48 protein-coding genes and 1 tRNA gene (1 of these 49 cut by a window edge) are annotated in these 57,340 nt (G+C 65.8%); 26 read left to right on the forward strand and 23 right to left on the reverse strand.

What is annotated here, in order from left to right:
• Both P8X75_02875 and P8X75_02880 read left to right on the forward strand, forming a co-directional pair.
• On the forward strand, positions 1–509 hold a 509-nt coding region (locus tag P8X75_02875; GenBank protein MEJ1994143.1), incomplete at its 5' end, for an NADH:flavin oxidoreductase.
• 38 nt (positions 510–547) lie between these two features.
• Positions 548–1,333, forward strand: a complete 786-nt coding sequence (locus P8X75_02880) for a methyltransferase domain-containing protein (GenBank protein ID MEJ1994144.1) — start codon at positions 548–550, stop codon at positions 1,331–1,333.
• A 4-nt stretch (positions 1,334–1,337) separates the two neighbouring features.
• On the opposite strand, the gene P8X75_02885 is transcribed toward P8X75_02880, so the two are convergent.
• Complete coding sequence (locus P8X75_02885; GenBank protein MEJ1994145.1) at positions 1,338–2,504, reverse strand: aromatic ring-hydroxylating dioxygenase subunit alpha; 1,167 nt, start codon at positions 2,502–2,504, stop codon at positions 1,338–1,340.
• A 631-nt stretch (positions 2,505–3,135) separates the two neighbouring features.
• Between P8X75_02885 and P8X75_02890 the strand changes: the two genes are divergently transcribed.
• Positions 3,136–3,720: a helix-turn-helix domain-containing protein gene (locus P8X75_02890; protein MEJ1994146.1), complete on the forward strand. Its 585-nt coding sequence runs from the start codon at positions 3,136–3,138 to the stop codon at positions 3,718–3,720.
• Between the two features lie 152 nt (positions 3,721–3,872).
• The gene (locus P8X75_02895) at positions 3,873–4,694 is read left to right on the forward strand and encodes a class I SAM-dependent methyltransferase (GenBank protein ID MEJ1994147.1); all 822 of its coding nucleotides are present in this window, start codon (positions 3,873–3,875) and stop codon (positions 4,692–4,694) included.
• Between the two features lie 8 nt (positions 4,695–4,702).
• Here the strand turns inward: P8X75_02895 and P8X75_02900 are convergent, their stop codons facing one another.
• The gene (locus tag P8X75_02900; protein MEJ1994148.1) at positions 4,703–6,346 is read right to left on the reverse strand and encodes a tetratricopeptide repeat protein; all 1,644 of its coding nucleotides are present in this window, start codon (positions 6,344–6,346) and stop codon (positions 4,703–4,705) included.
• Positions 6,347–6,597: 251 nt separating this feature from the next.
• Here P8X75_02900 and P8X75_02905 point away from each other — a divergent pair, with 251 nt between their 5' ends.
• Both P8X75_02905 and P8X75_02910 read left to right on the forward strand, forming a co-directional pair.
• Positions 6,598–7,428, forward strand: a complete 831-nt coding sequence (locus tag P8X75_02905) for a hypothetical protein (protein MEJ1994149.1) — start codon at positions 6,598–6,600, stop codon at positions 7,426–7,428.
• Between the two features lie 212 nt (positions 7,429–7,640).
• Positions 7,641–8,579 (forward strand): hypothetical protein, encoded by a 939-nt coding sequence (locus tag P8X75_02910; protein ID MEJ1994150.1) that lies wholly within the window; start codon positions 7,641–7,643, stop codon positions 8,577–8,579.
• Between the two features lie 26 nt (positions 8,580–8,605).
• Here the strand turns inward: P8X75_02910 and P8X75_02915 are convergent.
• Positions 8,606–8,679, reverse strand: a tRNA-Gln gene (locus P8X75_02915).
• A 280-nt stretch (positions 8,680–8,959) separates the two neighbouring features.
• Between P8X75_02915 and P8X75_02920 the strand changes: the two genes are divergently transcribed.
• Together P8X75_02920 and P8X75_02925 are read left to right on the forward strand one after the other, a co-directional pair.
• The gene (locus P8X75_02920; GenBank protein MEJ1994151.1) at positions 8,960–10,024 is read left to right on the forward strand and encodes a Ppx/GppA phosphatase family protein; all 1,065 of its coding nucleotides are present in this window, start codon (positions 8,960–8,962) and stop codon (positions 10,022–10,024) included.
• Positions 10,021–10,740 (forward strand): RlmE family RNA methyltransferase, encoded by a 720-nt coding sequence (locus P8X75_02925; protein MEJ1994152.1) that lies wholly within the window; start codon positions 10,021–10,023, stop codon positions 10,738–10,740. Before P8X75_02920 ends, P8X75_02925 begins: the two co-directional genes overlap by 4 nt.
• A gap of 10 nt (positions 10,741–10,750) precedes the next feature.
• On the opposite strand, the gene P8X75_02930 is transcribed toward P8X75_02925, so the two are convergent.
• Complete coding sequence (locus tag P8X75_02930; protein MEJ1994153.1) at positions 10,751–11,200, reverse strand: host attachment protein; 450 nt, start codon at positions 11,198–11,200, stop codon at positions 10,751–10,753.
• A 172-nt stretch (positions 11,201–11,372) separates the two neighbouring features.
• On the opposite strand from P8X75_02930, the gene guaB reads away from it, so the two are divergent.
• The 3 genes from guaB to guaA are packed head-to-tail and all read left to right on the forward strand — an operon-like array spanning position 11,373 to position 15,743.
• The gene (guaB, locus tag P8X75_02935) at positions 11,373–12,836 is read left to right on the forward strand and encodes an IMP dehydrogenase (GenBank protein ID MEJ1994154.1); all 1,464 of its coding nucleotides are present in this window, start codon (positions 11,373–11,375) and stop codon (positions 12,834–12,836) included.
• A gap of 5 nt (positions 12,837–12,841) precedes the next feature.
• Entirely contained in the window at positions 12,842–14,188 is a 1,347-nt protein-coding gene (locus tag P8X75_02940) for an RsmB/NOP family class I SAM-dependent RNA methyltransferase (protein ID MEJ1994155.1), read from the forward strand.
• A 7-nt stretch (positions 14,189–14,195) separates the two neighbouring features.
• Entirely contained in the window at positions 14,196–15,743 is a 1,548-nt protein-coding gene (gene guaA / locus P8X75_02945; GenBank protein MEJ1994156.1) for a glutamine-hydrolyzing GMP synthase, read from the forward strand.
• Between the two features lie 19 nt (positions 15,744–15,762).
• Here guaA and P8X75_02950 read toward each other — a convergent pair whose 3' ends face one another.
• A complete protein-coding gene (locus P8X75_02950) occupies positions 15,763–16,113 on the reverse strand; it encodes a DUF2794 domain-containing protein (protein ID MEJ1994157.1) in 351 nt (116 codons plus the stop codon).
• Between the two features lie 234 nt (positions 16,114–16,347).
• Between P8X75_02950 and P8X75_02955 the strand changes: the two genes are divergently transcribed.
• The 3 genes from P8X75_02955 to der are packed head-to-tail and all read left to right on the forward strand — an operon-like array spanning position 16,348 to position 19,900.
• The gene (locus tag P8X75_02955) at positions 16,348–16,992 is read left to right on the forward strand and encodes a tetratricopeptide repeat protein (GenBank protein MEJ1994158.1); all 645 of its coding nucleotides are present in this window, start codon (positions 16,348–16,350) and stop codon (positions 16,990–16,992) included.
• Positions 16,993–17,005: 13 nt separating this feature from the next.
• On the forward strand, positions 17,006–18,349 hold the full coding sequence (locus P8X75_02960; GenBank protein ID MEJ1994159.1) for a PQQ-binding-like beta-propeller repeat protein: 1,344 nt from the start codon (positions 17,006–17,008) through the stop codon (positions 18,347–18,349).
• A gap of 39 nt (positions 18,350–18,388) precedes the next feature.
• The gene (gene der / locus P8X75_02965; GenBank protein MEJ1994160.1) at positions 18,389–19,900 is read left to right on the forward strand and encodes a ribosome biogenesis GTPase Der; all 1,512 of its coding nucleotides are present in this window, start codon (positions 18,389–18,391) and stop codon (positions 19,898–19,900) included.
• A gap of 9 nt (positions 19,901–19,909) precedes the next feature.
• On the opposite strand, the gene P8X75_02970 is transcribed toward der, so the two are convergent.
• From P8X75_02970 to P8X75_03045, 16 genes are all read right to left on the reverse strand, one after another.
• On the reverse strand, positions 19,910–20,647 hold the full coding sequence (locus tag P8X75_02970; protein ID MEJ1994161.1) for an SDR family NAD(P)-dependent oxidoreductase: 738 nt from the start codon (positions 20,645–20,647) through the stop codon (positions 19,910–19,912).
• Positions 20,644–21,165: a DUF2937 family protein gene (locus P8X75_02975; GenBank protein MEJ1994162.1), complete on the reverse strand. Its 522-nt coding sequence runs from the start codon at positions 21,163–21,165 to the stop codon at positions 20,644–20,646. Before P8X75_02975 ends, P8X75_02970 begins: the two co-directional genes overlap by 4 nt.
• A gap of 13 nt (positions 21,166–21,178) precedes the next feature.
• The gene (gene purF / locus P8X75_02980; protein ID MEJ1994163.1) at positions 21,179–22,645 is read right to left on the reverse strand and encodes an amidophosphoribosyltransferase; all 1,467 of its coding nucleotides are present in this window, start codon (positions 22,643–22,645) and stop codon (positions 21,179–21,181) included.
• Between the two features lie 36 nt (positions 22,646–22,681).
• The gene (locus P8X75_02985) at positions 22,682–23,413 is read right to left on the reverse strand and encodes a CvpA family protein (GenBank protein MEJ1994164.1); all 732 of its coding nucleotides are present in this window, start codon (positions 23,411–23,413) and stop codon (positions 22,682–22,684) included.
• A 105-nt stretch (positions 23,414–23,518) separates the two neighbouring features.
• Positions 23,519–24,922, reverse strand: coding sequence for a DNA repair protein RadA (radA, locus tag P8X75_02990; GenBank protein ID MEJ1994165.1), 1,404 nt, complete (start codon positions 24,920–24,922; stop codon positions 23,519–23,521).
• Positions 24,923–24,950: 28 nt separating this feature from the next.
• The gene (locus tag P8X75_02995) at positions 24,951–25,730 is read right to left on the reverse strand and encodes an ATP-binding cassette domain-containing protein (protein MEJ1994166.1); all 780 of its coding nucleotides are present in this window, start codon (positions 25,728–25,730) and stop codon (positions 24,951–24,953) included.
• Positions 25,727–26,500 carry an ABC transporter permease gene (locus P8X75_03000; protein ID MEJ1994167.1) on the reverse strand — a complete coding sequence of 258 codons (774 nt, stop codon included), beginning with the start codon at positions 26,498–26,500 and terminating at the stop codon, positions 25,727–25,729. Before P8X75_03000 ends, P8X75_02995 begins: the two co-directional genes overlap by 4 nt.
• 50 nt (positions 26,501–26,550) lie before the next feature.
• Complete coding sequence (gene alr, locus P8X75_03005) at positions 26,551–27,699, reverse strand: alanine racemase (GenBank protein ID MEJ1994168.1); 1,149 nt, start codon at positions 27,697–27,699, stop codon at positions 26,551–26,553.
• A gap of 8 nt (positions 27,700–27,707) precedes the next feature.
• Entirely contained in the window at positions 27,708–29,231 is a 1,524-nt protein-coding gene (locus P8X75_03010; protein ID MEJ1994169.1) for a replicative DNA helicase, read from the reverse strand.
• Between the two features lie 121 nt (positions 29,232–29,352).
• Complete coding sequence (locus P8X75_03015; GenBank protein ID MEJ1994170.1) at positions 29,353–30,591, reverse strand: cyclopropane-fatty-acyl-phospholipid synthase; 1,239 nt, start codon at positions 30,589–30,591, stop codon at positions 29,353–29,355.
• 235 nt (positions 30,592–30,826) lie between these two features.
• A complete protein-coding gene (locus P8X75_03020) occupies positions 30,827–31,681 on the reverse strand; it encodes an ABC transporter permease (GenBank protein MEJ1994171.1) in 855 nt (284 codons plus the stop codon).
• Between the two features lie 6 nt (positions 31,682–31,687).
• Positions 31,688–32,953 (reverse strand): ABC transporter permease, encoded by a 1,266-nt coding sequence (locus P8X75_03025; protein MEJ1994172.1) that lies wholly within the window; start codon positions 32,951–32,953, stop codon positions 31,688–31,690.
• Positions 32,954–33,055: 102 nt separating this feature from the next.
• On the reverse strand, positions 33,056–34,156 hold the full coding sequence (locus P8X75_03030) for an extracellular solute-binding protein (protein MEJ1994173.1): 1,101 nt from the start codon (positions 34,154–34,156) through the stop codon (positions 33,056–33,058).
• Positions 34,157–34,243: 87 nt separating this feature from the next.
• Positions 34,244–35,353 (reverse strand): ABC transporter ATP-binding protein, encoded by a 1,110-nt coding sequence (locus P8X75_03035; GenBank protein ID MEJ1994174.1) that lies wholly within the window; start codon positions 35,351–35,353, stop codon positions 34,244–34,246.
• A gap of 308 nt (positions 35,354–35,661) precedes the next feature.
• Positions 35,662–36,873: a 5-aminolevulinate synthase gene (gene hemA, locus P8X75_03040; protein MEJ1994175.1), complete on the reverse strand. Its 1,212-nt coding sequence runs from the start codon at positions 36,871–36,873 to the stop codon at positions 35,662–35,664.
• Positions 36,874–37,095: 222 nt separating this feature from the next.
• Positions 37,096–38,481 carry an aspartate aminotransferase family protein gene (locus P8X75_03045; GenBank protein ID MEJ1994176.1) on the reverse strand — a complete coding sequence of 462 codons (1,386 nt, stop codon included), beginning with the start codon at positions 38,479–38,481 and terminating at the stop codon, positions 37,096–37,098.
• Between the two features lie 279 nt (positions 38,482–38,760).
• On the opposite strand from P8X75_03045, the gene P8X75_03050 reads away from it, so the two are divergent.
• Together P8X75_03050 and P8X75_03055 are read left to right on the forward strand one after the other, a co-directional pair.
• Positions 38,761–40,347 carry an ABC transporter substrate-binding protein gene (locus tag P8X75_03050; protein ID MEJ1994177.1) on the forward strand — a complete coding sequence of 529 codons (1,587 nt, stop codon included), beginning with the start codon at positions 38,761–38,763 and terminating at the stop codon, positions 40,345–40,347.
• A 112-nt stretch (positions 40,348–40,459) separates the two neighbouring features.
• Positions 40,460–41,296: a universal stress protein gene (locus P8X75_03055; GenBank protein ID MEJ1994178.1), complete on the forward strand. Its 837-nt coding sequence runs from the start codon at positions 40,460–40,462 to the stop codon at positions 41,294–41,296.
• 153 nt (positions 41,297–41,449) lie between these two features.
• Here P8X75_03055 and P8X75_03060 read toward each other — a convergent pair whose 3' ends face one another.
• Together P8X75_03060 and P8X75_03065 are read right to left on the reverse strand one after the other, a co-directional pair.
• A complete protein-coding gene (locus P8X75_03060; protein ID MEJ1994179.1) occupies positions 41,450–42,382 on the reverse strand; it encodes an ABC transporter permease in 933 nt (310 codons plus the stop codon).
• A 13-nt stretch (positions 42,383–42,395) separates the two neighbouring features.
• Positions 42,396–43,346, reverse strand: coding sequence for an ABC transporter permease (locus P8X75_03065; GenBank protein MEJ1994180.1), 951 nt, complete (start codon positions 43,344–43,346; stop codon positions 42,396–42,398).
• A gap of 254 nt (positions 43,347–43,600) precedes the next feature.
• Here P8X75_03065 and P8X75_03070 point away from each other — a divergent pair, with 254 nt between their 5' ends.
• From P8X75_03070 to P8X75_03115, 10 genes are all read left to right on the forward strand, one after another.
• Positions 43,601–44,515, forward strand: coding sequence for an AEC family transporter (locus P8X75_03070; GenBank protein MEJ1994181.1), 915 nt, complete (start codon positions 43,601–43,603; stop codon positions 44,513–44,515).
• A gap of 44 nt (positions 44,516–44,559) precedes the next feature.
• A complete protein-coding gene (locus tag P8X75_03075) occupies positions 44,560–45,777 on the forward strand; it encodes a CaiB/BaiF CoA-transferase family protein (protein MEJ1994182.1) in 1,218 nt (405 codons plus the stop codon).
• 58 nt (positions 45,778–45,835) lie between these two features.
• Positions 45,836–46,825, forward strand: a complete 990-nt coding sequence (locus P8X75_03080; protein ID MEJ1994183.1) for an aspartate carbamoyltransferase catalytic subunit — start codon at positions 45,836–45,838, stop codon at positions 46,823–46,825.
• Entirely contained in the window at positions 46,822–48,138 is a 1,317-nt protein-coding gene (gene pyrC / locus P8X75_03085) for a dihydroorotase (GenBank protein ID MEJ1994184.1), read from the forward strand. The genes P8X75_03080 and pyrC overlap by 4 nt, the downstream gene beginning before the upstream one ends.
• A gap of 43 nt (positions 48,139–48,181) precedes the next feature.
• Positions 48,182–48,802 carry a glycerol-3-phosphate 1-O-acyltransferase PlsY gene (gene plsY / locus P8X75_03090; GenBank protein MEJ1994185.1) on the forward strand — a complete coding sequence of 207 codons (621 nt, stop codon included), beginning with the start codon at positions 48,182–48,184 and terminating at the stop codon, positions 48,800–48,802.
• A gap of 91 nt (positions 48,803–48,893) precedes the next feature.
• Complete coding sequence (dprA, locus tag P8X75_03095; protein ID MEJ1994186.1) at positions 48,894–50,015, forward strand: DNA-processing protein DprA; 1,122 nt, start codon at positions 48,894–48,896, stop codon at positions 50,013–50,015.
• 109 nt (positions 50,016–50,124) lie between these two features.
• Entirely contained in the window at positions 50,125–52,704 is a 2,580-nt protein-coding gene (gene topA / locus P8X75_03100; GenBank protein MEJ1994187.1) for a type I DNA topoisomerase, read from the forward strand.
• Between the two features lie 38 nt (positions 52,705–52,742).
• The gene (rnr, locus tag P8X75_03105) at positions 52,743–55,124 is read left to right on the forward strand and encodes a ribonuclease R (protein ID MEJ1994188.1); all 2,382 of its coding nucleotides are present in this window, start codon (positions 52,743–52,745) and stop codon (positions 55,122–55,124) included.
• A 141-nt stretch (positions 55,125–55,265) separates the two neighbouring features.
• Positions 55,266–56,885 (forward strand): S41 family peptidase, encoded by a 1,620-nt coding sequence (locus tag P8X75_03110; GenBank protein ID MEJ1994189.1) that lies wholly within the window; start codon positions 55,266–55,268, stop codon positions 56,883–56,885.
• A 13-nt stretch (positions 56,886–56,898) separates the two neighbouring features.
• Positions 56,899–57,340 carry the 5' portion of an NUDIX hydrolase gene (locus tag P8X75_03115; protein ID MEJ1994190.1) on the forward strand. The gene runs 116 nt beyond the window's last position, so 442 of the gene's 558 nt are visible here — the first part of the coding sequence; the start codon lies at positions 56,899–56,901; its stop codon lies off the right edge, out of view.

Below are 57,340 nucleotides of genomic sequence, written 5' to 3' on the forward strand. Positions count from 1 at the left end.
GTGTCGAGCTGCTGCCGGCGGGCCCTGTCGTGATCTTCGATGACGATCGCTACTACATGGCGGCGGTCCTGGCCGAGCTTTGCCGCGCGGCGGGCCATGAGGTGGCTCTCGTCACCACCGGCGGGATCGCGGCGTCCTGGGGCTACTACACCGACGAAGCCTGGCGCAGCAATAAGCGCTTGATCGATCTGGGCGTGGAGATCGTCACGAGCCACGCGGTCGGCGGTTTCGATGGCGAGGAAGCCGAGGCCGTCTGCATCTTCTCCGGCAAGACGCGGGCGCTGAGGGCCAAGTCCCTGGTGACCGTGACGGCCCGCGACGCCCGCGATAAACTCTATTACGAACTGCTCGAGGCGGGCGGGGAGGAACTCCGAAGGGTGAAGCGGATCGGCGACTGCTTGCAGCCGGCCCTCATCGCGCACGCGGTCCATGCAGGCCACCGCTTCGCACGCGAGCTGGACCTTTCGCCGGAGGCGGCAGCGGCGCGGCGCGAGATCGTCGAGGTCTAGGCCACGGCGCCCGGAACAAGAGAAGGATTTTCAAGACGATGAGCGTTGAACACGAGGACGAATACTCCGACTCCCTGATCGACTTTCTGGAAGTGGTCTGGGGGGAGGGTTACCTGTCGCCAGGCGGCGCGGAGGAGGTTTCGCGCATCCTTGAAGGCCTGGACATCTCCGGCAAGGAGCTGCTCGACATCGGTTGCGGGTCCGGCGGGATCGCCATCGAGCTCGTCGAGACCTACGGGGCCGGCCACGTGACGGGGATCGACGTCGAAGGTCCGGTCCTGAAGCGCGCGGAGGAGAGGGCCTTGGCCCGGGGTCTCACGGACCGCCTGACCTTCAAGAAGGTCGAGCCCGGCCCCTTGCCCTTTCCCGATGAGAGCTTCGATGTGGTCTTCTCCAAGGACTCCATGATCCACATCCCGGACAAGGAGGCGCTCTTCGCCGACGTCTTCCGCATCCTGCGGCCCGGCGGCTGGTTCGTCGCCAGCGACTGGCTGATCAGCCACGACGGCGAGCCTTCGCCCGAGATGAAGTACTACGTGAAGATGGAGGAGCTTTCCTTCGGCATGGCGTCTCCGGCGCGCTACGAGAAGGCGCTGGCGGCGGCGGGTTTCACCGAAGTCGCCCTCAAGAACCGCAATCCCTGGTACCGCGAGGTCGCCAGGCGCGAGCGCGAGGCCATCGCCGGAGAGCTCTACGATGCCGCCTGCAAGGCTGCCGGAAAAGCGGTGGTGGACAAGAACATCGGCACCTGGGACGCCATGCTCGTGGTGCTGGAGAGCGGCGAGCACTGCCCCCATCACTTGAGGGCGCGCAAGCCCGCCTGAGGCCTCAGCCTTCCTGCTCTGCCAGCATCCCGGCGTTGATCCGGGCGAGCTCGCCGGGCAGGGGCTCCTGCGCCAGCGTGGCGGCGGGAACCTGTTCGCGCACCATGTCGTGGAACTGGCGCACGCCGGTCTCGTAGCTGGAGAGCGGGCCCAGTTCGTAGCCGTGGGTCTCCAGGCCCTGCTGCACGCGGTGGCAGAGCTCGAAGTCCTCCTGCGCCACCTTGCCGTTGATGCGGCCATTGAGATAGCGCAGCAGGCGCATCTCCCGGCGCTTGTCGGGGTGCCCGTAGATCATGGTGCGGATCTTCGCCCGCTTGGGGCCCATGGGCAGGATCTGGAAGAAGTCCAGGCAATCGGGATAAACGTCGATCCCGAGGTTCGGCAGCATGGCGTAGAAGGTCCAGCGCCGGGCCATCTCCTCGGGCCGGTCGTCCAGCGTCTTCAGCGCCAGCGCGCGGTAGGCCCGCTCGCTCCAGCTCCAGTTGTTGCCTTCCTTCAGCTTCAGGCGGGAGACGCTGCCCGAGACGCCCTGTTCATTGCCAAAGCCGCCCAGGTCGTTCTCCAGCATGCGGTGGTAGCCGGGGTGACCGATGGGGATGTGATAGTTCTCCAGGTTGTTGTCGATCGCGACCTTCCAGTTCACGTCCCAGACGTCTTCCCAGCTTTCGTCCAGGCGCTCCATCCCAGCGATGTCGTAGGCGTCGAGCTGATCGCCGATATCGCCCCAGAGCTCGGCGACGCTGGGGCCTTCGCCCGCGACGCGTACGAAGATGAAGCCGTGGAAGACCTCCAGCTCGACAGGCATCAGGCCGTGCTTGTCTTTCTCAAGACCCGGGAAGGTGCCCTCGGCGGGAACCGCCGCCAGCTCGCCGGTCAGCTTGTAGGTCCAGCCGTGGTAGGGGCAGACGAGCCGGCGCGGGCATTCGCCCTTGCCCTCCAGCAGGCGGGAGGCGCGGTGGCGGCAGACATTCTTGAAGGCGCGCAGCTCGCCCTCGTCGTCACGAAGGATCAGGATCGAATCGCGCATCAAGTCGAAAGTGAAATAGGAGCGGGGCCCGGGCAGGTCGCTGACGTGGCAGGCGATCTGCCACGTCTTCAGAATGATTTCCTGGTACTCGAGATCGAGAAGCTCCGCACTGCGGTAGGTCCAGGCGGGCAGTCCGGCGCGCATGGGAGAGTCCCCTGGTTTCAAATTGCTCTCGGATTTGACGGAAGAGATCGCAGGAGAATTTCGCATTTCGGCACCAGACCATTGTTGTATATATATAATTCTTATTATTATTGAACAAACGTATAGTGAAAATCAACGCGTGAGTCAAGCTGGTTCGCCTCTGAGGTGCAAAGAAAGAGCAGCCAAGCATGACCTGGCGGCGTTAGTTGGGAGGTTGAACAGGAGTAGAGTTAGCCGATCTCTACGACCTGGCTTTGTTCGCCCAGGGCATCATCACCTGGAGAGGTTCTTTAGGGAGAGGTCCAAGCAGAAGCCGATGCCGCTGATGATCAGAATCTCGACGAAAATCTCATCGGTGGAAAAGAATCTCTGAGCTTTCAGTATACGGCATGATAATTGCCGAAGAGAGCTTGGACGCCGGGACTATAAAAAAGTGACGAACGATTGGTCGCCAATCCGCTCTGCGAATCTGCGGTTGCATACAGCAAAGATGATGAAATAGCGAAGGCCATTGCAATCATATTCTGGCCCCTCTAAAGATACCATTTACATCTTTCATCGATCGACAGCTTGCCGATGATTTCATCTGGTGAATTTCAAGATTTTACGCCTCAGACTGCGGGCGGTCTGCATGAGCACGCCTGAAGCTATCAGCCGTGCGCTTGCGCAAAACCTAGTCGCGATCCGCAAGGAACGCGCCTACACGCTCGATCAACTCGCTACTCTGGCGAAGGTTAGCAAGGGGATGCTTGTTCAGGTCGAGCAGGGCCGGACCAACCCTTCGATTAATACTCTCTGTCGAATCGCCAACGCACTGAACGTCAGCGTTCCGCGTCTGATCGAGGTTAAAGACGAACCCGAAGTGATGATTGTCTCAATTTCCGAGAGCGCCCACCTCTCGAAATCTGAGAGGGGCAGCCGTGCTACCGCGTTAATGGGATACGAGGGCGGCTCGGTCGTCGAGCTTTGGGACTCGGTGATTGCGCCGAACGACCAGTTTGAGGGCGGGCCGCGCATCACGGGTGCAGTCGAGATTCTCATCGTCTTGCAGGGCGAACTTACGCTCGAACTCGAGGGGCGCAGCTTCTCTATTCCGGCCAACTCTGCGGTTCGTTTCCCCGGAGATTACAAGCACGTCTGCGCCAACAGAGGCGAGGCCGAGTTGCACTTCACCAGGATAACGATTGAGCCAAACAAGCACGCCTTGAAAGCCTGAAGCGCCCGCGCCTCTGCACATTGGAACCTGCTCTATGACGAAATTGGCGCCATCCTCAATGTTAGCAATTACCCGTTTCCAAAAATTTCACGTTCTTCCGCAACTCCTTCCCTTATTGGTGAGGCCTAGATGAAGAGGTCCAGAAACCTGCCATGACCGAAAAGGTTGCCCGGCATTACGCCGGCGGAGTGGACATCGTGGCCGCGATCGAACAGGGCCTTGAGGCTCTTGGCCGATCCACTGGGAGCGTGACCACCCTCGACCTTGCCGCCGTCGACGAGTTCCATATCCGCGGCCGCAAGGCGACCCTGGAGCTTGGGGAGCGCATGAGGCTCGACGCAAGCTCCCATGTGCTGGATATCGGCAGCGGTCTTGGCGGCCCGGCCCGAACCCTCGCCGAGCGATACGGCTGCCGCGTCACGGGGATCGACCTGACTGAGGCCTTCTGCCGGACGGCAGAGGTTCTTTCGGGCTGGGTTGGTCTTGGCGAGCGGGTTTCCTTCCGGCAGGGCGACGCCACCGCCATGGCCTTTGAAGACGGCAGCTTCGACGCGGCCATGACGATCCACGTCGCCATGAACATCGCGGCCAAGGACGCCCTCTATGCGCAAGCAAGGCGCGTCTTGAAGCCGGGCGGCCTCTTCGCGGTCTACGATGTCCTTCAGGGCGAGGGAGGGGAGGTGATCTTCCCGGTCCCCTGGGCGCGGGAACCCTCGATCAGCCACCTCGCCACGCCCGAGGAGATGGAGGCCCTGCTAACCGCTGCCGGCTTCTCGATCCTGGAACGCGAGGACTCGACAGAGGAAAGCCTGGCTTGGTTTCAGAAGAGGCTGGAGGCTCTCCGGAAATCCGGCAAGCCCCCGCTCTCCCTGCAGCTCTTCTTGGGCGATGATCTTCCGGAGATGACCGTCAATCAGGTCAAGAACCTCCAGGAGCGGCGGATCCGCACGGTCACCTACATCTGCCGGGCCTGACGCCCCCTCTACTCGGCCGCCGCCTGGCTGCGGCAATAGCAGGAGGCCTTGATCGGCACCGCGGCGCGCGCCATCGCCTTGTCCAGTTGCAGCTTGATATGGGCCGCCTCAACAGCCTCTCCACGCCGCGTCAGGCATTCATGGAGGCCATGCAAGCTCCAGACGTTGCCCGGATGCTGGCAGGCCCGGCTGAGCGTGGCGTCCAGCCCGAGATCGGCGCGGTAGACCTCCTCGGCCTCTTCCGTGCGCCCTTGGTCGAGCAGAAGGGCGCCCAAGGCGTGGCGCGTCGGCTGCATCCAGCCCCAGGGCTCGTCGTAGGGCAGCGTGTCGTCCAGCTCCACTGACTTGCGCAGATGCTCGAAGGCCTTCTCGTGATCGCCCTTGTGGTAGGCCAGTTCGCCCAGCAGCATCTGCTCGGCCACCATCAGGATGTCGCGGCAGGTGTTGTTGAACAGCATCCGCGTCTCGGGGACGCGCTCGCGCGCTTCCCAAAAGCGGTCGCGTTCGGCCTCGGCCTCGGCGATCTGCTTGGTGTTCGCGTAGGCCACGGCCCGGGAATAGCGCATCATCGCGGTGGTGACGCTGAACAGTTCGGCGTCCTCGGGGAGTTCCTGGGCGAGGATATCCCGCCAGAGTCCAAAGCGGATCAGCACGTGCTGCTTCATGGGGATGAAGCCCTCGAACCAGTCCGCCATGGGCCGGAGCGTATCGGCGGGCAGGGTGTCGATCAGTTCCTGCGCCGCCTCCAGGGCGGGTTCGGGCTGGGCCATGAACATCGCGCCGTAGATCTTGAAGTGATAGTTGTGGCAGCGGTAGACGGAATAGAAGTTCTCCGCGCCCTCGCGCTCCAGGAACTTTCGGTCCGCCAGGATCGCCGTGTGATTGCGCAGCACCACGTTCATGTAGTCGCCGCAGAGCACGTCGATGTGGGTGGGCATGTGAAGCAGGTGTCCGGCGTCGGGCACCAGGGTGCTGAGCCGGTCTCCCTGACGCAGGGCGCGCTCTGGGTGCGGCGACATCTCCATCAGGTGGATGTACATGTGAAGAAGGCCGGGGTGGTCCCAGGCGCCGTCGAGCGCGTCGAAGGCCCGCTCGAGAACCGCGATCGCCTCCAGCGTGTCCGCGCCCTCCGCCGGCTGTCCGCTCGGCAGGTCCCAGAGCTGCCAGGGCGTGCGGTTCATGATCGCCTCTGCGAAGAGCGCCGCGACGTCGAGATCGTCCCGGTACTCGGCATGGACCTTGCGCATGGCCGCCGCGTAGGCGTCGTTCCAGGGGCTGAACTCCTCGATGTCCGGGGAGTCCGGATAGCGGTGGGGCATGGCCTCGATCAGCGCGCGCTCGACCGGTGTTACCTTATCCTTCAGCGCCAGGGCCTTCTTACTGGCCGAGGCTGCGAGAGCCAGCGCTTCTGGCTTCTCCTCCTCCTCGAAGGCCTCCCAGGGCTTGTTGTAGTTGGGGCCGATGCAGTAGGCGACTCCCCAATGCGCCATGGCGCAGTCCGCATCCGCCTCAAGGGCCCTTTCGAAGCAGGCGATCGCTTCTTCGTGGTTGTAGGCGTAGGTCCAGACCAGTCCGCGGTCGAACCAGAGTTGCGCTTCCTCGGAAGAGCAAGTGACCTTCCTCGAATAGCTTCCGAGATCGTAGTAGCCCATGAAACTCTCCCCGATAGAACGCTCCCCTTCGGCCCCAGTCTCGGTTTGGGTTCCTAGATTACTGGAAGATTCACTCATTGCTAAATCAAAAGCCGATGTTGGTTTCCTTGCTGAAACCACCTGGGCCGGGTCGGATATGATTTGACCAGAATCAAAGTTGAATGGGGAAAAGCTTGATACTCTGCTGCTTCTCCACCCCAGAATTCGCCAGGGGTGTAGCAGGATGTCGGCTTGAGGGATTGAGAATCCGAATGAATGCAGATGCTCTGACGAAGGAAGAGGTGGACCCGCGAATCTCTTTCCATGAGGACAGCCAGATCATGGAAGTGAGTTTCCGCGGCTTGCTGCTGTCGAGCCCGGCGGACGTCGGCGCCTTCTACGACAGGATAGAGGAGCGGATCGCCGAGACGGGGGAGGAGTTCTGGTTCTTCCTCGTGAACTACTCGGACGCCCGCATCGAAAGCGGCGCCTGGCTCGCCTTTGCGCGGCGGGGCAAGGAATTGAACCTCGCTCACTCCATGGGCACGGTCCGGTTCGACGCCTCGGAGGCCACGCGCCTTCAGATAGAACGCGATGCCGACACCGAGGCCTTCGACCCGAGCCTTTTCGCGGACCGCGACGAGGCCATCGCCCACCTCCGTTCGCTTCCTTCCAAGCGCCGCCAGCGGCATCTGCGCAGATCCCACTTCACGGCCGATCACCTGCACCACCGGATCAGCTTCCTGACCGGGGAGGAGATCATGGAGGTCGATTTCTCGGCGATGACCTTCGAGAACTCGGCGGATGTGGACGTGGTTTACGATTTCATCGAGCAGCAGATCGAAGAGACCGGGCGGCGCTGGTACTTCCTGGTCAACTACGAGGGCACCAGCATCGAGGCCGCCGCCTGGGTTCAGTACGCGCGGCGGGGCAAGGCGCTCAACGAGGCCTGGTCGCTCGGCTCCGTGCGTTACGCGCCCGGTTCCGAAACCGAGGCGGACATCCGTCTGCGCGCGGAAAGTCAGGACTTCCGCCCAAACATCCGGAACACCCGCGAAGAAGCGCTGGAGCGGATCCAGGAGATGAAGGCCGAAGCCTCCTGAACTCCTGACCCGCTCTTCCAGTTTCCGGTACCGCTTTTCGTTCCATTTTTCTTTTGCCGGTTACATCAACCTGAAACGATAGGTTGGTTACAAAAAACCTGGGGTCTGCGACTCTCGCCAGGCTGGCCTGTCGACTTGCGTTCCTGGCCACGCAAGCCCTCTTTGCAGCCTGATGGATGAGGATGTTCCCACTCCACGAAGATACGATCCTGATGCTGGCTTTGCTTGCGGCCGGCGCCGCCATGGCGGTCTTCATCTCTTGGTATGGACGGGTGATTTCCTGGGCCTGTGCGGCCCTTTTCCTGATCGCTCTGGCTTGGCCGTGGCTCATCGCGTTGGCCCTGGGGCTCGACGCCTATACGACCATGTTGGCGAGCCACTTCAGCGGTCTCAGTCTGCTGGCGGTCACGCTTGGCGCGTTCTGGGGGCTGGCGGCTCGGCGCGTGACCGCGGGCGCGCTGTCGCTGCTGGTCGCCGGCCTTCCCGCGCTCGCCGGGGCGGGCTACGTCCTTGAGCGTCAGCGCGTGCCCGACGCGCCCTGCGCTGAGAGGGCTCTCTTCGATGTTGGCGATCTGAGCCTTGAGATACCCAGAGGCATGAGCGCCCTGTCGGCGGAGGCGAAGGGCGGCCCCGAGCAAGCCTGGGAAGGAAGCTATGGCCCCTGGTCCGGTGCAAAGCCGGAGATCCGGCGGCTCTGCCTTGCTTCGGACGGAGGGCGCAGACCGGTAGAGCTGTTCCATCTCTGGGTCTCGTTCAACTGGTTCAAGAAGGCCCATCGAGAGGCCTGCGAGAGGAATGAGGTTCCCGACGACTTTGCTCCTTACTGCGCGGCGGTCGCCCGCACCGAGCTGACGGTGGTTCAGCTCTACGCCAGGCCTGACGGAATGCCGATCCCGACCCGCAGCCACTTCAACTACGACCAGGTCGTCAGCCGGCTGTCCGCTGGGGAAACCTCGGGGGCCCTGTGCAAGGATTCGACCCTTGGCCCGCAAACCCGCTACTGCACGATCTGGCTGCCGCTCACGCCCGACGTGCTGGCGGTCTCCACGGCCAAGCTGGGGCCGGTTTCGGATGGGGAAACCCCAGTCGCCGATGCGCAGTTGGCGCTGCGAACGCTGCTCGAGCGCCTGAGCCCGCAAGAGGGTCAGTGAGGTCTTGGGATCATCGAGAGGATAGCTGGCTGGGGGACCTGGATTCGAACCAGGGCTGCTCGGGTCAGAGCCGAGAGTTCTACCGCTAAACTATCCCCCAGCAAGGGAGCCGTCTTCGGGCCCTATCCCTCAAGCAAGCGGGGCGGGTCCGGCGGTCGAGCGCGTGATATAGTCCAGGGTCGGGGGACTTTTCAAGCCCCTCCGGGCGTCTTTTTCGCGCCAGGCCCTCGCGGCATTGCATCTTGGGTTCCGCCGTCACTTGCGGTAATCATGTGTCATTGAGTGGTAACAGAGCGTTCGATCCGCGCGCCTTGAGGAGGTCTCGACCTCACCTCAAAGGGCTGGGCGCGGTCGGCGCTCCAAGAGGAGACACTAGAGCAGTGTCCGGATCATCGGCGACCGGGCCGGCGCGGCGGGAGCGCCGGCGTCGGCGTGCCCCGCTTCGTGGCCAGACCTTCGCGGCCATCGACCTGGGGACCAACAACTGCCGTCTTTTGATCGCCCGCCCGGCACGCCGCGGCTTTCGGGTGATCGACTCCTTTTCGCGCATCGTGCGGCTGGGCGAGGGCGTCTCGCGGTCCGGCGAGCTGTCCGAGGCGGCGATCCTGCGCACCATGGAGGCCTTGAAGATCTGCGCCGAGAAGATGGCGCGGCGCGGTGTGACCCACGCGCGCTGCGTGGCGACCGACGCCTGCCGGCGTGCGGCCAATCACAGCCATTTCGTCGAGCGCGTGCGCCGTGACATCGGGCTTCAGCTCGAGGTGATCGGGACCGACGAGGAAGCGCGGCTCGCCCTTCACGGCTGCCTGCCCCTGTTCAGCCCGGAACAGCGCCATGCGCTTCTCTTCGATATCGGCGGCGGCAGCACGGAGGTTTCCTGGGTCGCCTTGCCCGAGAAGCGGAACCGACAGGGCGGCGGCCGCCCCGAGATCGTCGATTGGCATTCGCTGCCCTACGGCGTGGTCAATCTGGCCGAGCGCTACTGCGACGGCCCGGTTTCCTTTGAGGACTATGAGCGCATGGCCGCGGAAATCGCCCAGAACCTCGTGGACTTCGAACAGCGCAACGGTATCAGCGGACGCGTAGAGGCGGGCGAGGTGCAGATGCTCGGCACCTCCGGCACGGTCACGACCCTGGCCGGGGTGCATCAGGAACTGCCCCGCTATCAGCGTCAGCTCGTGGACGGCTACCGCATCGACTTCGACAGCCTGGAGCGCGCGATCCTGAAGGTGGCGGAGATGTCGCTTGAGGAGCGGGCGGCCCATCCCTGCATCGGCCCGGAGCGGGCCGACCTCATGCTGGCGGGCTGCGCGATCCTGCAGGGCATCTGCCGCAGCTGGCCGGTCGGGCGCCTGCGCGTCGCCGACCGAGGGCTGCGCGAGGGCATTCTCCTTGGGCTCATGTCCCAGGCGCGCGCCGAGAGACACCGGGCGGCGGTTCAATGAGCAAGGGCCCGAAGAAACGCGGCGGGAAGGGGCCCGCGACCCGGCCCAGCGGCCGTCAGGCGACGGTCCGCGTCAAGACCGCCAAGGGCCGCAAGAAGTCCTCGACCCGCTGGCTCCAGCGCCAGCTCAACGATCCTTATGTGGCCGAGGCGCAGCGCCTGGGCTACCGCTCGCGCGCGGCCTTCAAGCTGGCCCAGCTCGACGAGAAGTACCATCTGTTGAAGTCCGGCATGAAGGTGGTCGACCTGGGTGCGGCCCCCGGCGGCTGGGTCCAGGTGGCCCAGCAGAAGATCGGCGGACAGGGCAAGGTGGTCGGAATCGATCTTCTGGAGATCGACCCGATTCCCGGCGCGGAGATGATCCTCGGCGATTTCCTGGCCCCGGAAGCGCCGGAAAAACTGAAGAGCCTGTTGGGCGGCCCCGCCAATGCTGTGCTGTCCGACATGGCCGCTTCCTCGACCGGTCACGCGCCCACCGACCATCTGAGGATCATGGCGCTGGCCGAAGCAGCCCTCGATTTCGCCGAGGAGGTGCTGGCGCCCGGCGGCTTCTACCTCGCCAAGGTGCTCCAGGGCGGCAGCGAGCGCGAACTGCTGGAGCGGCTGCGCCTGGCCTTCGAAAAGGTGCGTCACGTCAAGCCGCCCGCCAGCCGTTCGGATTCGGCGGAACTCTATGTGCTGGCGACCGGTTTCCGGGGTGCTCCGGACAAAGAGTGATCGAAGCCCGTCAGACCGCGAGAACTTTGCCGATCTGCTCTTCCAGTTGATCGGGCGTCTGGTGGGTCAGGTCCTTGCTGATTTCCGCGGAGACCAGTTTTGCCACTTGCGGGTCCAACTCGGCGCGCAGATCGCCCAGGGTCTTGGGCGGCGCGGCCAGGACCAGGCGGTCATAGGCGTTGGCCTGATGCGCGGACTTCAGCCAATCGGCCAACTCCTTGGCGAAGGCCTCCTTGGCCTGTTCGTGCCAGTCGGCGCGCGGCGCCATGGCGTGCCGGCCTTCGCCCGCCGAGTCGAAGCTGCGCCCCGGCTTGTCGCTGCCGAGTTCCCGGGTCTTGGGCAAAGGGTTCTCGTGTTCACCGTCGGTCACTTCGGTGAGGCCCTTTCCGACGCCGTTGTTGGCGAAAATCCGGGCTCTGCCGGCGTCCGCGACCAGGATCCAGGTTCGCGTGGGTTTCATGCGCTTAAACTCCCTTCCGTTGCGAATTTCGAGAAATCTTAGCCTTAGGGCTTGCGTTGCGCCCTGATTAGGATCAAAAGAACGCGCCAACCCGTCATGTGACTTTCGCCGGACCGCTCTACATTGGAGTCGGTAGACGGCAGGCTTAATCTGACCTTGGAGTTGGCGCCTCATGGAAATCCGCGAAGCTCTCACATTCGACGACGTGCTGCTGCAGCCCGCCGAGTCCTCGGTGCTGCCCGCAGGCGTCGACACCTCGACCCGTTTGACGCGCTCTATCCAGTTGGGGATCCCGCTGATTTCCTCGGCCATGGACACGGTCACGGAAAGCCGCCTGGCGATCGCCATGGCGCAGGCTGGCGGGCTCGGCGTGATCCACAAGAACCTGTCCGGGCAGGAGCAGGCCGACGAGGTCCGTAAGGTCAAGAAGTTCGAAAGCGGCATGGTTGTGAACCCGGTCACCATCCATCCCGACGAGCCGCTCGCCAACGCGCTGGCGCTGATGGACCTGCACAGGATTTCCGGCATCCCGGTGGTCGAGCGCAACAGCAAGAAACTGGTCGGCATCCTGACCAACCGCGACGTGCGCTTCGCCGAGAACCACAAGCAGCCGGTTCAGGAACTGATGACCCATGAGCACCTGATCACGGTGCGCGAGGGTGTCGACCGCCTGGAAGCCCAGCGTCTGCTCCACCAGCACCGCATCGAAAAGCTGCTGGTCGTGGACGAGGACTATCGCTGCATCGGTCTGGTGACGGTGAAGGACATCGAGAAGGCCCAGATGCACCCCAACGCCTGCAAGGACGAGAAGGGGCGCTTGCGGGTCGCCGCGGCGACCGGCGTCGGCAAGGACGGCATGGCCCGCGCCGAGGCCCTGCTGGACGCCGATGTGGACCTGATCGTGGTGGACACCGCCCACGGCCATTCCCGCGGCGTGCTGGAGGCCATCGGCAACATCAAGCGCCTCTCCAACGCAGCGCAGGTGATCGCGGGCAACATCGCGACCGCCGAGGCCGCCAAGGCCCTGATCGACGCCGGCGCGGACGCCGTGAAGGTCGGCATCGGGCCGGGCTCCATCTGCACCACCCGCATCGTGGCCGGTGTCGGCGTGCCCCAGCTCACCGCCATCATGGAAGTGGTGGCGGAGGCGAAGAAACAGGATGTGCCCGTGATCGCCGACGGCGGCATCAAGTTCTCGGGCGATCTGGCCAAGGCCATCGCCGCGGGCGCCGACTGCGCCATGATCGGCTCCCTGCTCGCCGGTACGGACGAGAGCCCGGGCGAGGTCTTCCTCTACCAGGGCCGCTCCTACAAGGCCTACCGGGGCATGGGCTCGGTGGGCGCGATGGCGCGCGGTTCGGCCGACCGCTACTTCCAGCAGGAAGTGACCGACGCCCTGAAGCTGGTGCCCGAAGGCGTCGAGGGTCAGGTTCCCTACAAGGGCTCGGCCAACAGCATCATCCACCAGTTGGTGGGCGGCCTTCGCGCGGCCATGGGCTATACGGGCAACGCCAGCATCGCCGAGATGCGCGGCGGCTGCCGCTTCGTGAAGATCACCGGCGCGGGCCTGCGCGAAAGCCACGTTCATGACGTCTCCATCACCCGCGAGTCGCCCAACTACAGGACCGAAAGCTGAGCTGAATGACCCCTGCCGCGCGCCTTCAGGGCGCCATCGAGTTGACCGAGGCGCTGCTGCCCCTGGAACGCCCGGCCGATCAGGTCGTCGCTCACTTCCTGCGGCAGCGCCGCTATATCGGCGGCGGCGACCGGCGGCGCATCCTGGAGCTTGCCTATGGCGTGCTGCGCAGCCGCGCCAAGCTGCTCTGGTGGCTGGAGCGGGAGGGATGCCTCCCCGAAGACCAGGCGCTGCGCGCCCGCGCCCTGGTGATCGCCTATCTGGCGCTGGCCGAGGGCTGGAACGCCGATCAGATCGCGGGCAGCTTCGATGGGCAGCGCCACAACCCTGAAAAACTCGAGGCCGCCGAGCGGCAGCTCGCAAAGAACCTGGCGGGCCAGTCGCTGGAGCGCGAGGAACAGCCGCCGCACGTGCTCTTCGAGGTGCCGGAATCGCTCTGGGAGTCCTTCGAGGCGGTCTTCGAGGAGGCCATCGGCGAGGAGTTGCAGGCGCTGCTTCTCGAAGCACCGCTGGACCTGCGCGTGAACCGCGCCAAGGCCAGCCGCGAGCAGGCCGCCAAGGCGCTGGCGAGCGAGGGTATCGCGACCGGGCCGACGGCGCTTTCGCCCTTCGGTCTGCGCGTCGCCGACGGGCGCGCGCCGGTCTCCGCCACCAAGGCCTTCAAGGAGGGGCTGGTGGAGGTGCAGGACGAGGGCTCCCAGCTGATCGCGCTGATGGTCGGCGCGAAGCCCGGCATGCGGGTCGCCGACTTCTGCGCGGGCGCGGGCGGCAAGACCCTGGCCCTGGCCGCGCAGATGGAGAACAAGGGCCAACTGCTGGCCTTCGACGTGCTGAAAGGCCGCCTGGACCGCGCCCAGACGCGCATCCGCCGCGCCGGTTTCCACAACATCGAACGCAAGCTTCTGAAGGACCACCGCGACCCCTGGCTGAAGCGGCGCAAGGGGAAGTTCGAGCGCGTGCTGGTGGACGCCCCCTGTTCGGGCGTCGGCGCCTGGCGGCGCAACCCGGACGCGCGCTGGCGCACCGGCCCTGAAGAGATAGAGCGTCTCAGCCTTTTGCAGGGCGAGATCCTTGAGAGCGCCCAGCGTTTGGTCGAGCCCGGCGGGCGCTTGATCTACGCCACCTGCTCGCTTCTGCCCGAGGAGAACGAGGCGCAAGTCAGCGCCTTCCTGGCCGCCCATCCCGACTTCCACCTCGTAAAGCCGCTGGACGTCTGGCTGGAAGCAGTGGGGGAGCCCTCGGCCTTTCCGGGCGGGGAGGAGGACCTGACCCTCACGCTCACCCCCGCCCGCCACGGCACCGACGGATTCTTCATGGCCGTCATGGAACGCAGCAAGACGAAAGAGGAATAAGCCTGTCATGACCGACCGCATCCTGATCCTCGATTTCGGCTCCCAGGTGACCCAGTTGATCGCGCGCCGCGTGCGCGAGGCGGGAGTCTACTGCGAAATCTTTCCCTTCAACTGCGGCGATGAGCGGGTGCGCGCTTTCGATCCGGCGGCGGTGATCCTCTCGGGCTCTCCTCATTCGGTGACGCTGGAGGACGGCCCCAGGGCGCCGGAGATGGTCTTCGATCTCGGCGTTCCCATCCTCGGCATCTGCTATGGCGAACAGACCATCTGCCAGCAGTTGGGCGGACAGGTCGAGGGGTCGGACCATCAGGAGTTCGGCCGCGCCTTCCTCGACATCGCCGACGACTGCGCGCTCTTCGAGGGGGTCTGGGCCAAGGGGGAGCGTCACCAGGTCTGGATGAGCCACGGCGACCGCGTGGTGCGCCTGCCCGAGGGCTTCCGCGTGGTCGGCACCTCGGAGGGCGCGCCCTTCGCCGCCATCGCCAACGACGCCAAGCGCATCTACGCCGTGCAGTTCCATCCCGAGGTGGTCCACACCCCGGACGGCGCGAAGCTGCTGGCGAACTTCGTCCACAAGGTCACGGGCCTGTCCGGCGACTGGACCATGGCCGCCTTCAAGGAGCAGGCCATCGCCCAGATCCGCGAGCAGGTCGGCGACGGCAAGGTGATCTGCGGGCTCTCGGGCGGCGTCGACTCCTCCGTCGCCGCGGTGCTGATCCACGAGGCCATCGGCGAGCAGCTCACCTGCATCTTCGTCGATCACGGGCTGCTGCGCCTGGGCGAACGCGAGCAGGTCGAGACCATCTTCCGCGACAACTACAACATCCCGCTGGTCGTGAACGACGCGTCCGACCTCTTCCTCGGCAAGCTCGCGGGCGTCGACGACCCGGAGAAGAAGCGCAAGATCATCGGCGCCACCTTCATCGACGTGTTCGAGGCGGAGTCGGAGAAGATCGGCGGGGCCGACTTCCTGGCCCAGGGCACGCTCTATCCCGATGTGATCGAGTCCGTCTCCTTCACCGGCGGCCCTTCGGTCACCATCAAGTCGCACCACAACGTGGGCGGCCTGCCCGAGCGCATGCGCATGAAGCTGGTCGAACCCTTGCGCGAACTCTTCAAGGACGAGGTGCGCGACCTGGGCCGCGAACTGGGCCTGCCGGAAACCATGGTGGGCCGCCACCCCTTCCCGGGGCCGGGTCTGGCCATCCGCATTCCCGGCGCGGTCGACAAGGAGGCCTGCGACATCCTGCGCAAGGCCGACGCCATCTATCTGGACGAGATCCGCAAGGAAGGGCTCTACGACGCCATCTGGCAGGCCTTCGCCGTGCTGCTGCCGGTGCGCACCGTGGGGGTGATGGGCGACGCCCGCTCCTACGACCGGGTCTGCGGCCTGCGCGCGGTCACTTCGACCGACGGCATGACGGCCGACTCCTACCCCTTCGACCACGCCTTCCTGAGCCGCGTGGCGACCCGCATCATCAACGAGGTCCGCGGCGTCAACCGCGTCGTCTACGACGTGACCTCGAAGCCGCCGGGTACGATCGAATGGGAGTAGGGGGACGGGCCGCAAGGCCCTAGTTCACCACCTCAAGCTTCTTCTCGAAGACTCTCAGCGCTTCCTCAAGGGTGGAGGCGCGGCAGAGGGGTTTTGCGCCCATGGCGACGGTGAACTCCTGCTTCTTGCCGCCTTGGCTCACCTGCTTGGTGATGGTGAAGCGGGGGCTTTCCATGGTGTGGCGGAAGATCGAGAAGACGGCGTGGCCCTGGCGGTGATCCAGGGCGTAGTCGCGCCACTCCCCCGTGGCGACGCGGGTGGAATAGAGGGATAGAAGCCGGTTGAGCTCGGGGCGGCTGAAGAAGGTGGTGCGTGCCGCTTTGGGCGGAGCGGCGCCCGGTGCCAGGGACAGGTGGTAGACGGTCGCCATAAGTCGCGCTCACCTCCTCGGTCGCTTCAACGGCCTTTCAATGTTTAGTTTTCATGAAAAAGGGCGTGAGGTCCAGGCGCGATTCGCGTTAGAAACCGCTGGCGAAAGACACGCCTATCCCTTTGCCCGCCGGGGTCTGAATGGCTATAGTCCCCGCGGCGCTCGAAGGGGAGCGGCCAAAGGGGCGGCCAGCAGAACCGCTAAGCGCCTGCGCTTTTAGGAGACCGGAAGACCGTGAGCGATATCTTTCAGGAAGTCGATGAGGCCGTACGGCACGAAGAGTATCTAAAACTCTGGAAGAAGTACCGCTATGCGATCATCGGGGTGGTGCTGGCCATCGTGGCCGCCGTCGCGGGCTACGAAGGCTGGAAGTACTATTCCGCCGAACAGCGCAAAGCCAACTCGGAGCGCTACGCCACCGCCATAGAGGCGCTGAACGGCGCGGACGAGGCCGCGGCGGAATCCGCGCTGGGCGAGGTGGTCGAGGCCGCGCCCTCGGGCTACGGCGTGCTGGCGAGCTTCAGGCTGGCCGAGCAGAAGGACGAGGCCGGGGACACCGCCGGCGCGGTCGCCGACTTGGAGGCGCTCGCGGGCCGTTCCGGCGTTCCGCAGCCGCTGCGCGACATCGCCAGCTTCCAAGCGATCCTCTATCAGGCCGATGAAGGCGATCCGGCCGCGCTGGAAGGCGCGCTGGCGCCGCTGGCCCGCGAGGGTAGCGCCCTGCGTCCCTCGGCTTTGGAGCTGACCGCCTTCCTCGCCCTGAAGCAGGGAGAGACGGCGCGCGCCCGGGAGACCTTCCAACAGCTCGCCGAGGATCCGGCGACGCCCTCGGGCATCCGCCGCCGCGCCACCCAGATGCTGGCCCAGATCGGTGAGTGAGGAGACCCACGCCATGTCGCTGGCCAGGAAGACCGGATACCTCACCGTTCCTTTGACCCTCGGCCTTGCGCTGCTGCTTTCGGGGTGCGGCAACACCTACTTCGGTGATGACGAGGAGGGGCCGCCGCTTCCCGGTGAACGCATTGCAATCTACGAGCTGGAAGGCGGCCTTGAAGCCAACGCCACCGCGCAGCAGATCGAAATCCAGATCCCCCAGGCCCTCGACAACGCCGACTGGCCCCAGGCCGGGGGCAGCACCACCAATGCGCCTGAGCACCTGGCGCTGGGCGGCAACCTCTCGCGCGCCTGGAGCGCCGATGTCGGCTCCGGCTCGGAAGACGAGGCGCGGATCATCACCCAGCCCGTGGTGGCCGACGGCAAGGTCTTCACCTTCGACGCCTTCTCAACCGTCTCCGCCTTCTCCGCCTCCAACGGCAGCCGCCTCTGGCAGCGCGACCTTGAGCCGGAGGACGAAGACGACGGCTTCTTCGGCGGCGGCCTCGCCTATAGCGGCGGGCGTATCTACGTGACCACCGGCTTCGCGCACGTGATCGCGCTGGACGCTGGCAGCGGGGAGGAGGTTTGGCGCCGCTCCCTGCCGACGCCCATTCGCGCCGCGCCAACCGTCTCCAGCGGCCGCATTTTCGTCGTCACCATGAACAGCCAGACCTTCGCGCTCTCGACCGAGGACGGCTCGCAGATCTGGAGCCACCGGGGCATCCAGGAGTCGGCGGCCCTGGTCGGCGCGGCCAGTCCGGCGACCGACGGCCAACTGGTGATCGCACCCTACGCCTCGGGCGAGGTCTACGCGCTGCGCGCCGACAACGGGCGGGTGCTCTGGAGCGATTCCCTCTCGGCCATCCGCCGCACCGATCCCATCGCCGATCTGGCCGGGATTCGCGGACAGCCGGTCATGGCGCGCGGGCTCACAATCGTGATGAGCAACGCCGACCGTTCGGTCGCCATCGCCACGCTTCAGGGGCAGCGCGCCTGGGACATCGAGGCGGGCGGCGTCAACACGCCCTGGCTGTCCGGCAACGCGGTCTTCCTGATCACCAACGACCAGTCCGTGGTCGCGGTTCTGGCGAGTGACGGGCGCGTGCGCTGGGTCACCCAGCTCGAGCGCTACGAGGACCCGGAGGACCGGGAGGGCCCGATCACCTGGTACGGGCCGCTGGTCGCGGGCGGCCGGGTCTTGGCGGTGAGCAGCCACGGCGTCATCGCCCAGTTGTCTCCGCAGACGGGCGAGGTCCTTGGCAGTGTCGAGTTCTCCGGCGACGCGGCGGTTCCGCCCCTCGTCGCGGGGGGCACCCTCTATATCGTGACCGAGGACGGCACGCTGCTCGCCTATCGTTGATCCCGCTCGAGCGCGGGGCCGCTTGAAAGTACGCGAACCATGACCGTCACCATCGCCATCGTCGGACGCCCAAACGTGGGCAAGTCGACTCTGTTCAACCGCCTGATCGGGCGGCGTCTGGCGCTGGTCGACGACCAGCCGGGCGTAACGCGCGACCGGCGCGAAGGCGAGGGGCAGCTCTACGATCTCGCCTTCCGGGTCCTCGATACCGCCGGTCTGGAGGATGTGACCGACGCCAGCCTGGAGGCGCGCATGCGCCGACAGACCGAAGTGGCGCTCGCCGAATCCGACCTGGCGCTCTTCCTGATCGACGCGCGGGCCGGGGTGACGCCCCTGGACGCGCACTTCGCCGAGTTGCTCCGCCGCAGCCCCGCTAAAGTCCTGCTGGTCGCCAACAAGTGCGAGGGGCGCGAGGCCGAAGCCGGTCTGGGGGAAGCCTGGAGCCTCGGGTTGGGAGAGCCGATCGGTCTCTCCGCCGAGCACGCGCTAGGGATCGCCGATCTTCACGATGCGATCACGGCGGCTCTGCCCGAGGAAAAGCTGGAGGCCGCGCGCAAGGCCGCCGAGGAGGGACGCCGCAAGAGCCGCGCCGAACGGCGGGCCGAGAGCGAAGCCGCGGCGGAAGCCGGGGCGGAGGCGAAGGCAGCCGCCGAGGAGGGGGAGGAGGAAGAGGGCTTCGATCCGATCCCGGAAGGCCAGCCCGACCTGCTGCCGGACCAGCCGCTCTACGGGCCGTTGCAACTGGCCATCGTCGGCCGCCCCAACGTCGGCAAGTCGACGCTGATCAACAACCTGCTCGGAGAAGATCGCTTGCTGACCGGGCCGGAGGCCGGCATCACGCGCGACTCCATCTCGGTCGATTGGCAGTACAAGGACCAGCCCTTCCGCTTGGTCGATACCGCAGGCCTGCGCCGCCGGGCCAAGGTGACCGACCGGGTCGAGCGCCTCTCCGCCGCCGACACCAAGCGCTCCATCGACTTCGCCCAGGTGGTGGTGCTGTTGCTGGACGCGCAGGAAGGGTTCGAGAAACAGGACCTTTGGATCGCCGGGCAGGTGATCGAGGAGGGCCGGGGCCTTGTGATCGGTCTCAACAAATGGGACGCGGTGGAGGATCGGGACGAGACGCTGCGCGCCGTGCGCGACAGGCTCATTCGCTCCCTTCCTCAGATCAAAGGCGTTCCCGTCGTTCCTATTTCAGGACTGGCAGGAAAAGGCTTAGAGAAGCTTCTTAATGTAGTGCTTGAGGTTTATGACCTCTGGCAAAGCCGCATCTCGACCTCGAAGCTGAACGAGTGGCTCTCCGAGATGACCGAGGCGCATCCGCCGCCCATGGCCCAGGGCCGCCGGATCAAGATCCGCTTCATGACCCAGGTGAAGACCCGTCCGCCGACCTTCGCCCTCTGGGTGTCGCGGCCCAAGGACCTGCCTGAGAGTTATCTGCGGTATCTGGAGAACGGGCTGCGCCAGGCATTTGACCTTCCCGGCATCCCCTTACGCTTTTATATGCGCAAGGGCGAGAACCCCTATGCCGGCCGGCGCAAGAAGCGCTAGCGGCGGGGCCTAGAGGTCGATCACCTCGCCGTTGCGGGTTTCCCCGGGCAGGGCGAGTTCAACGAAAGTCTCCGCGATCTCTTCGGGCGTCTTCACGCCTTCGGGATCCTCGGTCGGGTAGGCGGCGGCGCGCATCGAGGTGCGGGTCGCGCCGGGGTTGACCAGGTTGACCTTGATGTTGGTTTTCGCCAGTTCGCCCGACCAGTCGCGCACCAGGGACTCAAGCCCGGCCTTGCTGACGGCGTAGGCACCCCAGTAGGGCCTGACACCCCTGGCGGCACCCGATGTCAGGAAGATGGCCCGCCCGGCCTCAGAGCGCTTCAGGAGCGGCTCCAGGCTGCGGATGAGGCGGTAGTTGGCCGTCAGGTTCACGTCGATCACCTGCTGCCAGACTTTCGGCTCGATGTGGCTGGTGGGGGAGAGGGCGCCGAGAAGCCCCGCGTTGCCGACCAGAACGTCGAGCTTTCCAAAGCGCTCGTAGAGCGATGCGCCGAGCCGGTCGATGGCGTCGAAGTCGCGCAGGTCGAGCGGCACCAGAACCGCTGGCGGGGCGCCTTCGGACCGCACGGCGTCGTCCATTTCCTCCAGCGCGCCGACGGTGCGGGCCAGCAGGATCAGCTGCGCGCCCTCCTGGGCGTAGGCCTTGGCGATGGCCGCCCCGATCCCGCGCGAAGCGCCGGTGATCAGGGCGAGGCGTCCGGCCAGGCGTCCGCCCTGGCTCGTCTGGGGCTCTTGCGTCTCGCTCATTGTCTTTCCTCTTTGATCCGGGACCGCGCCCGGAAGGCCAGTCCGCGCCGCGCCGCCGCGACGAGGCCGAGCCCTAATAGCAAACCGAGGGCGGCATAGGCAAAGCCTTCCGGCGTCACCGGCAGGGCGGGTTGATAGCGGCTGAGCGTCGCCTCCGCGATGGCGGCGTCGCCCCAGGCGGCAAAGCTGAAGGGCCGCTCCCACACGGCCGCCCCGGCCAGGGCGTCATAGGCGGCCTGGAGCTGCGCGCGATCTTCCAGCAGGCTGGCGGCCAGATCCCCGGCCTTGGAGACCGTCTCGTCGGGAGACGCTTTGAGACGCGAGACATAGGCCTCCGCGCTCAGCCCCAGCTCGGCCGCCAGGGCGTCGAGCCGCCCGGCTTGCAGGCGCGCCTGATCCAGGCGGCCTCCCAGACTTTGCAGATACTGGGCGTAGAAGCTGGGGAACTGGCTCGATGCGGCGGCGCCCGCTCCGCCGCCCAGCAGCTGCGGCAAGCGGAAGACGAGGGCGCGGAGCATGACGGGGCCGCCCTTAGGCGCCCTGCTCCTCCAGCAGCGAATACTGCTCTTCGGGTTTCTCGCCGCGCACCGTGCGGTCGGTCAGGCGGGTCGGGTAATCGCCCGTGAAGCAGGCGTCGCAATACTGCGGGCTGTTGTTGTCGCGGCCCTTCTCGCCCATGGCGCGGTAGAGCCCGTCCATGGAGATGAAGGAAAGGCTGTCGACGCCGATCAGCTTGGCCATGCCTGCCAGATCGTAACGCGAGGCCAGCAGTTCTTCGCGCTCCGGCGTATCAACCCCGTAGAAACAGGAATAGCTGGTCGGCGGCGCGGCGATGCGCATGTGCACCTCCTTCGCGCCCGCTGAGCGCACCATCTCCACGATCTTGGTGGAGGTGGTGCCGCGTACGATGGAATCGTCGACCAGAATGACCCGGCGGCCTTCCAGATACGCCCGGTTGGCGTTGTGCTTAAGCTTCACGCCCAGGTGGCGGATCTGGTCGGTCGGCTCGATGAAGGTGCGGCCCACGTAGTGGTTGCGGATGATGCCGAACTGGAAGGCGATGCCGGACTCCTCGGCGTAGCCCAAGGCGGCGGGCACGCCGGAATCGGGCACCGGCACAACCACGTCGGCGGCCACGCCGCTCTCGCGCGACAGTTCCGCGCCGATGCGCTTGCGCGCCTCGTAGACGGAAGTTCCCTCCATCACGGAATCGGGCCGGGCGAAATAGATGTACTCGAAGATGCAGAAGCGCCGCTCGTGCCGCGCGAAGGGCCGGAGCGAGCGCAGGCCCTCCGGCGAGATCACCACCATCTCTCCGGCTTCCAGATCGCGCACGAAGTCGGCGCCGATGATGTCCAGCGCGCAGGTCTCGGAGGCGAGGATATAGGCGTCTCCCAGCTTACCGAGGACCAGCGGGCGCACGCCCAGCGGGTCGCGCACCCCCACGACCGCGTCGCCGAAGATCGCGACCAGGGAATAGGCGCCCTCGACCTGATGAAGGGCTGAGATCAAGCGGTCGGTGACGGAGTTGCCGTGGCTGGTCGCCATCAGGTGCACGATGGTCTCGGTGTCGGAGGTCGACTGGAAGAGTGAGCCGCGCTGCACCAGCGTCTTGCGCAGCGTCATGGCGTTGGTGAGGTTGCCGTTGTGCGCAATGGCGCAGCCGCCCGAGGCGAAATCGGCGAAGAGCGGCTGCACGTTGCGCAGCGCCGTCTCGCCGGTGGTGGAATAGCGCGTGTGACCGATCGCCGAATGGCCCTGCATGCGCTCCATGATGGTCGGTTTGCCGAAGATGTCGCCGACGTGGCCCATGTCCTTGTGGCTGTGGAACTGCTTGCCGTCATAGCAGACGATGCCAGCCGCCTCCTGACCCCGGTGCTGGAGCGCGTGAAGCCCCAGCGCCGTGAGGCTGGCCGCGTCCGGGTGTCCGAAGACCCCAAAGACGCCGCATTCCTCATGCAGCTTGTCGTCGCGCTCAAAAGGGTTGGTCGTGATCATGGCGAATGGCCTCGCGCCTTCGTTTGTGCGTAAAAGCTACTGCTGCTGACCTTCGATCAGCTGGTCGAGCCCCTGACGTTCGCTATCGGAGTATCCGCCATCGGATCCTCCTGCCGCTTCACCCCCTGAGTTTCCGCCTTCCGCGCCCTCGGTCGAATCGCTGCTTCGCGGCGCGATGATCTCTTCCATCTGGCGGTCCACTTCTTCCTGCACCCGCTCGCGCACCGCATCTCCCGTGGCGTCGCGGGCGTCATTGACGCTGCGCACGCTGTCTTCGCGGATGTCTTCGGGCACCAGGGCTTCCAGGATTTCCGCACCGGTCTCCACGATGGGCCGGGACTTTGCCTCCTGAAGCCACTCCGGACGGTCCTCGCTCGGCAGCACCCAGGAGAGCAGAAGCCAGCTCAAGCAGACCAGAAAAGCGCCACGGACGAGACCGAAAACAAAGCCGAGACTGCGGTCCAGCGCGCCCAGGGCCGATTCCTTCACTCTCTTGGTAATTGAATGCGAGAGCAGAGAAATCAAGATCAGGACCGCGATGAAAACCACCACGCCGGCCACGATCTGCGCCACCAATTCGCTGGAGATCACCTCCATCACATAGGGCGTCAGCAGCGGATAGCCGTAGAGCGTTGCGAAACCGGCCCCGATCCAGGCGGAGACCGACAGCACCTCGTGCACCAGGCCGCGGAAAAAGGCCAGCAGGCCCGAGATCAGCAGCACGGCGACCACGACGATGTCGACGATGTTTATCGGCAGAGATTCCATTCGGCGTCGCCCGCTATCCCTCGTCGTCCCAAAGGGCTGCTTCGCTGGGGGCTTTGTATGCGCTTGTCATCATCTTGTCACGCCCCGATTTCCCCGGATCACGGCTCAGGCCTCTTCCAGGCGGCGGCGCGGCGAGCGCCCGGCGATCATGGCCACCAGGTCCCGCAGATGGCCGATTTCCTTGCGTTCCAGCTTGCTTTCGCCCTTGGCCTTTCGGCTCCGCGCCCGGGGCAGGATGGCGCCAGAGAATCCGAGCTTCTCGGCCTCTTTCAGGCGCGCTTCCGTTTGGCCGACGGCGCGCACCTCACCGGAAAGCCCGATTTCGCCGAAGACCACGCAGTCCTCGGCCACCGGATTGTCGCTGGCCGCGGAGATAAGCGCGGCCGCGACGGCCAGATCGCAGGCGGGCTCGCTGATCTTCATGCCGCCGGCCACGTTCAAGTAGACCTCCTTGCCGCCCAGCATGAGGCCGCAGCGCGCCTCCAGCACGGCCAGCACCATGGAGAGGCGGGCGGAGTCCCAGCCCACCACGGCGCGGCGCGGCGTCGCCATGGGGGAGGCGGAGACCAGGGCCTGCACCTCCACCAGCACCGGGCGCGTGCCCTCCATCCCGGCGAAGACGGCGGCGCCAGAAATCTGATCCTGGCGGTCGGCGAGGAACAGGGCGGAGGGGTTCGAGACCTCCTCCAGCCCCCGGTCGGTCATCTCGAAGACGCCGATCTCGTCGGTCGCTCCGAAGCGGTTCTTGGTGGCGCGCAGGATGCGGAACTGATGGCCGCGCTCGCCCTCGAAGGTCAGCACGGCATCGACCATGTGCTCCAGCACCTTGGGCCCGGCGATCACGCCCTCCTTGGTCACGTGTCCGACCAGGATGAGGGAGAAGCCGCGCTCCTTGGCCAGCTTGATCAGCGCCTGTGCCGAGGCGCGCACCTGGGCGACGGTGCCCGGCGCGGAATCGAGATTGTCGACGTACATGGTCTGGATCGAATCGATCACCACCACGCCAGCCGCCGCGCCTTCCAGGGAGGCTGCGATGTCGCGGACCGAGGTGGCGGTCGCCAGCCCAACGGGTGATTTCTCAAGCCCCAGACGGCGCGCGCGCAGGCGCACCTGATCGATCGCCTCCTCGCCGGAGATGTAGAGGCAGGGAACCTTGTCCGGCCCGGCGGCCATGGAGGCCACGGCCTGCAACAGCAGGGTCGACTTGCCGATGCCGGGATCGCCGCCGACGAGGACGGCCGAGCCGGGCACCAGGCCACCGCCCGCGACCCGGTCGAACTCGGCGATGGCCGAGCGGCGGCGGGGCAGGGGCGCGCTCTCCCCTTCCAGACTCTGGAACTCCAAGGCGCGGCCACGGGACGAGGGGCTCTTCTTCAGCCCGCCCGGCGCGACCGTCAGCTCTTCTTCGACCAGGGTGTTCCACTCGCCGCAGGCCTCGCAGCGTCCCGCCCACTTGGGGTGGCTGCTGCCGCAGCTTTGACAGACATAGTGGGACTTGGAGCGGCTCATGAGCGGTCTTTGACCTTTCTTGCCCCTGTCAGGGCGCGCGCACCTGCATCTTGATCGGGCCTTCCGCGCGACCGTTGATGAACTGGTCGACGTAGTCGTTGCCCGACCTGTCGATCTCCGCCACCGGACCGTCCCAGATGATCTGCCCTTCATAGAGCATGGCGATGCGGTGGCCGATCTTGCGCGCGCTCGCCATGTCGTGGGTGATCGAGAGGGCGGAGGCGCCCAACTGTCCGACCGTCTCCGCGATCAGGTCGTTGATCACGTCGGACATGATGGGGTCCAGCCCCGTGGTGGGTTCGTCGAAAAAGATGATGTCCGGATCGGTCGCTATGGCGCGGGCGAGGCCGACGCGCTTCTTCATGCCGCCGGAAAGCTCTGCCGGCTGAAGCGCGCCCACATCGGGGCCGAGCCCGACCTGCGCCAGCTTCTCGATGGCGATTTCCTTCGCTTCGACGCGCTTCATGCCTTCGCCCTGCATCAGACCGAAGGCGACGTTCTCCCAGACGGAGAGGGAGTCGAAGAGCGCCGCGTTCTGGAACAGCATGCCGATCTTGCGGTTGATCTCGTCGCGCTCGCTGGCGCTGGCGCCCACGACCTCGTCGCCCTCCACCTTGATGGAGCCGCGGTCGGCGTCAAGCAGACCCAGGATGCACTTCAGCAGCACCGACTTGCCCGTACCCGAGCCGCCGATGATGACCACGGACTCGCCCTTGGAGAGCTCCAGGTCGATGCCGCGCAGCACCTGCTTGGACCCAAAGGCCTTGTGCAGGTCGCGCACCTCGATCATGTCAGCCGCGGCGTTCATCGGGAAAAGAAGAGCTCCGTAATGACGTAGTTGAAGGAGAGGATCAAGATCGAGGCCGAGACCACGGCGTTGGTGGTGGCCGTGCCCACGCCCTGCGCGCCGCCGCGCGAGTGGTAGCCGTGATAGCAGCCCATGAGGCTGACCAGGAAGCCGAAGACGGCGGCCTTGACCAGACCGGAGACCACGTCCGCGACCTCCAGGAAGTCCACGGTGTTCTTCAGGTAGTTCCCGGCGTTGAAGTCAAGCTTGTAGACCGACACCAGATAGCCGCCGAAGACGCCGATGATGTCGGCGACCAGCACCAGCAGCGGCAGCATCAGCACGCCTGCTATGATGCGCGGGGCGATCAGGTACTTGAAGGGGTTGGTGGCGAGCGTGCTGAGCGCGTCGATCTGCTCGGTCACGCGCATGGTGCCGATCTCCGCGGCCAGCGCCGCGCCGACGCGCCCGGCGACCATCAGCCCGGCCAGCACCGGTCCCAGCTCGCGGGTGATGGAGACCACCACCACGTTGGGAATGGCGCTCTCGGCGGAGAAGCGCGCAAAGCCGGTGTAGCTCTGCAACGCCAGCACCATGCCGGTGAAGATGGCCGTCAGGCCCACCACCGGCAGGGAATAATAGCCGATATCCAGCATCTGGCGGACGATCAGGCGCGGATAGAAGGGTGGGCGAACGCAGTGACTGACCGCCTGCACCGCGAAGATCAGCAGGCGCCCAATGGCGGTCATCAGTTTTAGAGTCAGTTGCCCGATGGGTTGCAGGATCGGCATGCGGCTCTTCGACTTCGCCCCTCAGTCTCTAGGCGTCTGCGCCCGACGGGTTATCCGCCGCGGTAGAGACGCTGGTAGCGACGGCCCAGGTCCGTCAGGATCTCGTAGCCGATGGTCCCCGCGGTCTCCGCTATTTCATCCAGCGTGACCTCGGCGCCGATCAGCTCCACCCATTCGCCGGCGCGGGCCGCCTCTTCGGGCGCCTGCGTCACGTCGAAGGCCGACAGGTCCATGGAAACGCGTCCGGTCATGGGCGCGATCGCTCCGCCACAGACCGCCCGGCCCTTCCCGGACAGGCTGCGCAGATACCCGTCGGCGTAGCCGACTCCCACCGTGGCGATGCGCCTCGGCCCCTCAGCTCGGTAGGACGCACCATAGCCAACGGCATCACCAGCGTCAATTGAACGAACCTGTAGGATTTTTCCTTCTAATGTAACCACTTGGCGCATGGGGTTCGGCTTGCTGGGGGTCGGGTTGACGCCGTAGAGCGCAACGCCCGGCCGGCCCAGATCGAAGAGCGCGTGCGGCCCCAGAAAAAGCCCGCAGGAATTGGCGAAGCTGGCGGGGCAGGGTGGCAGTTGCGCCAGCGCCGCCTTGAAGCGTTCGTGCTGGAACGCGTTCATGGGGTCTTCCGGATCATCGGCGCAGGCTAGGTGGGTCATGATGTAGCGGAGGTCGATCGGCCCCAGCAAGTCGCTGCGCTGGATCAGCCGTTCCAGCTCGTCCGGGCCAAGACCCAGGCGGTTGATGCCGCTGTCGATGTGCAGGACGGCCGGAAGCCGCTCCTCACGCTCGGCGGCGAGCTTGCTCCAGCGTTCCACCTGCTCCAGGGAGTTGAGCACCGGATGAACGCCGGTCTCCAGGTAGGCTGGCGCGTTGCCGGGCAGGAAGCCGCCCAGAACGAAGATCTGCTGGCGTTCCGGCAGGGACAGCGCATCCAGGATCGCGCGCAGGCGCAAGCCCTCTTCCGGCAGCGCCACGAAGAAGACGCGCGCCCCGGCCCGCGCCAGAGCGGGGGCGGCCTTGTGCAGGCCCAGGCCGTAGGCGTCGGCCTTGACCACCGCCGCGCAGTCGCCGCCGCCCATGCGGCCTTTCAGGATGCGCCAGTTCTCGGCGAGCGCGTCGAGGTCGATGGTCAGCCGGCCCGATACCAACGCCGGGTCGCCGGGCAGCGCCGTGATCGGGGGCGTGGTCGGCATGGCGTCCCTTAGTACCGTTCGGGCAGGTGGTCGGGGCCCACGTAGTCGCTGAACTTCGTGGTTGCGCCGTCGAAGTGGAACATGCGCTTGCCGGTGGGGCCGTGACGCTGCTTGGCGACGATCACCTCGGCCAGGCCATAGGCCTCCTCGCAGCGCTGTTGCCAGGCGCTGTAGCGCTCATCGAACTTGGTCTGGTCCTCGTCCGGCCTGCGGGTGGGCTCGGCCTTTTCCAGGTAGTACTGGTCACGGTAGATGAACATCACCACGTCGGCGTCCTGCTCGATCGAACCGGACTCACGCAGATCGGCCAGTTGGGGATGCTTGTCCTCCCGCTGCTCCACCGCGCGCGAGAGCTGGGAGAGCGCCAGGACCGGCACGTTCAATTCCTTGGCGATGGCCTTCAGCCCGCGCGAGATGTCGGAGATCTCCTGCACCCGGTTCTCGCTGCGCGCGGAACCGGAGGGGCGCATGAGCTGAAGGTAATCGACGATGATGAGGCCCAGATCGTGGCGGCGCTTCAGGCGGCGCGCGCGGGTCCGGAGCTGGCTGACGGAGATGGCCGGTGTGTCGTCGATGTAGATCGGCAGGCGGTCGAGGTCGGACTGCACCTGAACCAGCCTGTTGAAGTCCTCCTCGTTCAGCTCGCCACGCCGGATCTTCTCAGAGGATATCTCGCTCTGCTCGGCCAGGATACGGGTCGCCAGCTGCTCGGAGGACATCTCCAGGGAGAAGATGCCGACCACGGCGCCGTCCACGGCCTTGCGCTCGCCCGAGGCCGTCTCCTCGTACTTCAAGCGGCGCGCGGCGTTGAAGCCGATGTTGGTGGCCAGCGCCGTCTTGCCCATGGCGGGACGGGCGGCCAGGATCAAAAGGTCCGACTTGTGCAGCCCGCCCAGCAACTCGTCCAGATCGCGCAAGCCGGTCGGCACGCCGGAGAGCTGTCCTTCGCGCTTGTAGGCGGACTCGGCTTGCAGGATCGCCTCGGCCAAGGCCTTGTTGAAGGGCGTCAGCTCGGCTTCCGCGGAGCCCGTCTCGGCCAGGCCGAAGAGCTGTTCCTCGGCGGTTTCGATCTGGACGCTTGCGGGGCGGTCGAGGTCATAGGTGAAGGCCTCGTTGACCACCCGCTCGCCGAGCCCGATCAACTCGCGGCGCAGATGAAGGTCGTGGATCGTCTTGGCGTATTCCCCGGCGTTGATGATCGAGACCACCGAGCCGGCCAGCTTCGCCAGGTACTGCGCCCCGCCCACCTCGGTCAGTTCCTCGCGCTGGTCGAAGTAGTTCTTCAGCGTGACCGGGGTCGCCAACTGGTTGCGGTCGATCAGGGTCTTGCAGGCCTCGAAGATACGCTGGTGCGCGGGATCGGCGAAGTGATCGGGCTCCAGATAGTCCGAGATGCGCTCCATCACGTCGTTGTTCGAGAGCAGCGCGCCCAGAAGCGCCTGTTCTGCCTCGAAGTTGACGGGGAGTTCGCGGACCGGGGCGTCCTGCTCTTCGTCGCGAAGGGGACGGATGTTGCTGTTGCCTGTTTCCATGACCGGAGACTACACCGCCGAAATCTATCCACAGGGAGTTAAATGCGAGGGAATCGGTAACGCTTTACAGATTCTTCCGCTTGTTTTCCGATCATAAGTCTGCGCCTGGAGTCGACCCTATCTACTCGGCCGCGCTCTGCTTTTCCCAGGGCAGGGGGTGGGCCTGCTCCCACTCGGTGATGAAGTCGCGCGTCAGCGGCAGGGCGTCCTGCTTCTTGGCCAGAAGGATCTGGAAGACCACGAGTCCCTCGTGGCGGAACCCCATCTCCGAGCCGACCAGATAGAACTCCCACATGCGGCAGAAACGCTCGTCGTAGAGGTCCCGGACCTTGTCCCGGTTGCGCTGGAAGGCCTCGTGCCAGTGGCGCAGCGTCTCGGCGTAGTGGAGGCGCAGCAGCTCGATGTCCATCATGTAAAAGCCGGAGTCCTCGATGACCGGGGTCAGCTCGGACAGGGTCGGCAGGTCGCCGCCGGGGAAGATGTACTTGCGGATGAAGGGATTGACCGGTCCCGGCTCGTTGTAGCGCCCGATGGTGTGCAGCAGGAACACGCCGTCCTCGTCCAAAAGGTCGTAGGTTTTCCGGAAGAACTCCTCGTAGTTCCGCTTGCCCACATGCTCGAACATGCCGACCGAAACGATGCGGTCGAAGGTGTCGTTCACCTCGCGATAGTCGCGCAGCTCGAAGCGGACCTTGTCCTCCAGCCCTTCCTGCTTCACCCGCTCGGAGGAGAGGCCGTGCTGTTCGGTGGAGAGCGTGACGCCGGTCAGATCGCAGCCGGTCTCACGCGCCAGCGACAGACCCAGACCGCCCCAGCCGGAGCCGATGTCCAGGACCTTCAGGCCCGGCTGCTTGATGTAGAGCTTGGCGGCGATGTGGCGCTTTTTCTGCGCCTGGGCGCGCTCCAAATCGTCGCCGGGGTCCATGAAGTAGGCGCAGGAGTACTGGCGGTCGCTGTCCAGAAAGAGGTCGTAGAGCTCGCGCGAGAGATCGTAGTGATGCGCGACGTTCTCGCGCGCCTTGCCGATGGGATTGTACTGCTGAAGGTTCCGGCCCTGGCGCAGCATCTTGTTCGCGGCCTTGGTGACCGGATGGCCCTCCAGGTTCGCGTAGTTCTTCATGGCCAGTTCCATGAAGTCGCGCAGGTCTCCGTCCTCCACGCTCCAATCGCCGTCCATGTAGCTTTCGGCGATGGCGAGCACGGGGTTGGCGAGCAGCTTGTGGGTGCTGGGCGACCGTTTCACCGCAAGGGTGCACTTGGGCTTGCTGCCGTCGCCCATCAGGGTCGCCGTGCCGTCCGGCTCCACCATTTTCAGCGCGCCGACGCGCACCGTCGCTTCGATCAGTTTACGAAACAGCATGGCCACACCTCGACCGCATTGCTGTCGGCGCACCCGGATTGGGGCCGGAAGCGCCCGTTTTTACTCCAACTGACGAAATGCTAGCGAACATGACCGGCTTATTTCAACCAGACTTGCAAGCGGGCCTGCGACAGGCGGCTCGAAGGACCGGTTCAAAATCGGCCAGGCCCAAAAGAAAAACCGGGGCGCCAAGGCCCCGGTTTTCCATGTCGTTCGGTCTTTTTCGGAGGCCGGCTTAGCCGGGCGACATGCCGCGCAGCCTCTCCGAACGGCGGCGCAGCAGTTCCAGGACCGTCAGCAGGATGATGGAGATGGTGATCAGCACCGAGGCGACCGCCAGGATCGTTGGAGAGATCTGCTCACGCAGGCCGGTGAACATCTGCCAGGGCAGCGTCTTCTCGCCGGCCGAGCCGACGAAGAGCACCACCACCACCTCGTCGAAGGAGGTGATGAAGGCGAAGAGCGCGCCTGAGATGACGCCGGGAATGATCAGCGGCATCTGGACCTTGAAGAAGGTCGTGACCGGGTTCGCGCCAAGGCTGGCGGAAGCGCGCACCAGGCTCTGGTCGAAGCCGACCAGGGTGGCCGTCACGGTGATGATGACGAAGGGCGTGCCGAGCGCCGCGTGCGACAGCACCACGCCCCAGTAGGTGCCTTGCAGGCCGATGCGCGAATAGAAGAAGTACATGCCAGCCGCGGAGATGATCAGCGGCACGATCATTGGCGAGATCAGGATCGCCATGATGGCGCCCCGGAAGGGGACGTGCCGCTGCGACAGCCCGATGGCGGCGAGCGTTCCCAGGCTGGTCGAGAGCAGGGTCGCGACCGGCGCGATACGCACGGAGTTGTAGAGCGCCTGCTGCCAATCGCTGTTGGTGAAGAAGTCTTCGTAGTGCTTCAGCGAATAGCCGTCCGGATCCAGGCGCAGCATTTCCGGCGTGAAGGTGAAGAAGTCGCTCGCATTAAAGCTCAGCGGCAAGATCACCATGATCGGCATGATCAGGAAGAAGAAGATCAGAGCGCAGATGACCCGGAAACCGTAGTACCAGGTGATCTGGAGCGGCGAGGCGTAGGGAGGGAGTCCTGACATGTCTCGTTACCCCAGTTTCACGTTATCGATGCCCACGATCTTGTCGTAGACGTAGTAGAAAATCAGGATCACCGACAACAGGATGACGCCCAAGGCCGCCGCCAAGCCCCAGTGGAGGGACGAGGAGATGTGATAGGCGATCCGGTTCGAGATGAAGATGCCTGAGGTGCCGCCGACCAATTCCGGCGTGATGTAGTAGCCGATGGCCAGAATGAAGACGAGCACCGCGCCGGCGCCGATGCCGGGCAGGGAGTTCGGGAAGTAGATCTTCCAGAAAGCCGTCCAGTCGGTCGCGCCAAGGGACTTGGCGGCGCGCACGTAGGAGGGCGAGATTGTCTTCATCACCGAATAGAGCGGCAGGATCATGAAGGGCAGCAGAATGTGCGTCATCGCGATGATCGTGCCGGTCTGATTGTACATCAGCTCCAACCTGTCTTGGTCGCCGACGATGCCGAGGGAAACCAGCGTGTCGTTCAGGACGCCCTGTTGTTGCAGCAGCACGATCCAGGAGGAGGTGCGCACCAGCAGCGAGGTCCAGAAGGGCAGCAGCACGAGAATCATCAAGAGGTTCGATGTCCTGAGCGGCAGATTGGCCAGCAGAAAGGCGATGGGATAGCCCAGGACCGCGCAGGCCAGCGTGATCAGGGTTGATAGCAGCATGGTCCGCCAGAGCAGGTAGAGGTAGATCCGCTCGTCCTCATCCTTCATCTGAACGCCCTCGGCGGTCAGCTCCGCATCAACGGCGTTCAGGAAATAACCCGCCGTGACCGTGCCCGAGTAGCGTTTGATGGTGGCCCAGACCTCTACGTCGCCCCAGTCCTTGTCGATATCCAGGAACTGTTCGCGGTAGTTGCCTTCGTCCATGCGGTCCGCGCGGCGTCCGGTCTTGCGGAACAGGCTGGAGATCCCGGGCGTCTCATAGTTGAGGCGCGAACCGACGCGCGTATGGATCTTCTTTTCTTCGGCGATCACCAGATCGGCATGCATCGCCGCGAACACTTCTTCGGGCGGCATCTCGCCTGAGGTGGCGTCCCAATCCTCCAGCGCCGCCACGGTGCGCGGCAGGGTATCGGGCACGATGGAGTTCTCCACCGAGCGGTAAAGCATATCGGCGATGGGCATCACGAAGGTGATGACGATGAAGGCCAGAAGCGGGGCGATCAGGAATACGGCGCGGAGCTTCTGGCGGCGCAGGGCGCGTTGCAGGCTGACCTTCAGTGGCGTGCCGTCCGCCGCCAGCATGGGGCCGTCTTGGGCCGTTGTCTCGCTCATGTCCGCCTCGCCTGCAGGGTTGTTCTAAAAAGGAACGTCTTAAAAGGGATCAAGGGCCGGGGACGGCGTGAAACGGCCGCCCCCGGCTGATCTTCTTAGGCCTTACTGGGTCAACCAGACCTGGAACTTGGCGTCCAGATCGTCACGGTTGTCGGCCCACCACTCGTAGTTATAGAGCAGCGTGTTCTTCGCGTTGTTCGGATCGGTCGGCATGTGCGGAGCCATCTCGATACCGAGTTCGGCGTGCTTGCCAACCAGCGGCGCGGAAGACTTGCGAGCCGGGCCGTAGGAGATGTACTTGGCCTGATCCGCAAGACGCTGCGTGTCGGTGGCGAAGTAGATGTAGTCGAGAGCGCGCTTCTTACGCTCCTCGCTGAGACCGGCCGGGATGATCCAGCCGTCCAGGTCGAAGACCTGCCAGTCCCACAGCATCTTCACCGGCTGGTTCTGCTCCTCGATCACGGAGAAGAGACGGCCGTTGTAGGTGGAGCCGATCACGGCCTCACCGTCGGCGAGGCGCTGCGGCGTCTCGGCGCCGGCGGACCACCAGATCACGCTGTCCTTGATGGTGTCGAGCTTGGCGAGAGCGCGATCAACGCCTTCCTCGGTGGAGAGCACGTCATAGACGTCCTCAGCCGCCACGCCGTCACAGAGCAGGGCCCATTCGACGTTGTTGATCGGGCGCTTCTCCAGGCTGCGGGTGCCGGGGAAGTTCTCCAGATCGAAGACGTCACAGATGTCGTCCGGCTCATTGCCGTTCCACTCGGCGACGTCGGTGCGGTAGCCGAAGGTGGTGGAGTAGACGATCTGCGGAATGAAGCAGTCGGAGACCAGCAGGTCGCCGAAGTCCTCGGAAGCGGGGGTGCCGTCCGGGGCCGGGGCCAGCATGGTGTCCGGATCGATCTCCATGGCCAAACCCTCGTCGCAGAGGCGGATGGCGTCGGCGGCGACCACGTCAACGACGTCCCAAGTCACGTTCCCGGCCTCGGCCATGGCGCGCAGCTTGGCGACGGCCTCCGCGGAGGACTCGTCGTTGATGATGTTCACCTCAGGATTCTTTTCCATGTAAGGCTCATGGTAGGCGTTCTGCTGAGACGCCGAGTAGGCGCCTCCCCACGACACGATGGTCATGTCCTCGGCCTTGGCGGCGGAGGCGACGACCAGCGCGGCGGCGGACGCAGCAGCTAGGTATGTGAACTTCATTGCTTACTCCCTGTTCTTTCAGTGCCCGAAGAAAATCTATGGGGCCGGATCCGTCTCGGGCGTGGCGGATCCCAGCAAAGGGTTAGATCAAGCAGCTTCCCAGACATCCAGGGCGCGGCAATCTTCCGTCACCCATCCGATGGGGGTTTCCTCTCCAACCTTCAAAGCCGCATGCCGGTGGCTGTTGGGGACCTTGACGATGAAGTCGTCATGCCCCGCAACTTCCATCCGGGAGCGGATGTGATCGCCGAGGTAAATCAGCTCGACGACCTTTCCTGTCAGTTTGTTGTCCGCGCCCTCGTCGCCGAGCAGCACGCGCTCCGGCCGGATCGACAGGGTGGTGCGTTCTCCGACGCCACCGCAGTTGACCGCCAGGGCTTTGACCTGGGTGCCCGAGTCGAGCGTGACCGAAGCGGTCTCCCCGCTGATGTCGGACACCTTGCCGTAGAGCTTGTTGTTCTCACCGATGAACTGCGCCACGAAGGCGTTCGAGGGCTTTTCATAGAGCACCTCGGGCGCCGCGAGCTGCTGCACCACACCGTCGTTGAAGACGGCGATGCGGTTGGACATGGTGAGCGCCTCGGACTGATCGTGGGTCACGTAGACCACGGAAACGCCGAGCCGTTCGTGGATGTGTTTGATCTCGAACTGCATTTCTTCGCGCAGGTTCTTGTCGAGAGCGCCGAGCGGTTCGTCCATCAGCACCAGATCGGGCTCGAACACCAGGGCGCGGGCGACGGCGACACGCTGCTGCTGGCCGCCTGAGAGCTGCGCGGGACGGCGACCGGCCATCTGCGGAAGCTGCACCATGTCGAGGGCGCGCTTGACCTTCTGCTCGACGGTCGCCTTGTCCAGATTGCGGACCTTGAGCGGGAAGGCGAGGTTCTCAGCCACGGTCATGTGGGGGAAGAGCGCGTAGTTCTGGAACACCATCCCGATGCCGCGCTTGTGCGGCGGCACGTTGTTGATCGGCTTGCCATTGAGGAATATCTCGCCGTGCGTCGCCGGTTCGAAGCCCGCGAGCATCATCAGGCAGGTCGTCTTGCCTGAACCCGAGGGTCCCAACATTGTCAGGAACTCGCCGCGCTCGATGTCGACGTTGAAGTCCTTCACGACCAGCGTCTCGCCGTCATAGCTCTTCTGGACACGGTCGAACTTGACGATGATGTCGCTGTCGGTCCCGCTGCTAGACTCCATGAACCTGCCCATCCTTTCTGTTCCCTGGCCCGCCGGCGCCGACCGCTGCGTACGGCCAACGACCATGAGGCCGTTGTTCGAGGCGTTCTTCGAGCAACAAGTGGAAAGCAAGGCGAAGGCGCAGTTCTTGCGCTGCACCAAAAGGCCGCGTTCGCCGTCCCATCTTTTCGGGGACATTATGCGCCGCGGTCGAGAAGCCCTGGTCCCTGTTCTCTGACCCTCATTTATTAGGGCGAAGCATAGGGGGGCTGTCACACGATGGTCAAGCTTCCGAAAAATCTTTTATTTTCAGGGCGTTGGAAAAAACGTCACGCAGCGCGTTTCAGTCCGACCTTCGCCCAGGCTTCCGTTAAGGCCTCTATGAAGCGCTGCATTGCGGCATCGTCATGCAGGGGCGAGGGGGTCAAACGCAGCCTTTCGGTGCCACGCGGCACCGTGGGGTAGTTGATCGGCTGGACATAGATTCCATGGTCTTCCAGCAGGATGTCGGTCAGGAGCTTGCAGCGCTGCGCGTCGCCGACCAGAACCGGCACGATGTGACTTTGTGACGGCATCACCGGGAAACCGTTGGAGGCCAGCAGGTCCTTCATGCGCTGCGCACGCTCCTGATGCTTGCGGCGAAGCTCGGGGCTGGCCTTTAGAATCTGGACCGACCGTCGGGCGCCCGCGGCGATCGCGGGCGGCAGGGCCGTCGTGAAGATGAAGCCCGAGCCATAGGAGCGCACGAAATCGCAGAGCGCGGCGCTGGCGGCGATGTAACCGCCGATGCAGCCGACCGCCTTGCCGAGGGTCCCCTGGATGAGATCGACCTGATCGGCGACGCCCATCTCCTCCGCCACGCCGCTGCCGCGCTCTCCGTAGAGGCCCACGGCATGGACTTCATCGAGATAGGTGAGCGCGCCATAGCGTTTGGCGAGTTCGCAGAAGGCCCCGATGGGCGACTTGTCCCCGTCCATGGAATAGACCGACTCGAAGGCGATGATCTTGGAGGCCTCGGGCGGGGCGGCCATCAACTGGCGCTCCAGATCCGCGGCGTCGTTGTGCTTGAAGACGCGCTTTTCCGCCCGGCTGTGGCGGATGCCCTCGATCATCGAGGCGTGGTTCATGGAATCGGAAAAGACGATGCAGTTGGGCAGGCGCGCGGCCAGCGTGGTGAGCGCGGTCCAGTTGGCGACATAGCCGGAGGTGAAGATCAGCGCCGCTTCCTTGCCGTGCCAGTCGGCCAGTTCGCGCTCCAGCAGGACGTGCTCATGGGTGGTGCCGGAGATGTTGCGCGTGCCGCCGGCCCCGGCGCCGCAGTCCGCGATCACCCTCTGCATCGCGGCGAGCACTTCCGGGTGCTGGCCCATGCCGAGATAGTCGTTGGAGCACCAGACCGTGACCGGCTGCTGGCGGTCGCCGACAAAGCGGTTCGCGTTGGGGAAATCACCTGCCCGGCGCTCCAGTTCCGCGAAGCTCCGGTAGCGCCCTTCCGCCTTCAGCGCGTCCAACTGCTGCTTGAAATAACTGTCGTAATCCATTCCACCCATTCGAGCGTGTCGTTTGAGTCACCGGCGGCGAGGGACTTTGCCCAAGCAGCGGTGTCACGCTCCGCTTTCCCGTTTTTTCGAGTTCCCGTTTTTCAATTTATAGCGCGTCTTCGTCCCCCATTGGTAGGGGGCAAAGCCCACCGGCGCAAAGGCCGGTGGGGCGTTATGCCGCAAGCGCCGTACCGTGCTTGTCCGGCCTCAAGCCTCCCCAAGTCAGGCCGCCATCCCTTCCTGACGCATCCAGGCCAAGGTGTCGTCCAGGGCCGCGCCGAAACGCTCAAGCAGCAGGTCGACCTCGGCTTCGGTGATGATCAGAGGCGGACAGACGGCGATCGCATCGACCATGTTACGCAGGATCAGGCCATGGTCGCGCACCAGCTTGTCGAAGGCGGCGCCCACCTTGCCCGGCGGGTCGAAGGGGGCCTTCGTAGCCTTGTCGGCAACGAGCTCCACCGCGGCCACGAGGCCTACGCCGCGTACCTCGCCCACCAGCGGGTGGTCTTCGAAGCGGCGCAGTCCTTCCTGCAGGCGCGGGGCGACCTTGGCGACGTGGGACAGGATGTCGCGCTCCTCATAGATCTTCAGGGTCTCCAGCGCGACGGCGGCGGCCACCGGGTGACCGGAATAGGTGAAGCCGTGCCCGAAAACGCCGATCTTGTTCGAGTTCTCGGCCGTCGCCTTGTAGACCGCGTCGGAGATCAGGACGGCTGAGATCGGCAGGTAGGAGGAGGAGAGCTGCTTGGCGACCGTCATGATGTCGGGCTGGATGCCGTAGGTCTCGCAGCCGAACATCTTGCCCGTCCGCCCAAAGCCGCAGATCACCTCGTCGGCCACCACCAGCACGTCATACTTCCGGCAAACCTTCTGGATCTTCTCCCAGTAGGTAGCCGGCGGGACGATCACGCCGCCGGCGCCCATCACCGGTTCGCCGATGAAGGCGGCCACGGTTTCAGGACCCTCGGCCAGGATCATGCGTTCCAAAGACTCAGCGCAGCGCGTGGCGAAGTCCTCTTCGCTCTCGCCGGGTTCGGCGAAGCGGTAGTGGTGCGGGCAGTCCGTGTGCAGGATGTTGGCGATCGGCAGATCGAAGTCGCGGTGGTTGTTGGGCAGGCCGGTCATGGAGGCGGAGGCCACCGTGACGCCATGATAGGCCTTGATCCGGCTGATGATCTTCTTCTTTTCCGGGCGGCCCAGCGCGTTGTTGTAGAACCAGACGAACTTCACCACGGTGTCGTTGGCCTCGGAGCCCGAGTTGGCGAAGAAGACATGTTCCAGCCCCTCCGGCGCCATCGCCGTCAGCCGTTCGGCCAGATCGATGGCCGGGCCGTGGCTCTTGTGCGCGAAGGAGTGATAGAAGGGCAGCTTGCGCATCTGGTCGGCGGCGGCCTGCACCAGCCGCTCTTCGCCGAACCCGAGCGAGGCGCACCAGAGGCCCGCCATGCCCTCGATGTAGTGCTTGCCTTCGCTGTCGGTGACGAAGACGCCCTTGCCCTCTTCGATGACCAGAGGGCCGTCCTTCTCGTGCTTGACCCAATTGGTATAGGGGTGGAGGACATGGGCGATGTCCCGCATCGCCAGGGAATTCGACCGCTCGCTCATGGGCGATGCTCCTATGGAAAGAGTTTTCTCCTGGCCGGCGGGGCGGGTGTCCTGCCATCGCGCCAGCCAATGGCAAGAGACTATACCCGCGGCAAGCGGCGGGCAAAGGGATAGAAAGCGTTGACAGGAATTGCGGTCCGCTTAGGCTCAGCGGTCAACCGGTCGGCGCGTTCGCGCCGGCCCGAAAATCAAGATGATCCGCGCTGGCAGGCCTTCTACGACAGGCTGATCCAGCGTCCGCGGGAAAGAAGTAGTCTAGTGGGGGAACGGTAAGGACCCATGCGTTGTGTCCTGGCAGTGCTGTGCTTCTGTCTGCTCGCCGGAGTCGCGCGGCCGGGCATGCTTCATGCCGAGACCCTGCGGTGGATGCAGCAGTCCGACATCCAGACGCTCGACCCTTACGGCAGCAATGAGTCCGCGACGCTCAACTTCCTCAGCAACGTCTACGAAGGCTTGATCCGCAGGGACCAGGACCTGGTCATCCGGCCCGCTCTCGCCGAAAGTTGGGAGCAGCTATCCCCGACCCGCTGGCGATTCAATCTGCGCCGCGGAGTGCGCTTTCACAACGGCAACGCCTTTACCGCGGACGATGTGGTCTTCTCCCTGGCGCGCGTGCGCTCGGAAGGCTCGGACGTCGCCGGGCGCGTGCCGACGGGAACCGAGATCGAGAAGATCGACGACTTCACCGTGGAGTTCACCACCCCGAAAGCCAATCCCAGGCTGATCGCCGAGTGGGCCTCCTGGTACATCCTCGATCGGGAGTGGGCGGAAGAGCACGGGGCCGAGCAGCCGTCTGCCTTGCCGGAGTCCGCCAGCGCCTATGCCGCCTTGAACGCGAATGGCACCGGGCCCTTCCGGGTCGTGGAGCGCAGGCCCGGCGAGCGCACCCGCCTTGAGCCTTTCACCGGCTGGTGGGGCGAGGCGACCCACAACCTGACCGAGGTGATCTTCCTGCCGGAACCCGATGGACAGGCGCGGGTGAAGGCCTTGCTGGAAGGCAAGGCGGACCTGATCCAGCCGGTTCCCGTCGTGGCCGTGCCGATCGTCAACGACAGCGATGTGGCCTCGGTCATGACCGGGCCGGAGCTGCGCACCATCTTCCTCGGCATGGATCAGGACCGTCGCTTGCTGCGCGGATTCGAGCCGCCGCATCCCAACCCTTTCCTGGACCAGCGGGTGCGCGAGGCGGTCTATCTCGCGATCGACGTGGAGCGGATCAAGAAACGCGTCATGCGCAACCTCTCGACGCCTGCGGCCATGATGATCTCGCCGTTCCTCTACAGGCCTCCCGAGCCGATCAAGCGCCCGGAATACAATCCTGAGCGGGCCCGCGCGCTGCTGGCTCAGGCCGGGTATGCCAGCGGCCTGGAAGTGCCGCTCGACTGTCCCCGCGACCGCTATCTGAACGACGAGGCGCTCTGCAACGAGATCGCGGCGATGCTGGGCGAGGTCGGGATCGAGGTGCGGTTGAGGATCCTTCCGAAGAGCGAGTTCTTCGCAAAGGTCCTGGCGCCGGACTACGACAGTTCCTTCTATCTCTTCGGCTGGCTGCCGTCCTCCCTGGAGCCCTACAACGTCATTCACAACCTCTTCCTGTGCCGGGAGCCGGGAGCCAGGGGTCGCGGGCGTTTCAATATCGGCGGCTACTGCAACGAGCAGGTGGACGCCCTGGGCCGCCGCATCGAATCCTCTCTGGACGCGGATGAGCGCTCCGCCATGATCGCCGAGGTCTTCCAGCAGGTCGCCCGCGACTGGGCCTACATACCCCTGCACCAGCAGGGCCTCGCCTGGGGTATCGCCAGCGGCGTCGAGGTGCCCCAGCGCGCCGACGATCAGGTGATGCTCTGGCGCTTGCGCATGAACTGACGGCGGCGCCTCTCGCTTCCACGAAAGATCACCGGCTTGATCCAGGTCAATGAGGCCGGGCCTTGCTTGCGTCCATAACTCTCCAAACATAGCGATGGAGGGCGCAAGGATCATGGCGATCAAGGACATACTTCTGCATCTCGACGACTCAAAGGCCGCCAAGGCGCGCATCGACGCCACCTTGGCGCTGGCCGACGCACAGGGCGCCCACGTAACGGGCCTGGTCGCGGTCGCTGCCCCCTCCATGCCCGGCTATCTGCGCAACAACCTTCCGCGCGAAGCCCTGGAGGCGCAGGAGAACTTTCTGAACGAAATTTCGACCAACGCCGCCGAGCGGTTCGAGAAGGCCGCCAAGGCATCCGGCGTCGAATACGAGCTGCGCAGCCTGCGCGCGCCCGACGCCGCCCTCGCCGACGCCATCTCCGTGCAGGCGCGCCACTGCGATCTGGTGGTGATGGGCCAGGAGGACGAGACCGACTCCGCCAGCCTTTCCCGCGAGGTGGCGGAAGAGGTCTTGCTGGCATCCGGCCGGCCGCTCCTGCTGATCCCCTATGTCGGCCTGCAGCGGCCCATCGGGAAGACCGTCGCCATCGCCTGGGACGGCGGGCGCGAGGCCACCCGTGCGGTCAACGACGCCCTGCCGCTGATCCAAGACGCGGACAGCGTGGTGATCATGGTCGTCAACAAAGGAAAGCGCGACGAGAGCCGCGACCCCGGCAGCGATATCGCCCGGCACCTGGCGCGTCACGGCGTGAAGGTGGACGTCCAGCAGCTTCAGGCCAAGGACATCTCCATCGCAGACGCGATCCTGGACCGCATGGCGGACATCGGCGCCGACCTTCTGGTCATGGGCGGATACGGCCATTCCCGCACGCGCGAACTGGTCTTGGGCGGCGTCACGCTGAAGATCCTTCAGCAAATGACCGCGCCGGTCTTCATGTCGCACTAGAGGCGACGGCCTCTCGCTAGGGGCTCCGCCCCTTCAAAGGAACCTTCTCTCCGGCCCGGCCGCGGCTGGTCACTCCCACGGCCGGTGCTTCCTTGGCCCTGCTTCCTTCGGCTTCCTCAAAGAAGCCATTCTGGAAGCGGGGCCATTTTTTAATCAGAGGTTCCGCGCCTTGGGATCCAGGGCGTCCTGAAGACCGTCGCCCAGGAAGTTGAAGGCGATCACCGTCAGGAAGATCAGCAGACCTGGCCAGACCGCGAGTTGGGGGGCGGAGTAGATCAGGTCCTGCGCGCCGGTCAGCATGTTGCCCCAGGAGGGCAGGGGCGGCTGAATGCCGAGCCCCAGGAAACTCAGAACGCTTTCAAGCAGGATGATGTTGCCGACCGAAAGCGTGGTCGCCACCAGGATCGGCGAGGCGCAGTTGGGCAGGATATGACGGCTCATGATCCGCCAGGGCGACGCGCCCAACGCCTCGGCGGCGCGCACGAACTCCCGCTGCTTCAGGCTGAGCGCCGCGCCGCGCACCAGCCGGGCGACGGTGGTCCAGCCGACCAGCACGATGATCACCACGATGCGCAGCACGTCGCTGCCGCCGCCCGCCGGCAGTCCCAGCTTTCCGGGATCGATCGCGGCGAAGACGATCAGCAGCGGCAGGATCGGTAGCGCGATGACGCCATCGGTCAGGCGCATCAGAAAGGAGTCGGTCCAGCCGCCCCGATACCCGGCGAAGATGCCGATCAGACTGCCGAGCGCCATGGCGCCAACCGCCGCGGCCAGGCCGACCAGAAGCGAGACCTGTCCGCCATAGAGCAGGCGCAGCAGCAGATCGCGCCCCAGTTCGTCGGTGCCGAGCGGATGCTTGGCCGAGGGGCCGGAGGAGCGGTTGAAAAGGTCAACGTCGTCCGGCCCGAAGCCCAGCCAACCCTCCACGAGCGGCGCCCCGGATACGGCGGCGGCCAGCAGCAGCAGGAAGATCAACGAGCCGACCGCCAGGCGGTGCCGCAGGAAGCGGCGCAGCAGCAGGCGGCGGGTGGAAAGCCCCGGCTCCAGCGCGGCCTGGGCCTCGGCGGCTAGGTGAAAGTCGCTCATGGCCAGGTCCGCATCATCGGTAGGTGATCCTCGGGTCGAGCCAGGCGTAGGCCAGATCGGCCAGCAGGTTGGCGATGAGGGTGACGGCGGCGGCGAACAGCAGCCCGGCCAGCGCCAGATTGTAGTCCGATCCCATGATCGCGTCGTAGATGGTCTTGCCCATGCCGAGCCAGCCGAAGATGGTCTCGGTGATCAGGGCGCCGGAGAAGAGCGTGCCGAAATTGAGCGCCACGACCGTCACCACCGGGATCATGGCGTTGCGCAGCACGTGCCCCAGAAGGATGCGGCGCTCGGAAAGCCCCTTCGCGGCGGCCGTTCGCACGTAGTCCTGCCGCGCCGCCTCTGCCACCGAGGCGCGGGTGAAGCGGAGAAAGCCGCCCACGCTGGCGAGCGTCAGGGCCATGACCGGCAGGACCAGATAGCGCGCCCGCGCCCACCAGGGATCGCCGCTGTCGCCCATGCCGCTGGCGGGGAGCCAGCCGAGCGTGACGGCGAACAGGAGAATCAGCAGGATCGCGAGCCAGAAGGGCGGCACGGAGATGCCGGCGAAGGCGAAGAGGTTGACCAACCCGTCGAAGAGACCGTGCCGCCGGGCCGCCGCGATGATCCCGAGCGGCAGGGCGATGGCGAGCGCCAGCGCCAGCGAGAGCCCCATCAGCAGCACCGAGTTCCACAGGCGCGGGCCCATCAGTTCCAGCACCGGCTGGGAGAAGAGCCGCGAGTAGCCGAAGTCGCCGTTGAGCGCCTGACCGAGCCAGGCGAGATAGCGCTCGTGGATGGGCCGCTCCAACCCCAGGAGGGCTTTCAGCCGCTGGGCGTCTTCGGTGGTGAGGTCGGGGTCGGCGTTGATCATCAGGTCGATCGGATCGCCCGGCATCAACCCGATCAGGCCGTAGATGCAAAAGGACAGCAAAAGCAGCACGAAGATGATCTCCGCGGTTCGCCGCAGCAGGTATCCCGCCATGCCTCTCCTTCCACCCTTACACCAGCCCGAAGGCGCGCCGCCCGGCAGCCTGCCGGCAGGCCCCGGCACCCTGCCGACCGGCAAGGACGGTAGCGCCGTGCGCAGACTTGTAAAAGGGTTGGCTTTCGATACGGGACTGCCGGCCGCCTTGACGGCGGCGGACCCAACCGTTCGAATGACCTTCTCCCGATGGCGCTTCCCGCCGGGGCCTCGACCCCGGGTGCGCGACTCTTTTCAAGGAACCGAGCCGAAGCATGCAGACAGTCGCTCTCGCCGTCCTGCCGGTCTTTCTGTTGATTTTCCTTGGCAGTCTCGTCGCCAGGCGCGCGCCCTTTGACGCCACCTTCTGGAACGGCGTGGAGCGGCTCACTTACTTCGTGCTCTTCCCGGCGTTGCTCATCAGTTCCCTGGCGAAGAGCGACCTCGATCTCGGCGAAGTCTTGCCGATGGTGGCCGCCATCGACGCCGCTATCCTGACCATGGTCCCCATCACCTTGTTGCTGAAGCGCTTCTTGGGCATGAGCGGCCCGGAGTTCGGCTCCTTCCTGCAAGGAGCGATCCGGATGAACACCTACATCGGCTTCGCCGTCTCCTTCGCGCTCTATGGGTCGGACGGTCTCGCCAAGGCCGCGGTGGCGGTGATCGCCATCGTGCCGCTGGTCAATGTGCTCTGCGTCACGGCGCTGGTCCGCTTCGGCGACCGGGGCGACGGCAAGCAGCCCCGCGTGCTGCGGGAGCTGGCGCGCAATCCCCTGATCCTCGGCTGTCTCATCGGCCTTCTGTTGAACGTGAGCGGCATCGGCCTGCCGCCGGTCCTGGGTCCCATGCTGGAGATACTGGGCCGCGCGGCCCTGGCCTTGGGTCTCCTGGCCGTGGGCGCGGCCCTGGACCTTGAGGCCGCGCGCAGGGGCGGGGCGCTTCTGGGCGTCAGTTCGCTGCTGAAACTGGCCGTCATGCCGCTGCTGACCGCCGCCAGTTGCGCGCTGCTGGGTGTGGAGGGGCCGGCTCTGGGCGTGGCGCTGCTCTACAACGGCTTGCCGACGGCCACCTCGGCCTACATCCTGTCCCGGCAACTCGGGGGCGACTATCGCCTGATGGCCGCGATCACCACCGGCCAGACGGCGCTGTCGATGCTGACCATCCCCCTGGTCCTCGGTTGGCTTGCCTGAGGGCCGTGCTGGAGAGCTTTGCTGGAGAAGGGAATCGCGACGCCATGACTGCGCCTCTTGAGGGTTTGAGAGTTTTCGACCTGACGCGGGTCCTGGCCGGACCGACCTGCACGCAGCTTCTGGCCGACCTGGGCGCCGAGGTCATCAAGATCGAGCGGCCCGGCGAGGGCGACGACACCCGCAAGTGGGGGCCGCCCTACGTCAAGGACGCGGAGGGCCGGGACAGCGACCTCTCCGCCTACTTCCTCTCCTCGAACCGCAACAAGCTCTCGGTGACCCTCGACATCGCCCAGCCGGAAGGACAGGACCTGGCGCGAAAGCTGATCGCTCAATGCGACATCCTGGTGGAGAACTTCAAGACCGGCGGGCTTAAGAAGTACGGCCTGGACTACGAGGCGGTGAAGGCCGTGCGCCCCGATATCCTCTATTGCTCGATCACCGGTTTCGGCCAGACCGGCCCCTATGCGCCGCGCGCCGGGTACGATTATCTGGCCCAGGGCATGGGCGGCATCATGAGCCTGACGGGCGAGCCCGAGGGCGAGCCGATCAAGGTCGGCATCGGCATCGCCGACATCGTCTGCGGCCTCTACGCCTCCAACGCCATACTGGCGGCGCTGCGCCACCGCGACCGCAGCGGAGAGGGACAGTACATCGACCTCAGCCTCCTGGATTCGCAGGTTGCCTGGCTGACCTACGAGGCGACCAACTACCTGACCTCAGGCGAGGTGCCCAAGCGCCAAGGCAGCGAGCACCCCAACATCGTGCCCTACCGCGTCATGCCCGCCTCGGACGGTTACTTCATTCTCGCTGCTGGCAACGACGGTCAGTTCAAACGCTTCTGCGATTTCGCGGGCTGTTCGGAACTGGCGGGCGATCCACGGTTTTCGACCAACAGCGCGCGCCTGGCCAACCGCCGTGCGCTCTACGATCTGCTGTTCGAGATCACGAAGTCCAAGACCCAGAGCGAATGGGTCGAGGGGTTGAGTGCTGTGAACGTGCCCTGCGGCCCGGTCAACAACCTGGCGCAAGTCTTCGAGGACCCGCAGGTCATCGCGCGCGGCATGAAGATCGACATGGCGCTGCCGGACGCGAAGGGCGGCAAGGTATCGCTGGTCAACAACCCCATCCGCTTTTCTAGAACGCCGGTGCGCCTGGACAGCCCGCCGCCGCACCTGGGCCAGCACAGCGAGCAGGTCCTGAGGGAGCTTCTGAATCTCTCGCCGGAGGCGCTGGCGGCCTTGCGCGACAAGGGGGTCGTCTAGGCCGGAGGCCGCCTTTTCTTGCGCGACTCGCCCTTCGGTGCCATAAACCCGCTTCGACATGTGTGCCAAGGCAGCCTCACTCGACACATCGCGCTATCCGCATCGTCATCTTCTCGGCATCGCCGGACTGACAGCGGAAGAGATCACGTTTCTTCTGGACCTCTCGGACTCCTACGTCGACATCAACCGGCGGGAGATGAAGAAGCTCGACCTGCTCGAAGGCCGCACGGTCATCAATCTCTTCTTCGAATCCTCGACGCGCACCCGGACCTCCTTCGAGCTGGCGGGCAAGCGGCTGGGCGCGGACGTCATCAACATGTCGGTTTCGACCTCCTCGATCAAAAAGGGCGAGACGCTGATCGACACCGCCATGACGCTGAACGCCATGCACCCGGACGTGCTGGTGGTGCGCCACTCGGACTCCGGCGCGGTCAGCCTGCTTTCGGAGAAGGTGAACTGCGCGGTCATCAACGCAGGCGACGGCAGCCACGAGCACCCGACCCAGGGGCTCCTGGACGCGCTCACCATCCGGCGGCGGCTGGGCCGCATCTCCGGCCTGACGGTCGCGATCTGCGGCGACATCCTGCACAGCCGCGTGGCGCGCTCGAACATTCACCTCTTGAGCGCGCTGGGCGCGCGGGTTCGGCTCATCGCGCCGCCGACCCTGATGCCGAGCCAGGTGGAGCGCATGGGGGTCGAGGCCTTCACCAACATGCGCGAAGGGCTGGACGGGGTGGACATCGTGATGATGCTGCGGCTCCAGACCGAGCGCATGCAGGGGTCCTACGTCCCGTCGATCCGGGAATACTTCCGCTTCTTCGGGCTGGATCAGGAGAAGCTGGCGCTCGCCAAGCCGGACGCGCTGGTGATGCACCCGGGCCCCATGAACCGGGGCGTGGAGATCGATAGCGAACTGGCCGACGACCTGGACCGCTCCCTGATCCGCGATCAGGTCGAGATGGGCGTGGCCGTGCGCATGGCCTGCCTCGACCTGCTGACCCGCAGCCTTCGGGGCGGCCACGAAGCGGCTGGGGAGGGGACGTCATGAGCGCCGCCAACGGAGTGCGCCGCGCCTTCGTCAACGCCCGGCTGGTCGATCCCGCCAGCGGCCTGGACGCGCCGGGCGCGCTGTTGACCGAGGGGGGCGTGATCCTCGACCTCGGCCCGCAGCTTTTCCAGGACGGCCTGCCGGATGACGCCGAGATCATCGACTGCGGCGGCGCGGTGCTCGCGCCCGGCCTCGTCGACATGCGCGTGCAGGTGGGAGAGCCGGGCCAGGAGCATAAGGAGACGATTCACAGCGCGGGGCTCGCCGCCGCCGCCGGGGGCGTCACCTCCATGGTCGCGCTGCCCAACACCGAGCCGGTGGTGGACGACGTCTCGGGTCTGGAGTTCGTGGCGCGCCGGGCGCGCGAGGAAAAGCTCGCCAAGGTCTTCAGCTACGCCGCGCTGACGCGCCGCCTCGAGGGCAAGGAGATCACCGAGATCGGTCTGCTCGACGAGTACGGCGCGCTCGGCTTCACCGACGGCGTAAAGGCGGTGGGCGACCCTGGCGTGATGCGCCGCGCGCTCGCCTACGCCGGGGCCTTCGACCAGTTGATCATCCAGCACCCGGCTGAACCCACGCTGACCGGGTCCGGCGTGATGAACAGCGGCGAGCTGGCGACGCGCCTCGGCCTTTCGGGGCTGCATCCTCTCACCGAGGTGATGATGATCGAGCGGGACCTCCGCCTCGTCGAGATGACCAAGGGGCGCTATCACGTGGCCCATGTCTCCTGCGCCGCCTCGCTGGAGGTGATCCGCGCGGCCAAGGCCAAGGGGCTCGCGGTAACCTGCGACACGGCCCCGCACTACTTCATGCTGAACGAGACCACGGTTGGCGACTACCGCACCTTCGCCAAGGTCTCCCCGCCCTTGCGCAGCGAGGAGGACCGCGCCGCCATCGTGGAGGGGCTGGCCGACGGCACCATCGACGCCATCGCGAGCGACCACTGCCCGCAGGATCAGGACTCCAAGCGTCTGCCCTTCGCGGCGGCCGAGTTCGGCATCGTCGGGCTGGAGACGCTGCTGCCGCTGTCCTTGAGCCTGGTGCATGGCGGCAAGCTGGAGCTGCCCCGCCTGCTCGCTCTGCTGACCCAGGGACCGGCGGACCTCTTGAAGCTGGGCGCCGGGCGTCTGGCGCGCGGCCTGCCCGCCGATCTGGTGCTGATCGACCTGGAGAGCCCCTGGCAGATCGACACCCTGGCCTTCCGCAGCAAATCCAAGAACTCGCCCTTCGACGGCTTCCCGGTTCAGGGCCGGGTCTTGCGCACCGTGGTCGACGGACGCACCATCTACCAAGCTGGCCCCAAAACCGGCTGAGGCGGGGTGACCTCCTCGCGGCAGGCAAGGAGACCCGAAAGCCATGCCCGATCCGATATCCTGGGAATATGCCTGGCCCTACCTGCTGGCCGCGCTTCTGGGCGGCTATCTTTTCGGATCGCTGCCCTTTGGCCTGATCCTGACGCGGCTGGCCGGCCTCGGCGACCTCCGCAAGATGGGCTCGGGCAACATCGGGGCCACCAACGTGCTGCGGACCGGGCGCAAGGATCTGGCCGCCCTGACGCTGCTTCTCGACGCAGGCAAGGGCGCCATCGCGGCGTTGATCGCCAAGCATTGGGGGCCCGACGCCATGCTTGTGGCGGGCGCCGCCGCCGTTCTCGGCCATAACTTTCCGGTCTGGCTGGGGTTCAGGGGCGGCAAGGGCGTCTCCACGACGCTGGGCACCCTGATCGCGGTCGCTTGGCCCGTGGGGCTCGCGGCCTGCGCCACCTGGCTGCTGGTGGCGGCGGTCTTCCGCATCTCCTCGCTGGCCGCCCTGCTCGCGCTGGCCGCCAGTCCGCTCTTCGCCTGGCTCTACTATGGCGATCTGCAACTGGTGCAGTTCACCGGCTTTCTGGCCCTGCTGGCTTGGATTCGCCACCACGCCAACATCCGCCGGATGCTGAAGGGCGAAGAGCCGAGGATCGGCAGAAAACGGGAATAGTGCCCACCCGAAATCGCAAAACGATTAATTCGCGCGTTATCATGCTCTTAATGATTGACCGGACGCCGCTGACCCGTTGAAATTCGGCGCCATGTCAGGGGCGCGCACTTTCACCGACCAGGAACGGCTCGACTGGCTGCGGCTCATCCGCAGCGAGAACGTCGGCCCGATCACCTTTCGGGACCTGCTCTCGGCCTATGGCAGCGCCGGCGCCGCGCTCGATGCGTTACCCGAACTCTCGCGCCGGGGTGGCCGCAGCAAGCCGCTGCGCATCTTCCAGAAGTCGGCGGCGGAGAAGGAGTTCGCCGCGCTTGCGAAGCTGCATGGCCGCTTGCTTTGCCGGGGCGAGCGCGACTACCCGCGCGCCCTGGCTGCGATCGACGATGCGCCGCCGGTCCTGGCGGCCATCGGGCATGTGAGCCTGCTGGCCCGGCCCACGGTCGCCGTGGTGGGCGCGCGCAACGCCTCCCTGGCGGGCAAGCGTCTGGCGCGCGACTTCGCCGCGGCGCTGGCCGAGGCCGGGTTCCTCGTCGCCTCCGGCCTCGCGCGGGGCATCGACGCGGCGGTTCACCAAGGCGCGCTCGGCGGCGGCACGGTGGCTGTGCTCGCGGGGGGCATCGACCAGATCTACCCCGAGGAGAACCGGACCCTGCATGAGGAGATCGCCAACGCGGGACTGCTTCTGGCCGAACAGCCGCTCGGGACCCAGCCGCAGGCGCGTCACTTCCCGCGCCGCAACCGCATTGTTTCCGGTCTTTCGCTGGGCGTTCTGGTGGTGGAGGCGGCGCTGCGCTCCGGCTCGCTGATCACCGCGCGCTTCGCCGCCGAGCAGGGCAGGGAGGTCTTCGCCGTGCCCGGTTCGCCCGCCGACCCCAGGGCGCGCGGCGGCAACGACCTGATCAAGAAGGGCGCGCTTCTGGTGGAGAGCGCGGAGGAGATAATCGCCGCCCTGGGCCCCATGACGGAGCCGCCGCTGGCCGAGCCGGAGAACCGTGATTTCTCTCCCGCACCCCTGGCCAATCCGAGCGAGGAACAGCTCCAGGAAGCCCGCTCGTCCCTGCTGTCTCTCCTGTCTCCCGCAGCCGTCGCGGTTGACGAACTGGTCCGCGAGTGCCAATTCTCTGCGGCGGTCGTCAACACCGTGCTGTTGGAACTGGAGCTCGCCGGGCGCATAGAACGCCACCCTGGAAACAAGGTATCGCTCCTGACCTGACGTGTTGACGTGTGACCAGGTTCACTGCGGGTTCGGGCGCGCTACTGTCCCTTCTATCCGCCCGCCGGAAGACTTGAGTCCAAAAGACCAAAGCGACGTCAGGGAGTTCATGAGTCAAGCGCGCCAGATCGTCATCGTCGAGTCGCCCGCCAAGGCGAAAACCATCAACAAGTACCTGGGCAAGGACTTTGAGGTGGTCGCCAGCTATGGCCATGTCCGCGACCTGCCGCCCAAGGACGGATCGGTGGACCCGGACAACGACTTCGCCATGATCTGGGACGTCGATGGCCGCGGCGACAAGCGGCTTAAGGAGATCGCCCAGTTGGTGCGCGGGGCCGATAAGCTCTATCTCGCCACTGACCCCGACAGGGAGGGCGAGGCCATTTCCTGGCACATTGCCCAGGAGTTGAACCGCCGCCGCGCCCTGAAGGACGTTGACGTCCAGCGGGTCGTCTTCCACGAGATCACCAAGAAGGCGGTGCAGGAGGCCTTCGAGCATCCCCGCGAGCTGAACCAGGAACTGATCGACGCCTATCTCGCCCGGCGCGCGCTCGACTACCTCGTGGGGTTCACGCTCTCTCCGATCCTTTGGCGCAAGCTGCCCGGCAGCAAGTCCGCAGGCCGCGTGCAGTCCGTCGCGCTGCGTCTGATCTGCGAGCGGGAGGCCGAGATCGAGGTCTTCAAGCCGCAGGAATACTGGTCCATCGAGGCCGAACTCTCCAGCGGCGAGGGCGAGGCCTTCCAGGCCCGGCTCAGCCAGCTCGGCGGCGAGAAGATCGACCGCCTGGACATCAAGACCAAGGAGGCCGCGGACCGCGCGCTGAAGATCCTGAAGGAGTCTTCCTCGATCCGCGTGTCGAGCCTCGACGAGAAGCTGGTGCGGCGCAATCCGCAGCCGCCCTTCACCACCTCGACCCTGCAGCAGGAAGCCTCGCGCAAACTGGGTTTCGGCGCCTCCAAGACCATGCGCACGGCGCAGAAGCTGTACGAGGGCGTGGAGTTGGGCGGCGAGACGGTCGGTCTCATCACCTACATGCGTACCGACGGCGTCCAGCTTTCCCAGGAGGCCATCGACGGCGCGCGGCGCCTGCTGGAGAGCGAGTACGGCAGCGCCTACCTGCCCAAGTCGCCGCGCATCTACAAGAGCAAGCAGAAGAACGCGCAGGAAGCCCACGAGGCCGTGCGCCCCACCGACCTGGCGCGCCGGCCCAACGCCATGCGCGCCTATCTGGACGCCGACGAGATGAAGCTCTACGAGCTGATCTGGAAGCGCACCCTGGCCAGCCAGATGGAATCGGCCCGCATGAACCAGACCTCCGTCGATCTGTCGGTCGACGGGGGTGCGGCCACACTGCGCGCCAGCGGTTCGGTGGTGCTCTTCGACGGCTTCCTGAAGCTCTATGAGGAAGGGCGGGACGATTCCGGCGACGAGGAGTCCTCGCGCCGTCTGCCGCGTCTGCACGAGGGCGAGAACTGCGGCCTGAAGGACGCCAAGGCCGAACAGCACTTCACCCAGCCGCCGCCGCGCTATTCCGAGGCCAGCCTCATCAAGCGTCTGGAAGAACTGGGGATCGGCCGCCCCTCGACCTACACCTCCATCCTGCAGGTGCTTCAGGACCGTGACTACGTGCGTCTGGACAAGCGCCGCTTCTTTCCCGAGGACCGGGGACGGCTGGTGACGGCCTTCCTTTCTTCCTTCTTCGAGCGCTACGTGGAGTACGACTTCACCGCCCAGCTCGAAGAGCAGCTCGACGACATCTCCGGCGGGCGCATCGACTGGAAAGCGGTGCTGCGCCAGTTCTGGGACGCTTTTTCGGCCGCCATCGCCGACACCAAGGACCTCAAGATTTCCGACGTGATCGACGCGCTGGACGAGGACCTAGGCCCGCACTTCTTCCCCCAGGACCCGGAGAACCCGGAGAAGGACCCGCGCCTTTGCCCCTCCTGCGGGGCCGGGCGGCTCGGTCTGCGGCTCGGCAAGACCGGGGGCTTCATCGGCTGTTCCAACTATCCGGAGTGCCGCTACACCCGCCCGCTGGGCGTGCCCGGCAATGGCGACGGCGACGCCGGTCAGGCGGGTGAGCTTCCGCGCACCCTCGGCCAGGACCCGGAGACGGGCAAGGACGTGAGCCTGCGCAAGGGCCCCTACGGCATCTACGTCCAGTTGGGCGAGCCGGAGGGCAAGGAGAAGCCAAAGCGCGCATCGCTGCCAAAGGGCATGGACCCGGGCGACGTCGATCTGGAGCGCGCGCTGAAGCTCTTGTCGCTGCCGCGAGAGATCGGGCCCCATCCGGACAGTGGCGAGCCGGTCGAAGCAGGGATCGGGCGCTATGGCCCCTACATCCGCTACCAGGGCCGCTATGTGAACATTCCCGCGGACGAAGACGTGCTGACCATCGGCCTCAACCGCGCGGTGACGCTGCTGGCCGAAGCGCCGAAGAAGGGCGGGGCGGAACCCCTGCGCCGCCTGGGCGAGCATCCGGACGGCGGCGAGATCACCTTGAACAAGGGCCGCTATGGCCCCTATGTGAAGCACAAGCGGACCTTCGCCAGCCTGCCCAAGGGCGCGGAGGTCGATGACGTAACTCTTGAGCAGGCGCTCGAGCTGATCGCCCAGAAAAAGGGCGGCAAGAAGGCCGGGGCCAAGAAGGCCGGGGCCAAGAAGGGCGAAAAAGCCGGCAAGGGCTGATCCCCGACCTTCTCGTTTTTTGGAAAGCCGAAAGTATCGTGGCAAAGAAGCCTCAAGGCGGCGCCCGCTTCCCCTCGAAGGAAGAGGTGCGCCGCTTCATCGTTGAAAGCCCCACGCCCGTGGGCAAGCGCGAGGTCGCGCGCGCCTTCAAGATCAAGGGCGAGGACCGCCAGCAGCTGAAAGCGCTGATCCGCGAGCTGCGCGAGGAAGGCGCGCTCGCCCGGGACGGCGGCAAGCGTCTGACCGCCGCCGATGGGCTGCCCGAGATCACCGTGATCGTGGCGACCGGCACCGATCCAGACGGCGAGCAGCTCGCAGCACCCCACCGTTGGCAGGGCGAGGGCGCGGCGCCGAAGATCTTCGTCGTGCCCGACAAGCGCCGCCCGGCCTCCCTGGACCGGGGCGAGCGGGCGCTGGCGCGTCTCACGCGGTTGGAGGAGGGCGTCTACGAAGCCCGCATCATCCGGGTCATCGGCAAGGAACGGATTGAACAGATCCTCGGCATCTACGACCCGAGCATGGAGGGCGGGCGCCTGCACCCGACCGACCGCCGGGCCAAGGGGGACTATATCCTGCGCCCCGACGACGCGGGCGGCGCGCAGAAGGGCGAGCTGGTGCTCTGCCAGATCAAGAAGCGCGGCAAGCCCATGGGCGCCCAGGAGGTTCGCGTCATCGAGCGGATCGGCGACGCCACCGGCCCCAACGCCGTCAGCATGATCGCCATCCACGAACACGAGATACCGGTCGATTTCCCAGAAGCCGCCGTGCAGGAGGCCGAAGCCGCCGAGGCGGTGTCGCCCGAGGGCCGGACCGACCTCCGCAAGGTGCCGCTGGTCACCATCGACGGCGCGGACGCGCGCGACTTCGACGACGCAGTCTGGGCGGAGGCCGACGACAACCCGAAGAACCCGGGCGGCTGGCATCTGCTGATCGCCATCGCCGATGTGGCGCACTACGTGAAAAGCGGCGGCGTCCTGGACAAAACGGCGGAGGAGCGCGGCAACTCGGTCTACTTCCCCGACCGCGTGGTGCCCATGCTGCCGGAGGCGCTTTCCAACGGCTGGTGTTCCCTGCGCCCGAAGGAGGAGCGCGGCTGCCTGGTCTGCGAAATCTGGATCGACGCCGAAGGAACGCCAGTGAAGCACCGCTTCCTGCGCGCCATCATGCGCTCGGCCGCGCGCCTGACCTACGAGCAGGTTCAAGAGGCCATGGACGGGCGTCCCGACGAGACGACCGGGCCGCTCTTGGAGCCGATCCTGAAGCCGCTCTACGGGGCGTTCGGCGCGCTTTTGAAGGCGCGGCAGGCGCGTGGCACGCTCGACCTCGACATCCCGGAACGCAAGGTGATCCTCGACGATGCGGGGCGCGTGAAGGCCATCGCCCGTCGCGAGCGGCTGGACAGTCACCGCCTGATCGAGGAGTTCATGATCACCGCCAACGTGGCCGCTGCCGTCACCTTGGAGGAGCGCAAGCAACCCTGCATGTACCGGGTGCATGAAAGCCCGGACCCCGCGAAGGTCGAAGCGCTGCGCCAGTTCCTGGACTCCATCGACCTGCACCTCGCCAAGGGGCAGGTGATCCGCCCCAAGACCTTCGAGCGCGTGCTGCAACAGGCCGGGCAGACGCCCTACGACCAGATGGTCAACGACTTAGTTCTGCGCTGTCAGAGCCAGGCCTATTACAGCGGTCAGAACCTGGGGCACTTCGGGCTCGCACTGCCACGCTACGCCCACTTCACCTCGCCGATCCGCCGCTATTCGGACCTGCTGGTGCATCGCGCGCTGATCCGTGGGCTGAAGCTGGGTGACGACGGCCTCGGCGCCGATCAGGAACAGCGCTTCGAAGCGATCGGTGAACATATCTCCGGCACTGAGCGCCGCGCCGCCGCCGCCGAGCGTCAGTCCGTCGACCGCTTCACGGCTGCCTTCCTGGCGGAGCGGGTGGGCGACATCTTCCCGGGCCGCATCAACGGCGTTACCCGCTTCGGGCTCTTCATCACCTTGAGCGAGAGCGGGGCCGACGGTCTCGTTCCCATCTCAAGCCTGCCAAGCGATTTCTACGACCATGTGGAAGAGCAGCACGCGCTGATCGGCCGCAGGTGGGGACGGCGCTTCCGCCTGGGCGAGGACGTTGCGGTTCGCCTGCTGGAAGTGAACCCGGTTTCCGGCGGCATCGTCATGGAGCTGCTGGAGGGCGAAGCCAGGGAGCCCGAACCGCAGGCGCCGGGGGAGGCCCGCGAACCGCTGGGCGGCCCGCGCCGCGCCAAACCCTCGGCAGGAGGTGGTCCCGGTGGGGGGCGTCCCGGTGGGGGCCGACCGGGTGGTGGCCGTCCCGCAGGGCGCGGGAAAGGCCGGGGCCGGACGAAGGTCAAGGGCAAGGTCGGGCATGGCAAGAAGCCAACTGGCAAAAAAGGCCGCTAATTCACGAGGAAATCACATTTTTTCTCTGGCACGCCCGCCCAAAGCCGCATTAGAGTTTCACCTTGTGTAAAGCATTTCCCGTCTACTCCTGTTTGGGGCCTGAACGGGCGACGTGAGTATGAAAGCGGCAAAGGGGTATCGATGAGCGTTCTGCGGCAGTCCTGGGGCCAAGCTTGGCAGCAGACCTGGCGCGCCGCCATGCCCGCCATAGCCGTGCCCGCTTTCGCTCTTCTGGCGACCGCCTGCGCGGTCGAAAACCCGGAGCACTACGACGTCTACGACCAGGCCGCGGCGACGCGGCTTTTCAGCGCCGGCTTGCAGGATATCGAAGAGATCTACATCGACCAGGTCGAGATGGACGAGCTGTCTCTCGCCGCGCTCAACAATCTCTCCAGTCTCGACAAGCGCCTGAGCGCCGAGCTGCGGGGCCGTCAGGTCGCGCTTCTGGTCGATCAGCAGGAAACCGGGCTCTTTGAGGTGCCGGCAGGGGACGATATCCGGGGGTGGGCCTACCTGACGGCCAGCGCCGTGGACAACGGGCGCAGCCACTCGGAAGCGCTGCAGACGGCCAGTTCGGAAGACATCTACGAAGCGGTCTTCGACGGCATGGTGAGTGAGCTCGACCAGTTCTCCCGCTACGCCAGCCGCGACGAGGCGCGCGACAACCAGGCATCCCGCGAGGGCTTCGGCGGCATCGGCGTGCGCATCCGTCTGATGGAGAAGGGCGTCGAAGTCCTTCAGGTGATGGAAGAAACCCCGGCTGAGCGGGCCGGCATGAAGGACGGCGACGTCATAACCCTGATCGAAGGGCAGGACGTGTTGCCGATGGATCAGCGCGAGGTGGTGGACCGCCTGCGCGGGCCGGTCGGCAGCGAGGTGGTGGTGACCGTCCTGCGCGGTTCCCAATCGCCCTTTCCGATCACGGTGACGCGCGGCCATGTCGTGCCGCAAACCGTCAGCTACAAGCGCGAAGGCAACGCGGCCTACATCCGGGTGTCGGGCTTCAACCAGTCCACGACGCGCTCCCTGGAAAAGAAGATCCGCCTGGCCAAGCAGCAGATCGGCTCGAACCTCAGCGGGATCGTGCTCGACCTGCGCGGCAATCCCGGCGGGCTGCTGGACCAGTCGGTCTCGGTCAGCGACCTCTTCCTGGGCGATACCCGCATCGTCTCCACCCATGGCCGCCACCCGAACAGCCACCAGTACTTCGAGGGCAATGACGGCGACATCGCCGAGGGGCTTCCGCTTGTCATCCTGATCAATGGCGGTTCGGCCTCCGCCTCCGAGATTGTCGCCGCCGCGCTTCAGGACGGGCGCCGGGCCGTGGTGATCGGCAGCAACTCCTACGGCAAGGGCTCGGTGCAGACGGTGTTCCGGCTCAACAACGGCGGCGAGATGACCATCACCTGGGCGCGCTTCCACGCCCCTTCGGGCTATGCGCTGGCGCATCGCGGGGTGCAGCCCGACCTCTGCACCAGCGGCGAGGTCACCATGGCCGACCTTCGGCGTGAACTGGCGACGCCGATCCACAAGGTGCGGCTCAATATCGCCGAAAGCGTCGATCAGCCGCCGATCTCCGAAGAGGACGCGGAGACGATCCGGGCGCGCTGCCCCGTGACCGATGAGGAGGCCGAATTGGATCTCGAAGCGGCGCTGCTGCTGATCGAGAATCCCGGCCTCTACGCCGAGGCGTTGGGGCGCACCAGCGGCAATCTCGCCGGGCGCGGCGCGGAGCCCCTGACCACCAGCTCCCTCAACTGAGCATTCCAAGATCATGACGCCGCGTGACGCCGCCGGACTGGTTCTGCTGCGCCATGAGGGCTTGAGGGCGCCGGAAGTCCTGCTGGGCAGGCGCAGCCAGGCGATGGTTTTCATGCCGGGCTACTACGTCTTTCCCGGCGGGCGCGTGGACAGCGGCGAACAGCCGAGCGAGGCCGCCCCTGGCCGCCCCCTGCCGCCGGGCATCGACGAGGCGACCCTGGCGCTTCTTCCCAGGTTGCGCGCGGCGGCTCTGCGCGAACTGGAGGAGGAGACCGGCTTTCGCGTCCCGAGCGCGCAGCAGGGCCATCTGCACCCGCTTGCGCGCGCCATCACGCCGCCGGGCAACCCGCGGCGCTTCGATACGCGCTTCTTCCTGTTGCTGGAACCGCGCCTCGAGGGATCGCCCAGCGGCGACGGCGAACTGGAGGATGTCGGCTGGCTGGCGGTGGACCGGC

It is taken from the genome of Limibacillus sp. (assembly GCA_037379885.1).
Lineage (GTDB): Bacteria > Pseudomonadota > Alphaproteobacteria > Kiloniellales > CECT-8803 > JARRJC01.

Bases quoted from the DNA above. Each gene is read 5' to 3' on its own strand.
- P8X75_03020 (MEJ1994171.1), bottom strand. From the start codon at position 31,681: ATGTCAGGACTCCCTCCCTACGCCTCGCCGCTCCAGATCACCTGGTAC.
- P8X75_03110 (MEJ1994189.1), top strand. From the start codon at position 55,266: ATGAGCGTTCTGCGGCAGTCCTGGGGCCAAGCTTGGCAGCAGACCTGG.
- P8X75_03010 (MEJ1994169.1), bottom strand. From the start codon at position 29,231: ATGGAAACAGGCAACAGCAACATCCGTCCCCTTCGCGACGAAGAGCAG.
- der (MEJ1994160.1), top strand. From the start codon at position 18,389: ATGACCGTCACCATCGCCATCGTCGGACGCCCAAACGTGGGCAAGTCG.
- P8X75_03055 (MEJ1994178.1), top strand. From the start codon at position 40,460: ATGGCGATCAAGGACATACTTCTGCATCTCGACGACTCAAAGGCCGCC.
- P8X75_03015 (MEJ1994170.1), bottom strand. From the start codon at position 30,591: ATGCTGTTTCGTAAACTGATCGAAGCGACGGTGCGCGTCGGCGCGCTG.
- guaA (MEJ1994156.1), top strand. From the start codon at position 14,196: ATGACCGACCGCATCCTGATCCTCGATTTCGGCTCCCAGGTGACCCAG.
- P8X75_02975 (MEJ1994162.1), bottom strand. From the start codon at position 21,165: ATGCTCCGCGCCCTCGTCTTCCGCTTGCCGCAGCTGCTGGGCGGCGGA.
- radA (MEJ1994165.1), bottom strand. From the start codon at position 24,922: ATGAGCCGCTCCAAGTCCCACTATGTCTGTCAAAGCTGCGGCAGCAGC.
- hemA (MEJ1994175.1), bottom strand. From the start codon at position 36,873: ATGGATTACGACAGTTATTTCAAGCAGCAGTTGGACGCGCTGAAGGCG.
- P8X75_03025 (MEJ1994172.1), bottom strand. From the start codon at position 32,953: ATGAGCGAGACAACGGCCCAAGACGGCCCCATGCTGGCGGCGGACGGC.
- P8X75_03065 (MEJ1994180.1), bottom strand. From the start codon at position 43,346: ATGGCGGGATACCTGCTGCGGCGAACCGCGGAGATCATCTTCGTGCTG.
- purF (MEJ1994163.1), bottom strand. From the start codon at position 22,645: ATGATCACGACCAACCCTTTTGAGCGCGACGACAAGCTGCATGAGGAA.
- P8X75_03080 (MEJ1994183.1), top strand. From the start codon at position 45,836: ATGTGTGCCAAGGCAGCCTCACTCGACACATCGCGCTATCCGCATCGT.
- P8X75_02900 (MEJ1994148.1), bottom strand. From the start codon at position 6,346: ATGGGCTACTACGATCTCGGAAGCTATTCGAGGAAGGTCACTTGCTCT.
- P8X75_02960 (MEJ1994159.1), top strand. From the start codon at position 17,006: ATGTCGCTGGCCAGGAAGACCGGATACCTCACCGTTCCTTTGACCCTC.
- P8X75_02910 (MEJ1994150.1), top strand. From the start codon at position 7,641: ATGCTGGCTTTGCTTGCGGCCGGCGCCGCCATGGCGGTCTTCATCTCT.
- dprA (MEJ1994186.1), top strand. From the start codon at position 48,894: ATGTCAGGGGCGCGCACTTTCACCGACCAGGAACGGCTCGACTGGCTG.
- P8X75_03070 (MEJ1994181.1), top strand. From the start codon at position 43,601: ATGCAGACAGTCGCTCTCGCCGTCCTGCCGGTCTTTCTGTTGATTTTC.
- P8X75_02925 (MEJ1994152.1), top strand. From the start codon at position 10,021: ATGAGCAAGGGCCCGAAGAAACGCGGCGGGAAGGGGCCCGCGACCCGG.
- P8X75_02940 (MEJ1994155.1), top strand. From the start codon at position 12,842: ATGACCCCTGCCGCGCGCCTTCAGGGCGCCATCGAGTTGACCGAGGCG.
- P8X75_03045 (MEJ1994176.1), bottom strand. From the start codon at position 38,481: ATGAGCGAGCGGTCGAATTCCCTGGCGATGCGGGACATCGCCCATGTC.
- topA (MEJ1994187.1), top strand. From the start codon at position 50,125: ATGAGTCAAGCGCGCCAGATCGTCATCGTCGAGTCGCCCGCCAAGGCG.
- P8X75_03050 (MEJ1994177.1), top strand. From the start codon at position 38,761: ATGCGTTGTGTCCTGGCAGTGCTGTGCTTCTGTCTGCTCGCCGGAGTC.
- P8X75_03075 (MEJ1994182.1), top strand. From the start codon at position 44,560: ATGACTGCGCCTCTTGAGGGTTTGAGAGTTTTCGACCTGACGCGGGTC.
- P8X75_02895 (MEJ1994147.1), top strand. From the start codon at position 3,873: ATGACCGAAAAGGTTGCCCGGCATTACGCCGGCGGAGTGGACATCGTG.
- P8X75_03030 (MEJ1994173.1), bottom strand. From the start codon at position 34,156: ATGAAGTTCACATACCTAGCTGCTGCGTCCGCCGCCGCGCTGGTCGTC.
- plsY (MEJ1994185.1), top strand. From the start codon at position 48,182: ATGCCCGATCCGATATCCTGGGAATATGCCTGGCCCTACCTGCTGGCC.
- P8X75_02985 (MEJ1994164.1), bottom strand. From the start codon at position 23,413: ATGGAATCTCTGCCGATAAACATCGTCGACATCGTCGTGGTCGCCGTG.
- P8X75_02885 (MEJ1994145.1), bottom strand. From the start codon at position 2,504: ATGCGCGCCGGACTGCCCGCCTGGACCTACCGCAGTGCGGAGCTTCTC.
- P8X75_02950 (MEJ1994157.1), bottom strand. From the start codon at position 16,113: ATGGCGACCGTCTACCACCTGTCCCTGGCACCGGGCGCCGCTCCGCCC.
- P8X75_02970 (MEJ1994161.1), bottom strand. From the start codon at position 20,647: ATGAGCGAGACGCAAGAGCCCCAGACGAGCCAGGGCGGACGCCTGGCC.
- P8X75_03035 (MEJ1994174.1), bottom strand. From the start codon at position 35,353: ATGGAGTCTAGCAGCGGGACCGACAGCGACATCATCGTCAAGTTCGAC.
- pyrC (MEJ1994184.1), top strand. From the start codon at position 46,822: ATGAGCGCCGCCAACGGAGTGCGCCGCGCCTTCGTCAACGCCCGGCTG.
- P8X75_02880 (MEJ1994144.1), top strand. From the start codon at position 548: ATGAGCGTTGAACACGAGGACGAATACTCCGACTCCCTGATCGACTTT.
- P8X75_03060 (MEJ1994179.1), bottom strand. From the start codon at position 42,382: ATGAGCGACTTTCACCTAGCCGCCGAGGCCCAGGCCGCGCTGGAGCCG.
- P8X75_02905 (MEJ1994149.1), top strand. From the start codon at position 6,598: ATGAATGCAGATGCTCTGACGAAGGAAGAGGTGGACCCGCGAATCTCT.
- P8X75_03000 (MEJ1994167.1), bottom strand. From the start codon at position 26,500: ATGCCGATCCTGCAACCCATCGGGCAACTGACTCTAAAACTGATGACC.
- P8X75_02930 (MEJ1994153.1), bottom strand. From the start codon at position 11,200: ATGAAACCCACGCGAACCTGGATCCTGGTCGCGGACGCCGGCAGAGCC.
- alr (MEJ1994168.1), bottom strand. From the start codon at position 27,699: ATGCCGACCACGCCCCCGATCACGGCGCTGCCCGGCGACCCGGCGTTG.
- P8X75_02995 (MEJ1994166.1), bottom strand. From the start codon at position 25,730: ATGAACGCCGCGGCTGACATGATCGAGGTGCGCGACCTGCACAAGGCC.
- guaB (MEJ1994154.1), top strand. From the start codon at position 11,373: ATGGAAATCCGCGAAGCTCTCACATTCGACGACGTGCTGCTGCAGCCC.
- P8X75_02890 (MEJ1994146.1), top strand. From the start codon at position 3,136: ATGAGCACGCCTGAAGCTATCAGCCGTGCGCTTGCGCAAAACCTAGTC.